54 protein-coding genes and 2 pseudogenes (2 of these 56 cut by a window edge) are annotated in these 57,671 nt (G+C 40.9%); 22 read left to right on the top strand and 34 right to left on the bottom strand.

Annotation, left to right across the window (positions count from 1 at the left end; translation table 11 throughout):
- A protein-coding gene (gene degS, locus PNEUHYL_RS00835; RefSeq protein WP_059365377.1) for an outer membrane-stress sensor serine endopeptidase DegS crosses the window boundary here: on the top strand, window positions 1-16 show its 3' portion. It extends 1,007 nt beyond the left edge of the window; only the last 16 of its 1,023 coding nucleotides appear in the window; its start codon lies beyond the left edge, outside the window; the stop codon is at window positions 14-16.
- Between the two features lie 7 nt (window positions 17-23).
- Window positions 24-617, top strand: a complete 594-nt coding sequence (gene yfbR, locus PNEUHYL_RS00830; protein ID WP_059365376.1) for a 5'-deoxynucleotidase — start codon at window positions 24-26, stop codon at window positions 615-617.
- 83 nt (window positions 618-700) lie between these two features.
- Here the strand turns inward: yfbR and rnb are convergent, their stop codons facing one another.
- The 6 genes from rnb to queC form a co-directional block, all read right to left on the bottom strand.
- Window positions 701-2,680, bottom strand: coding sequence for an exoribonuclease II (rnb, locus tag PNEUHYL_RS00825; RefSeq protein ID WP_059365375.1), 1,980 nt, complete (start codon window positions 2,678-2,680; stop codon window positions 701-703).
- A 64-nt stretch (window positions 2,681-2,744) separates the two neighbouring features.
- Window positions 2,745-3,533: an enoyl-ACP reductase FabI gene (locus PNEUHYL_RS00820; RefSeq protein WP_018356566.1), complete on the bottom strand. Its 789-nt coding sequence runs from the start codon at window positions 3,531-3,533 to the stop codon at window positions 2,745-2,747.
- A gap of 92 nt (window positions 3,534-3,625) precedes the next feature.
- Window positions 3,626-4,381 (bottom strand): Nif3-like dinuclear metal center hexameric protein, encoded by a 756-nt coding sequence (locus PNEUHYL_RS00815; RefSeq protein ID WP_059365374.1) that lies wholly within the window; start codon window positions 4,379-4,381, stop codon window positions 3,626-3,628.
- A 113-nt stretch (window positions 4,382-4,494) separates the two neighbouring features.
- Window positions 4,495-5,124, bottom strand: a complete 630-nt coding sequence (locus PNEUHYL_RS00810) for a 7-carboxy-7-deazaguanine synthase QueE (RefSeq protein WP_059365373.1) — start codon at window positions 5,122-5,124, stop codon at window positions 4,495-4,497.
- Window positions 5,125-5,130: 6 nt separating this feature from the next.
- A complete protein-coding gene (gene queD / locus PNEUHYL_RS00805; RefSeq protein ID WP_059365372.1) occupies window positions 5,131-5,556 on the bottom strand; it encodes a 6-carboxytetrahydropterin synthase QueD in 426 nt (141 codons plus the stop codon).
- A complete protein-coding gene (gene queC / locus PNEUHYL_RS00800; protein ID WP_059365371.1) occupies window positions 5,549-6,235 on the bottom strand; it encodes a 7-cyano-7-deazaguanine synthase QueC in 687 nt (228 codons plus the stop codon). The genes queD and queC overlap by 8 nt, the downstream gene beginning before the upstream one ends.
- A 260-nt stretch (window positions 6,236-6,495) precedes the next feature.
- Here queC and PNEUHYL_RS13370 point away from each other — a divergent pair, with 260 nt between their 5' ends.
- The gene (locus tag PNEUHYL_RS13370; RefSeq protein WP_164703637.1) at window positions 6,496-6,639 is read left to right on the top strand and encodes a hypothetical protein; all 144 of its coding nucleotides are present in this window, start codon (window positions 6,496-6,498) and stop codon (window positions 6,637-6,639) included.
- Window positions 6,640-6,694: 55 nt separating this feature from the next.
- Here the strand turns inward: PNEUHYL_RS13370 and gyrA are convergent, their stop codons facing one another.
- Both gyrA and PNEUHYL_RS00790 read right to left on the bottom strand, forming a co-directional pair.
- Window positions 6,695-9,337 carry a DNA topoisomerase (ATP-hydrolyzing) subunit A gene (gene gyrA / locus PNEUHYL_RS00795; RefSeq protein WP_059365370.1) on the bottom strand — a complete coding sequence of 881 codons (2,643 nt, stop codon included), beginning with the start codon at window positions 9,335-9,337 and terminating at the stop codon, window positions 6,695-6,697.
- A gap of 146 nt (window positions 9,338-9,483) precedes the next feature.
- Complete coding sequence (locus PNEUHYL_RS00790) at window positions 9,484-10,878, bottom strand: DegQ family serine endoprotease (protein WP_059365369.1); 1,395 nt, start codon at window positions 10,876-10,878, stop codon at window positions 9,484-9,486.
- Between the two features lie 28 nt (window positions 10,879-10,906).
- On the opposite strand from PNEUHYL_RS00790, the gene PNEUHYL_RS13365 reads away from it, so the two are divergent.
- Window positions 10,907-11,047 carry a hypothetical protein gene (locus PNEUHYL_RS13365; RefSeq protein ID WP_158074916.1) on the top strand — a complete coding sequence of 47 codons (141 nt, stop codon included), beginning with the start codon at window positions 10,907-10,909 and terminating at the stop codon, window positions 11,045-11,047.
- Window positions 11,048-11,053: 6 nt separating this feature from the next.
- Here the strand turns inward: PNEUHYL_RS13365 and PNEUHYL_RS00785 are convergent, their stop codons facing one another.
- Both PNEUHYL_RS00785 and PNEUHYL_RS00780 read right to left on the bottom strand, forming a co-directional pair.
- Window positions 11,054-11,455: a Z-ring associated ZapG family protein gene (locus PNEUHYL_RS00785; RefSeq protein ID WP_059365368.1), complete on the bottom strand. Its 402-nt coding sequence runs from the start codon at window positions 11,453-11,455 to the stop codon at window positions 11,054-11,056.
- Window positions 11,456-11,559: 104 nt separating this feature from the next.
- The gene (locus tag PNEUHYL_RS00780; protein ID WP_059365367.1) at window positions 11,560-11,910 is read right to left on the bottom strand and encodes a RidA family protein; all 351 of its coding nucleotides are present in this window, start codon (window positions 11,908-11,910) and stop codon (window positions 11,560-11,562) included.
- Between the two features lie 114 nt (window positions 11,911-12,024).
- On the opposite strand from PNEUHYL_RS00780, the gene PNEUHYL_RS00775 reads away from it, so the two are divergent.
- The 3 genes and pseudogenes from PNEUHYL_RS00775 to PNEUHYL_RS00765 all read left to right on the top strand — a co-directional run bounded on the left by PNEUHYL_RS00775 (window position 12,025) and on the right by PNEUHYL_RS00765 (window position 15,379).
- Complete coding sequence (locus PNEUHYL_RS00775; protein WP_059365366.1) at window positions 12,025-12,747, top strand: YwiC-like family protein; 723 nt, start codon at window positions 12,025-12,027, stop codon at window positions 12,745-12,747.
- A 50-nt stretch (window positions 12,748-12,797) separates the two neighbouring features.
- Window positions 12,798-13,277 (top strand): annotated as a pseudogene (locus PNEUHYL_RS00770) (tetratricopeptide repeat protein); the annotation flags it as partial.
- 173 nt (window positions 13,278-13,450) lie between these two features.
- A complete protein-coding gene (locus tag PNEUHYL_RS00765) occupies window positions 13,451-15,379 on the top strand; it encodes an LTA synthase family protein (protein ID WP_059365364.1) in 1,929 nt (642 codons plus the stop codon).
- A 155-nt stretch (window positions 15,380-15,534) separates the two neighbouring features.
- On the opposite strand, the gene PNEUHYL_RS00760 is transcribed toward PNEUHYL_RS00765, so the two are convergent.
- The 3 genes from PNEUHYL_RS00760 to PNEUHYL_RS00750 form a co-directional block, all read right to left on the bottom strand.
- Entirely contained in the window at window positions 15,535-16,620 is a 1,086-nt protein-coding gene (locus PNEUHYL_RS00760) for a zinc-dependent alcohol dehydrogenase family protein (RefSeq protein WP_059365363.1), read from the bottom strand.
- Window positions 16,621-16,917: 297 nt separating this feature from the next.
- Entirely contained in the window at window positions 16,918-17,691 is a 774-nt protein-coding gene (locus PNEUHYL_RS00755) for a hypothetical protein (protein ID WP_059365362.1), read from the bottom strand.
- 188 nt (window positions 17,692-17,879) lie between these two features.
- Entirely contained in the window at window positions 17,880-19,202 is a 1,323-nt protein-coding gene (locus PNEUHYL_RS00750) for a cation:proton antiporter (protein ID WP_059365361.1), read from the bottom strand.
- A 111-nt stretch (window positions 19,203-19,313) separates the two neighbouring features.
- On the opposite strand from PNEUHYL_RS00750, the gene PNEUHYL_RS00745 reads away from it, so the two are divergent.
- From PNEUHYL_RS00745 to pntB, 3 genes are all read left to right on the top strand, one after another.
- Complete coding sequence (locus tag PNEUHYL_RS00745) at window positions 19,314-20,153, top strand: endonuclease/exonuclease/phosphatase family protein (protein WP_059365360.1); 840 nt, start codon at window positions 19,314-19,316, stop codon at window positions 20,151-20,153.
- A gap of 239 nt (window positions 20,154-20,392) precedes the next feature.
- Window positions 20,393-21,931 (top strand): Re/Si-specific NAD(P)(+) transhydrogenase subunit alpha, encoded by a 1,539-nt coding sequence (gene pntA, locus PNEUHYL_RS00740; RefSeq protein ID WP_059365359.1) that lies wholly within the window; start codon window positions 20,393-20,395, stop codon window positions 21,929-21,931.
- A gap of 10 nt (window positions 21,932-21,941) precedes the next feature.
- Window positions 21,942-23,366, top strand: coding sequence for a Re/Si-specific NAD(P)(+) transhydrogenase subunit beta (gene pntB, locus PNEUHYL_RS00735; RefSeq protein ID WP_059365358.1), 1,425 nt, complete (start codon window positions 21,942-21,944; stop codon window positions 23,364-23,366).
- Window positions 23,367-23,427: 61 nt separating this feature from the next.
- Here pntB and PNEUHYL_RS00730 read toward each other — a convergent pair whose 3' ends face one another.
- Window positions 23,428-23,832, bottom strand: coding sequence for a MerR family transcriptional regulator (locus PNEUHYL_RS00730; RefSeq protein ID WP_059365357.1), 405 nt, complete (start codon window positions 23,830-23,832; stop codon window positions 23,428-23,430).
- 86 nt (window positions 23,833-23,918) lie between these two features.
- On the opposite strand from PNEUHYL_RS00730, the gene PNEUHYL_RS00725 reads away from it, so the two are divergent.
- The 5 genes from PNEUHYL_RS00725 to PNEUHYL_RS00705 are packed head-to-tail and all read left to right on the top strand — an operon-like array spanning window position 23,919 to window position 26,965.
- Window positions 23,919-24,602 (top strand): DUF4198 domain-containing protein, encoded by a 684-nt coding sequence (locus tag PNEUHYL_RS00725; protein ID WP_059365356.1) that lies wholly within the window; start codon window positions 23,919-23,921, stop codon window positions 24,600-24,602.
- A 15-nt stretch (window positions 24,603-24,617) separates the two neighbouring features.
- Window positions 24,618-25,091 carry a hypothetical protein gene (locus PNEUHYL_RS00720; RefSeq protein ID WP_059365355.1) on the top strand — a complete coding sequence of 158 codons (474 nt, stop codon included), beginning with the start codon at window positions 24,618-24,620 and terminating at the stop codon, window positions 25,089-25,091.
- 11 nt (window positions 25,092-25,102) lie between these two features.
- Window positions 25,103-25,723: a cobalt transporter CbiM gene (gene cbiM / locus PNEUHYL_RS00715; RefSeq protein WP_059365354.1), complete on the top strand. Its 621-nt coding sequence runs from the start codon at window positions 25,103-25,105 to the stop codon at window positions 25,721-25,723.
- The gene (locus PNEUHYL_RS00710) at window positions 25,720-26,361 is read left to right on the top strand and encodes an energy-coupling factor transporter transmembrane component T family protein (protein WP_059365353.1); all 642 of its coding nucleotides are present in this window, start codon (window positions 25,720-25,722) and stop codon (window positions 26,359-26,361) included. Before cbiM ends, PNEUHYL_RS00710 begins: the two co-directional genes overlap by 4 nt.
- A complete protein-coding gene (locus PNEUHYL_RS00705; RefSeq protein ID WP_059365352.1) occupies window positions 26,348-26,965 on the top strand; it encodes an energy-coupling factor ABC transporter ATP-binding protein in 618 nt (205 codons plus the stop codon). Before PNEUHYL_RS00710 ends, PNEUHYL_RS00705 begins: the two co-directional genes overlap by 14 nt.
- A 157-nt stretch (window positions 26,966-27,122) precedes the next feature.
- Here the strand turns inward: PNEUHYL_RS00705 and PNEUHYL_RS00700 are convergent, their stop codons facing one another.
- Window positions 27,123-28,598 (bottom strand): leucyl aminopeptidase, encoded by a 1,476-nt coding sequence (locus PNEUHYL_RS00700; RefSeq protein WP_059365351.1) that lies wholly within the window; start codon window positions 28,596-28,598, stop codon window positions 27,123-27,125.
- A gap of 108 nt (window positions 28,599-28,706) precedes the next feature.
- Here PNEUHYL_RS00700 and lptF point away from each other — a divergent pair, with 108 nt between their 5' ends.
- The 3 genes and pseudogenes from lptF to PNEUHYL_RS00685 all read left to right on the top strand — a co-directional run.
- Window positions 28,707-29,798: an LPS export ABC transporter permease LptF gene (gene lptF / locus PNEUHYL_RS00695; protein WP_059365350.1), complete on the top strand. Its 1,092-nt coding sequence runs from the start codon at window positions 28,707-28,709 to the stop codon at window positions 29,796-29,798.
- 5 nt (window positions 29,799-29,803) lie between these two features.
- The gene (lptG, locus tag PNEUHYL_RS00690; protein ID WP_059365349.1) at window positions 29,804-30,880 is read left to right on the top strand and encodes an LPS export ABC transporter permease LptG; all 1,077 of its coding nucleotides are present in this window, start codon (window positions 29,804-29,806) and stop codon (window positions 30,878-30,880) included.
- 71 nt (window positions 30,881-30,951) lie between these two features.
- Window positions 30,952-31,104: pseudogene (locus PNEUHYL_RS00685) on the top strand (LptF/LptG family permease); the annotation flags it as partial.
- Window positions 31,105-31,196: 92 nt separating this feature from the next.
- Here PNEUHYL_RS00685 and fbp read toward each other — a convergent pair.
- The 6 genes from fbp to PNEUHYL_RS00655 all read right to left on the bottom strand — a co-directional run bounded on the left by fbp (window position 31,197) and on the right by PNEUHYL_RS00655 (window position 37,690).
- Complete coding sequence (gene fbp, locus PNEUHYL_RS00680; protein WP_059365348.1) at window positions 31,197-32,201, bottom strand: class 1 fructose-bisphosphatase; 1,005 nt, start codon at window positions 32,199-32,201, stop codon at window positions 31,197-31,199.
- 147 nt (window positions 32,202-32,348) lie between these two features.
- A complete protein-coding gene (locus PNEUHYL_RS00675) occupies window positions 32,349-33,020 on the bottom strand; it encodes a DUF484 family protein (protein WP_059365347.1) in 672 nt (223 codons plus the stop codon).
- 68 nt (window positions 33,021-33,088) lie between these two features.
- On the bottom strand, window positions 33,089-34,387 hold the full coding sequence (gene purA / locus PNEUHYL_RS00670; RefSeq protein WP_059365346.1) for an adenylosuccinate synthase: 1,299 nt from the start codon (window positions 34,385-34,387) through the stop codon (window positions 33,089-33,091).
- 192 nt (window positions 34,388-34,579) lie between these two features.
- Window positions 34,580-35,374: a hypothetical protein gene (locus PNEUHYL_RS00665; protein WP_059365345.1), complete on the bottom strand. Its 795-nt coding sequence runs from the start codon at window positions 35,372-35,374 to the stop codon at window positions 34,580-34,582.
- Between the two features lie 149 nt (window positions 35,375-35,523).
- A complete protein-coding gene (lysC, locus tag PNEUHYL_RS00660; RefSeq protein ID WP_059365344.1) occupies window positions 35,524-36,876 on the bottom strand; it encodes a lysine-sensitive aspartokinase 3 in 1,353 nt (450 codons plus the stop codon).
- 112 nt (window positions 36,877-36,988) lie between these two features.
- Entirely contained in the window at window positions 36,989-37,690 is a 702-nt protein-coding gene (locus PNEUHYL_RS00655; RefSeq protein ID WP_059368788.1) for a SanA/YdcF family protein, read from the bottom strand.
- A gap of 158 nt (window positions 37,691-37,848) precedes the next feature.
- Between PNEUHYL_RS00655 and metX the strand changes: the two genes are divergently transcribed.
- Complete coding sequence (gene metX, locus PNEUHYL_RS00650; RefSeq protein ID WP_059365343.1) at window positions 37,849-38,934, top strand: homoserine O-acetyltransferase MetX; 1,086 nt, start codon at window positions 37,849-37,851, stop codon at window positions 38,932-38,934.
- Window positions 38,935-38,962: 28 nt separating this feature from the next.
- On the opposite strand, the gene PNEUHYL_RS00645 is transcribed toward metX, so the two are convergent.
- Window positions 38,963-39,517: an NAD(P)H nitroreductase gene (locus PNEUHYL_RS00645; protein ID WP_059365342.1), complete on the bottom strand. Its 555-nt coding sequence runs from the start codon at window positions 39,515-39,517 to the stop codon at window positions 38,963-38,965.
- 111 nt (window positions 39,518-39,628) lie between these two features.
- Here PNEUHYL_RS00645 and sppA point away from each other — a divergent pair, with 111 nt between their 5' ends.
- Window positions 39,629-41,485: a signal peptide peptidase SppA gene (gene sppA / locus PNEUHYL_RS00640; RefSeq protein ID WP_059368787.1), complete on the top strand. Its 1,857-nt coding sequence runs from the start codon at window positions 39,629-39,631 to the stop codon at window positions 41,483-41,485.
- A gap of 79 nt (window positions 41,486-41,564) precedes the next feature.
- Here the strand turns inward: sppA and PNEUHYL_RS00635 are convergent, their stop codons facing one another.
- The 6 genes from PNEUHYL_RS00635 to PNEUHYL_RS00610 form a co-directional block, all read right to left on the bottom strand.
- Complete coding sequence (locus PNEUHYL_RS00635; RefSeq protein ID WP_059365341.1) at window positions 41,565-42,497, bottom strand: bile acid:sodium symporter family protein; 933 nt, start codon at window positions 42,495-42,497, stop codon at window positions 41,565-41,567.
- A gap of 63 nt (window positions 42,498-42,560) precedes the next feature.
- Window positions 42,561-43,370 carry a peptide ABC transporter ATP-binding protein gene (locus tag PNEUHYL_RS00630; protein ID WP_059365340.1) on the bottom strand — a complete coding sequence of 270 codons (810 nt, stop codon included), beginning with the start codon at window positions 43,368-43,370 and terminating at the stop codon, window positions 42,561-42,563.
- A gap of 3 nt (window positions 43,371-43,373) precedes the next feature.
- The gene (locus PNEUHYL_RS00625) at window positions 43,374-44,426 is read right to left on the bottom strand and encodes a peptide ABC transporter ATP-binding protein (protein ID WP_059365339.1); all 1,053 of its coding nucleotides are present in this window, start codon (window positions 44,424-44,426) and stop codon (window positions 43,374-43,376) included.
- 2 nt (window positions 44,427-44,428) lie between these two features.
- Entirely contained in the window at window positions 44,429-45,316 is an 888-nt protein-coding gene (locus tag PNEUHYL_RS00620) for an ABC transporter permease subunit (protein ID WP_059365338.1), read from the bottom strand.
- Window positions 45,306-46,271, bottom strand: coding sequence for an ABC transporter permease (locus PNEUHYL_RS00615; RefSeq protein WP_059365337.1), 966 nt, complete (start codon window positions 46,269-46,271; stop codon window positions 45,306-45,308). Before PNEUHYL_RS00615 ends, PNEUHYL_RS00620 begins: the two co-directional genes overlap by 11 nt.
- Window positions 46,271-47,968, bottom strand: a complete 1,698-nt coding sequence (locus tag PNEUHYL_RS00610; protein ID WP_059365336.1) for an ABC transporter substrate-binding protein — start codon at window positions 47,966-47,968, stop codon at window positions 46,271-46,273. The genes PNEUHYL_RS00615 and PNEUHYL_RS00610 overlap by 1 nt, the downstream gene beginning before the upstream one ends.
- A gap of 69 nt (window positions 47,969-48,037) precedes the next feature.
- On the opposite strand from PNEUHYL_RS00610, the gene PNEUHYL_RS00605 reads away from it, so the two are divergent.
- A complete protein-coding gene (locus PNEUHYL_RS00605; protein WP_059365335.1) occupies window positions 48,038-49,468 on the top strand; it encodes a YcjX family GTP-binding protein in 1,431 nt (476 codons plus the stop codon).
- 2 nt (window positions 49,469-49,470) lie between these two features.
- Here the strand turns inward: PNEUHYL_RS00605 and PNEUHYL_RS00600 are convergent, their stop codons facing one another.
- Window positions 49,471-50,352, bottom strand: a complete 882-nt coding sequence (locus tag PNEUHYL_RS00600; protein WP_059365334.1) for a VirK/YbjX family protein — start codon at window positions 50,350-50,352, stop codon at window positions 49,471-49,473.
- Between the two features lie 72 nt (window positions 50,353-50,424).
- On the opposite strand from PNEUHYL_RS00600, the gene PNEUHYL_RS00595 reads away from it, so the two are divergent.
- The gene (locus tag PNEUHYL_RS00595; protein WP_059365333.1) at window positions 50,425-51,471 is read left to right on the top strand and encodes a TIGR01620 family protein; all 1,047 of its coding nucleotides are present in this window, start codon (window positions 50,425-50,427) and stop codon (window positions 51,469-51,471) included.
- A 97-nt stretch (window positions 51,472-51,568) separates the two neighbouring features.
- Here PNEUHYL_RS00595 and PNEUHYL_RS00590 read toward each other — a convergent pair whose 3' ends face one another.
- The 5 genes from PNEUHYL_RS00590 to cls all read right to left on the bottom strand — a co-directional run.
- Window positions 51,569-53,587 carry a TonB-dependent siderophore receptor gene (locus tag PNEUHYL_RS00590; RefSeq protein ID WP_059365332.1) on the bottom strand — a complete coding sequence of 673 codons (2,019 nt, stop codon included), beginning with the start codon at window positions 53,585-53,587 and terminating at the stop codon, window positions 51,569-51,571.
- A gap of 32 nt (window positions 53,588-53,619) precedes the next feature.
- Complete coding sequence (gene fhuB, locus PNEUHYL_RS00585; protein ID WP_059365331.1) at window positions 53,620-55,593, bottom strand: Fe(3+)-hydroxamate ABC transporter permease FhuB; 1,974 nt, start codon at window positions 55,591-55,593, stop codon at window positions 53,620-53,622.
- Window positions 55,587-56,477, bottom strand: coding sequence for an iron-siderophore ABC transporter substrate-binding protein (locus PNEUHYL_RS00580; protein WP_059365330.1), 891 nt, complete (start codon window positions 56,475-56,477; stop codon window positions 55,587-55,589). Before PNEUHYL_RS00580 ends, fhuB begins: the two co-directional genes overlap by 7 nt.
- A gap of 1 nt (window position 56,478) precedes the next feature.
- Complete coding sequence (locus PNEUHYL_RS00575) at window positions 56,479-57,243, bottom strand: ATP-binding cassette domain-containing protein (protein ID WP_059365329.1); 765 nt, start codon at window positions 57,241-57,243, stop codon at window positions 56,479-56,481.
- Window positions 57,244-57,318: 75 nt separating this feature from the next.
- Window positions 57,319-57,671: the final stretch of a cardiolipin synthase gene (gene cls, locus PNEUHYL_RS00570; protein ID WP_059365328.1), read on the bottom strand. It continues 1,108 nt past the right edge of the window; only the last 353 of its 1,461 coding nucleotides appear in the window; the start codon falls outside the window, past its right edge — the gene reads right to left on this strand; the stop codon is at window positions 57,319-57,321.

The following is a 57,671-nucleotide window of genomic DNA, read 5'->3' as shown; positions in this document are numbered from 1 at the left end:
GCTTCCGTCTAATTAGAGGAGATATGGAGATTAAAACCAGTCATTTTTTTGCTTGTTTAGACCGTTTGCGTTTGATTCAACGTTGGTCATTAATGCGCAACATTGAAAAAGAAAATTTGGCAGAGCATAGCTTGCAAGTCGCATTTGTCGCACAAGCGTTAGCGATTATTAAAAATAAATTTTTTGATGGTCGGTTTAATTCGGAACGGATCGCCGTTATGGCGATGTATCATGATACATCTGAAATTTTTACCGGTGATTTGCCGACACCGATTAAATATTTCAACCCTGAAATCACTCAAGCCTATAAACAAATTGAGAGCGCGGCGGAACTTCATTTAATCAGTCTTTTACCGCAAGCACTCCAAGCTGATTTTGCCCCTTATTTAGACAGTGAAACCTTTTCTGATGAGGAAAAGCATTTAGTGAAACAGGCGGATTTAATTTGTGCTTATATTAAAGCACAATTTGAGCTGGAGAATGGCAATCAAGAATTTAAAAGCGCAAAAACAAGATTGGAAAGCCTAATGCAACAATGGCATAGCCAAGAAATGGATTACTTCTTACAAGTTTTTATGCCAAGTTTCGGGCGTTCATTGGATGAGATTGCATTGTAGCAATCATTATATACAGACACTTTTAGAAGTGCGGTCAATTTTTCAAATAAAAATGGCGTTAATTAAAACGCCATTTTTTTATGCTAAATCACCACTGAACCAACAATACTTCGGGTTGCTTCTTTTACTTCCGTGAGTTTTACACGCACAATATCCCCGATTTTGTATGCCCGTTCACCTTTAATGTAGAGGGCGAGTTCATCGGTATTCACTTGGATTTCCTCTTTATTATTATGAAGGGTAGAGGCCGGCACAAACATTGACGCACCATTTTCTAATAATTGAACCCGTAATCCTCCCCGCATAACATCTTGCACTTCAGCATCAAATTCTGCATTTTCAGCCACTTTATCGACAAGATAGCGACAATATAACCAATCGGCAATATCACGTTCTACCAAGCGATTTTGGCGGCGGGCTTCTTGCAAGCGTGCTAACACTTCGTCTTGTGGTTTTTCATAAGGTTGTTGTGTCAGTACGGCTTTGATTAAGCGGTGATTCACCATATCGGAATATTTACGAATTGGTGATGTCCAAGTGGCATATCCTTCCAAGCCCAGACCAAAGTGCGCTGCTAATTCTGCTTTAAATTCGGCAAAGGTTAAATAGCGGCGCAAGCGTAATTCGAGATAATCGCCGTCAATAGGTTCGATATCGTGACGCATTTGGCAATAGCCATTTAATGTTGATAAATTTTCCGTAGAATAACGCTCATTAAGTTCCGATTGATTTTCTTCGTTAGCCAAATTTGCCATTAAGAAATGATGGGCGTTTTCCAAGAATTTTTTATCAAAACCGCTATGAGTGTTGAAGATACCGGTTTTTGTCTGTTCATTTAAGAATTGTGCCGCACAAATATTCGCAATAATCATTGATTCTTCTACAATTTGATTTGCAATGCGGCGGTGTTCCGCTTTGATCTCTTGCACTTTGCCATTTTCAGCCAGCACAAAAGAATAATCCGGTTTTTCTTTGAACAATAGCGAATGGGTTTTACGCCAGTTGATCCGTGCTAATGTAAATTGGTGTAGGCGATGAATTTGCTCGGTAATTTCAGTGGTTTCCGGTTGCCACGCATTGGGTACTTGTTCTAAATAATCAGAAACTTTGTTATAGGCAAGTTTGGCTTTTGATTGTACATGAGCCGAAACAAAATACGGTTTTGCCGTGATATTACCTTGTAAATCCGTTTCAATATAGCAAACGAGGGCTGGACGGGTTTCATTTGCCATTAAAGAGCAGAGTTCATCGGAAAGCTCACGTGGCAACATGGGAATATTAAAACCGGGAAGATAATTAGTGAAACAACGTTGCTTCGCATCTTTTTCGATTTGTGAATCAAGGGCGATATAAGCTGTCGGGTCGGCAATCGCAACGACTAATTTCCAACCGATTTGCTCACCATTTTGTTCAACAGGCTCAATATAGAGAGCATCATCCATATCTTGTGTGCTTTCACTGTCAATGGTAACAAAATGAAGTGCGGTCAAATCTTCACGTGTTTGTTGATCAAGCATTTCATAATGCTCGGCACCTTGTACCGGATAACGGGATTGTTCGTGACGGGCAAGAGTGACCCACCAAGGGGCAAATTCATCATCTGCACGGCAAATAAATTGGTTAATCGTGGCATAGAAAAAGCGATCATCACGCAATGGGTGAGTTTTCAGGTTAGCAACAACCCAATCGCCTTCTTGCAATTCTTCTTTTACAGACTTGGCTTGTTGCGCACCAATAGGCTGATTAATGCTTGGGTGATCGACCAACACTTGTAATTTCTTGTCTTTATTGAACCGCACTTTTGCAATAAAACGGGTCAGCATAGGTTCGATCAAGGATTCTGGTTCGGCTTGTTCTTTGTCACCTTGTTTTTCAATTGTGGCGGTAATTTTATCGCCGTGCATCACTTTTTTCATCGCAGGTGGCGCAATAAAATAGGTTTTCTTATCACATTCTAAAAAACCATAGGCTTTGTCGGTGCTTTTCACTACACCTTCTACACGCTCTTTGCTTTCGTGAATTTGTTGTTTGAGTTGTGCGAGTAATGGATTGTCTTGGAACATAGTTATATTTTAAAAAAGAGAAAAGGCAGACCGAAAAGTCTGCCCAAAATAAATGAGATGAAAATTATTCTTCACCTAATTCGCCCATTGCGGTGATACTAAAACCGGCATCAACATGAACGATTTCGCCTGTAATACCGGAAGCAAGATCGGAACATAAAAACGCAGCGGAGTTACCTACATCTTCGATTGTCACTGTGCGGCGTAATGCTGCGGTTTTCTCAAAGGCAGAAAGCATTTTCTTGAAGTTTTTAATGCCTGAGGCGGCTAATGTACGAATCGGGCCGGCAGAAATCGCATTAACACGGATTCCGTCTTTGCCTAAATCCGCAGCCATCACGCGAGTTGCCGCTTCTAATGAGGCTTTTGCCAAACACATTACATTGTAATTAGGGATAGCACGTTCTGCCCCTAAATAAGAAAGGGTTAATAAGGCAGCGTTTGGATTTAAATAAGGGCGTGCGGCTTGTGCCATTGCCACAAAGCTATATGCGCTGATATCGTGAGCAATACGGTAGCCCTCACGGGTTGCAGCATTGACATAATCACCGTCTAATTGATCGCCTGGTGCAAAAGCAATGGCGTGCACGAAACCGTCAAATTTATCCCAATGTTTACTTAATTCGGCAAAGCAGTTTTGGATACTTTCATCGGTTGCCACATCTAAAGGAAGCACAATATCAGAACCGAATTCTTTGGCAAATTCTTCTACGCGCGGTTGTAATTTTTCGTTTAGATAAGTGAAAGCAAGTTCTGCACCTTGCTCTTTCATTGATTTTGCGATTCCGTAAGCAATGGAACGATTGCTTGCCAGACCGGTGACTAAAATTCGTTTACCTGTTAAGAAACCCATGTTTTTTCCTATTGGTTGAATAAAAATTGGGTGGATTATACCTGTTTTGCCTATTTTGAGCAATGAAACGGCTTTTTGGTTGAACCAGTATATTACGCCGGATTATCAATATCCTTGAATTCCACATCAAAGCCATATTCTTTTGCCAGCCACTCGCCGAGAGCCTTGATGCCGTAGCGTTCGGTGGCATGATGGCCGGCTGCAAAGAAATGGATACCTTGTTCACGGGCTGAGTGGATGGTTTGTTCCGAGACCTCACCGGTAATAAACGCATCACAACCTTGTGCTGCCGCGAGGTCGATATAACCCTGTCCTCCTCCGGTACAAATACCGATTTTGCGAATAAAGTGCGGTCCGTTTTCGGTGCAAATTAACGGTTTACGTTGAAGAACCTGTTCAATACGGGCGGCAAATTCTTCTGCTGTTATTGGTTTGTTTAATTCTCCCCAAACGGGAATGCTTGTCGGAGTATTTTCTAACGGTTGTAAATTTTCGATACCGAGTAGTTTGGCAAGTTGTGCATTATTGCCAAGTTCAGGATGTACGTCCAATAGCAAATGATAGCCATATAAATTGATGTCATTGACTAATAAGGTTTTGATTCGTTTACCTTTCATTCCTCGAATGCAAGGATTTTCGCTTTTCCAAAAATATCCGTGATGTACCAGCAAGGCGTCGGCTTGTTGTTCAACCGCATAATCAATTAAGGCTTGGCTGGCGGTTACACCCGTGATGATTTTTTTTATGGCTGTTTTGCCTTCTACTTGTAAGCCGTTCGGGGCATAGTCGGAAATTTGATTTGAATTGAGCGTTTGGTTGAGAAGTTGTTCAAGTTCAAGATTATTCATAAATAAAAGAGAAATGGGAAAACGATGGCGTATAGTACGAAATTTAAAAAAAAATGGCTAGTGCAAAAAGTTTGTTGGAAGTATTGCACTAGCCCTGTTTTACTACTTATTTTTTATTCAATGCCCACTAGTTTATGAGTCTGTAAACTTAATTGCCATTTGGGCTTATTCGTGCGCTGATTGAGTTTGCCTAACTGAGTGATGGTTTCCAGTAAATTCATTTTGCCGTCAATGTCACAAGGGGAGAGATAATAGTGTTGCGCACGGATTTTTTGTTCTATCAGTTCACAAAAAGGTAAGACATTTTCATCTGCTACAACGCGTACTTCATCGGCAGATTCAATGCAACGTTGCTCGTATTTGTGCATATAAAGACGCTTTGGACTGGTGGCAATATAGTCGATTTGTGGCGGAATTGCTTTTAAGCCGTTGGTTTCAATGGCGAGAAAATAGCCGTCGGTTTTGAATTGATCGAGTAGCAATTCAATTTTGGGCACAATGGTGGGTTCGCCACCGGTGATGATAATATTCTTCGCCGAAAACGACCGCACTTTTGCCAGAATCTGTGAAGCAGACCAGCGTTCAAATTGGTTATAAGGCGTATCGCACCAAGGGCAGGCGAGATTACATTTACCAAAACGAACAAAAATGCTGGGCATACCCGTATTGAAGCCTTCCCCTTGCAGGCTTTCAAAAATTTCCACAATATTAAAGTGCGGTTTTAAAACCGCTTGATTTTTCACCGCACTTTACTCCGAATATTCACAAAAAGAAGTGGGAGTTTCCCACAAACGGATTGCTGAAACCGCGAGTTTTTCATCATATTTCAATCGGTTAAAAATGAATCGAGCCATTTCTTCAGCGGTCGTGCGAAAAGGTACGGCAAAAGTTTTTGAATTTAGTTCTTGCAATAATGCGGCGATTTTACTTTCCCGTTCACTGGTTTGATCGTAAATAAAAGCGTGATCCATGGGATCTAAAATGGCTTTTTTCACGGTATTTTTTAAATCGGAAAAATCCATAACCATAGATTTTTTCGCCCCATTTTCGTGCAAGTCGCCGGTGATTTCCACTTGTAATTTGTAAGTGTGTCCATGTAGATTTTGGCATTTACCATCGTGATTATCTAATAAATGCGCCATATCAAAACTGAACTCTTTGGAAATTTTAAACATTTTTTTCACCGCCCTTTTGTCGCAAATATTGTTGTAACCCTTTGTTGCGTAATTCACAACTCGGGCAGTTACCACAGCCGCCTTCCACGCCTTCATAGCAAGTATGGGAATGCTGTTGAACGTAATCTAACACGCCTAATTCATCAGCAAGTTGCCAAGTTTGGGCTTTAGTAAGATACATTAAAGGCGTTTTAATATTGAATTGGTAATCCATGGCAAGATTGAGCGTCACATTCATCGACTTGACGAAAACATCACGGCAATCGGGATAACCGCTAAAATCTGTTTCACATACTCCTGTGATGATGTCTTGAATCCCTTGCCCCTTTGCGTAAATTGCCGCATAAAGTAAAAATAAGGCATTTCGACCATCGACAAAGGTGTTTGGCAGTTCGTGATTTTTTTGTTCGATTTTGGTTTGTTGATCGATTAAAGCGTTATGGGTAATGGCTTTTATAACGGATGTATCAACTAAGGTTTGTTTTATGCCAAGATCTTGGGCAATCCACTGTGCTTTTTCTAGCTCAACGGCGTGTCGCTGACCATATTGAAAGGTGATAGTTTCGACATTTTCTTTGCCGTAATCGGCTATGGCTTGAAATAGACAGGTGGTGGAATCTTGCCCGCCGGAAAAGATCACGACCGCCTTACGGTTATGGTTTGGGTTTGAAATATTCATTTTAGTACCTAGTTTTGTTAGGGCGCAGTTATATTTTAATGCGTCCATGTAGGAGGTTTGCGAACTACATAAGGCGTGCATTGTAGAGGGGATGGCGTATTTTATCAAGTTATTACAGTATGTTTGTGGCAAATCTAAGTTGTTTGAAAATGAATGATAAGATGATTTTGGATATATCGGATTTTTACGGGAGTGGTTGGCGTACCGAGATTATGTTAGAATCCGCAGCGGTTTAATCATAGTAAACAAAGGTAGATGTCATGAAGAAATTATTATTCGTTGTTGTGGGAGCATTGCTTATTTCTGCTTGTGCCAATAAAGACGTGTATTTTAACGGTTCGGAAGGATCTCATTCCGGTATGAAATTTGATAAAGACACCCGTCATTGGGGTGTAAATCGTTGAGGAGAATGTTTAAAGTGCGGTTAATTTTAACCGCACTTTTGTTTTTATTTAGACATTATTGTTCGGCATCGCTATGTTGTGATAGTTCTTCTTCATCTACATCACATATGCGCTCAAGACTCACCACATTTTCATTTTCTGCGGTACGGATTAAACGCACACCTTGAGTGTTACGGCCCACAATACTGACTTCACTTACACGGGTGCGAACAAGCGTACCGGCATCAGTGATTAGCATAATTTGATCGGTTTCTTCCACTTGGGTTGCGGCCACCACTTTACCGTTGCGTTCGCTCACCTTGATAGAAATCACCCCTTTGGTATTGCGTGATTTTGTCGGGTATTCGCTTAATTGAGTGCGTTTACCGTAACCGTTTTGTGTGGCGGTTAAGATCGCGCCTTCACCTTTTGGAATAACCAAGGAAACTACTTTGTCGATATTGAGATCTAAGGTATCTTCTGTGTTTTCATCGGAAACCTCGTCAATTTCGACCGCACTTTCATCTTCTGAAATATCGTTTGTTAAGGCGAGCTTAATGCCACGAACTCCGGTTGCTAAACGCCCCATTGCACGCACGGCAGTTTCAGAGAAACGCACCACACGGCCTTGAGACGAGAACAACATAATTTCATTGCTGCCGTCCGTAATATCGACGCCAATAAGTTCATCTTCGTCACGTAAATTCAAGGCAATGATACCGCTTGAACGTGGGCGGCTAAATTCAGTGAGGGCGATTTTCTTCACAATACCGCCTGCCGTTGCCATCACCACAAATTTGTCTTCTTCATAGGCAGAAACTGGCAGAATGGCGGTGATACGTTCATTTTCTTGTAACGGCAGAATGTTTACAATTGGACGACCACGTGCGCCACGGCTGGCTTGTGGAAGTTGATACACTTTCAACCAATACAAACGCCCACGGCTTGAGAAGCAGAGAATGGTGTCGTGGGTATTGGCAACCAAGAGTTTCTCGATGAAATCTTCTTCTTTCATCTTCGTCGCTGATTTTCCTTTCCCGCCACGGCGTTGCGCTTCATAATCGGTCAGTGGTTGATATTTCACATAACCTTCATGGGAAAGCGTCACTACCACATCTTCTTGAGCGATAAGATCTTCTAAATCAATATCTCCCGAAGCTGTGGTAATTTCCGTTAAACGTTCATCACCAAATTGTGATTTCACTTCTTCCAATTCTTCACGGATCACTTCCATCAAACGTTCGGCACTGCCTAAAATATGCAGAAGATCGGCAATTTTTACCAATAATTCTTGGTATTCCTTAACTACCTCTTCAAAGGCGATGCCGGTTAAACGGTGTAAGCGAAGTTCTAAAATCGCATTGACCTGTGCCGGTGATAAATAATACTGTTCACCCTGAATACCTAGGTTTTCCTCAAGATCGTCCGGACGGGCAGTGATATCGAGCAAATTGATAATATCGCTGTGCAATGCCCAAGAACGTGAACTAATGGCGTTAGCGGCTTCCTCTCGGTTTTTGGAATTGCGGATAATGGCGATCATTTCATCAATATTAGAGCGTGCCACCGCTAAACCTTCTAAAATATGGGTACGCTCGCGCGCTTTCCGAAGTTCAAAAATTGAGCGACGGGTTACCACCTCACGACGGTGCAACACGAAGGCTTCAATGATTTCTTTCAGATTGAATAAACGCGGCTGACCATGATCCAAGGCAACCATATTGATCCCGAAGGTTACCTGCATTTGGGTGAGAGAATAAAGGTGGTTTAATACCACTTCACCTACGGCATCGCGTTTGATATCGATCTCAATACGAATCCCTTCTTTGTTGGAAAGGTCGGTAATATTGCTGATACCTTCAATTTTTTTCTCGCGAATAAGCTCGGCAATTTTTTCCACCAATTTTGCTTTGTTTACTTGGTAAGGTAATTCAGACACGATAATTTGTTCGCGGCCTTTATCATTGGTTTCGACACTAGCCCGTGCGCGAACATAGACTTTACCATGACCGGTACGATAGGCTTCTTCAATACCCTTACGCCCATTGATTAAGGCGGCGGTAGGGAAGTCCGGCCCTGGAATATATTGCATTAATTCATCAATAGTGATGTCGTTGTTATCAATATAAGCCAAGCAACCGTTTAATATTTCATTGAGGTTATGTGGCGGAATATTGGTTGCCATCCCTACCGCAATACCGGATGATCCGTTTGCAAGCAATGCAGGAATACGGGTAGGCAATACATCAGGAATCATTAATTCGCCATCATAGTTTGGCGAGAAATTGACGGTTTCTTTATCTAAATCCGTGAGCAACGCTTGGGTAATTTTTTGCATACGCACTTCGGTATAACGCATCGCCGCCGGCGCATCACCATCAATCGAACCAAAGTTACCTTGCCCGTCTACCAACATATAACGCAGTGAGAACGGTTGTGCCATACGGACGATAGTGTAATACACGGCAGAATCACCATGAGGGTGATATTTACCGATAACGTCCCCGACGACACGAGCCGATTTGACATATTTTTTATTTGCCGTATTGCCCTCGCGATCCATTGAAAATAATACGCGACGATGTACGGGTTTTAAACCGTCACGTACATCAGGTAAAGCTCGTCCGACAATCACAGACATGGCATAGTCAAGATAGGAGGATTTGAGTTCTTCTTCAATATTGACAGGGGTAATTGAGGATTGAATTGAATCCGTCATGGGTATTCCTTTTTCGATCAAAAAATTGCAGGAATTGTATCATAAAAGCGGATTTTTCCCTAGTTTTCCCATGAAAAAACGGTGCTTTATCTTTGATAAAACACCGCTTTGGTAAAATTGCCGTCAAATAGACCGCACTTTTAAACTTATTGAACTAATAAATAAAAATTATTCTCCCCACGTAAGATATTTAATGCCACAGCAGACGGTTTTCCCTCTAAAATTTTACGTAAATCTTGGGTTGATTCTACCGCTTGGCGGTTTACGCCAATGATAATATCACCGGTTTTCAAACCGCGTTGAGCCGCAAGGGAATTCGGTTGAACTTTAGTGATTTCAATCCCTTTTATTCCTTTCGCATTGTAGTTATTTAATTCTGCACCGTCTAAGGCACGCAATTCAACATTGCTTGCACTCAATCCTTTGCCATCATCCGCTTGCAGTTTCACTTTAACATCTTGTGATTTGCCGTCTCGCAAATAGGTTAGCTCAATTTCTTTGCCGGCACCGGAAGTGGCGATTTTAGCCCGCATTTCTGCAAAACTTGAGATTTTTTGACCGTTCATTGCGGTGATCACATCACCGGCTTTAATACCGGCTTTTTCCGCAGCGGAATTAGGTAATACTTCACTCACAAATGCACCTTGTTGCGCATTCACGTTAAATGCTTTGGCTAAATCGGCATTTAATTCACCGCCTTTAATACCGAGTAAACCGCGACGTACTTCACCAAATTCTAAAATTTGTTGAACGATATTGTTCGCTTGGTTACTTGGAATTGCAAATGCAATGCCTGCATTACCGCCGCTTGGTGAAATAATCGCCGTATTGATACCGATTAATTCGCCGTTTAAGTTCACCAACGCACCGCCTGAGTTACCACGGTTTACTGCCGCATCCGTTTGAATGTAATTTTCATACGCACCGCTATCGGAACCTGTTGAACGGCCTAATGCGGATATAATACCGGAAGTCACGGTTTGTCCTAAGCCGAATGGATTACCGATAGCAACAGTGAAATCGCCTACACGTAATTTATCGGAGTCGGCAAATTTAAGTGCGGTCAAATTTGACGGTTTTTCAATTTGAATTAACGCAATATCCGACTGTTCGTCTTTTCCTACTAATTTTGCTTTAAATTCACGTCCGTCTTGTAAAGTAACGTTGATTTTATCTGCATCGTTAATCACATGGTTATTGGTTAGCACATAACCTTTATCCGCATTAATCACGACACCGGAGCCCAGACCACGAAAGTTACGCCCGCTACCGCGATTGCCAAATTGTTCGGCGAATTGATCGCCAAAGAAAAATTTAAATTCTTCAGGAATATCATCAGGTAGGAAAGAACGGCCGCTATTTTTTGCTTTACCTTCCACTGAAATTGTGACTACTGAAGGTTGTACTTTTTCAAGCATTGGGGCAAGACTATTTTGTTGGTTTACCACAAAACTCGGCAGGTTTGCCTGCACACTCACAGACGTACCTAGAACGCTTAAACCTAATGCAATACTGGTTAATATAAAATGTCTTTTTTTCATAGAATCTCCAAGTAAAACGATCTTTCTTATGAAAGAGAAAAGTTCATACCTAAATGGTGTTTCATCAGACAAAGGAATAAATGAAATGTTCAAGAAAAACAAGGTATTTGAGAAAAAAATTAAAAAAAGTGCGGTCAGAATTGAAATTGTTTTTTCTGACCGCATTTAGAATTGTTTAATGATTTTCTTTTTCTGTTTTAAGTAGCCCCGACGAGCCTTCAGAATAATCCAGCGGCGGTTCATTTTGCGGTTTATCTACGGCGGTGATTAATTGTTGTGTGAATAAACCTTTTGGATTTTCCGCTAATAAAGCGTCGGAAGAGTTAGCATAATGACGATAGAGTTTTTGATAATCGCCAATGAGGGTTTTAAATAATTCCGCACTTTCTGCGAAATGTTTTTCGAGTTGTTGATTTTGGCTTTCAAGTCGGGCTTTCACTGTTTTTAGCTCCGCTTCCGTTTGAACTTGCTGTTTTACTGATCCTTTGGTTAAACGTAAAATTAAATAGCCGAGGATAACCCCCACCGCTAAACCGATACCGGCAGTTTGCCACATTTCAGTTGTCCACGCTTGCATAGTTTACTCCTTATATTTGTTGTTTATTAAAGTATTTGAATGGTAAAAAGCATTGTAAGAAAAATGAAAAAAAATTTCTTTGCTACGGATCACAAATTTAATATTTAAACCGCTGCGGTAATCACAATTTCCACTTTCCATTCCGGCACGGCTAATTTGGCTTCAACGGTCGCACGGCTTGGCGGGTTTGAACGATCAACCCATTCATCCCAAGCTTGATTTAATTGTTGGTAATCTTTCATATCGGAAAGAAAGATTTGTGCATTAAGAATATTGCCTTTGTGCGATCCTATTTCGGCAAGCAATTTATCAATGAGTAAAAGCACCTCTTTGGTTTGCTCGTAGGCATCTTTTTCAAGGGTTTTCTCCGGGACTTGTCCGGCAAAATAAGCCACGCCGTTATAAATGGACACTTCGCAAAAGCGTTCGCTTGAATGAATTCGTTTGATAGTCATCATATTTTTCCTTTAACAATAAATCGGTTGTATTCTAAAGTGCGCTTCACACTTTGTAAATTTGAGTTTATCGCAGTAAAATGCTCAAGAATTATTCTCACTTACGGGCTCAATATGAAGCTGCTAATTTCTAATCAACATGGTGCCATTGTCATGGCATTATTACCTTTCCTTTACGGTATGTTGCTTAATCATCCCGTGTGGGCACATACTTTTTTATTAATGGCATGGTTTTCCCTTTATTTGATGTCTTACCCTTTGTTAAATTTGTTTAAAGGTAAAAATATCGAACAATACAGAAAATGGACGTTCATTTATGGTGCTGCAACGCTTGTTTTTGCTCTCCCTGCATTATGTTATAACCGGCAAATTCTTTATTTTATCGTGGCAATGCTGCCTTTTGTTTTAGTGAATATTTATTACGTTAAACAAAAAGACGAGCGTAATTTCTTCAATGATCTTGCAGGCATTGCCATTTTTGCTCTTGCCGGAATGGCAGCCTATTATTTCCCCGACCGCACTTTTGATATGAAAATTTGGTGGGTTGCCGTTTATCCTTCGTTGTTTTTTATCGGTACGACAATTTATGTGAAATCAATGATGCGTGAGCGGAAAAATCGGAAATATTTACGGGCATCAATTCTTTTTCATTCTTTTCTGGTGGCGTATTTTGCCGGAACAGGGCAATTTTATCTCGCATTAGCATTTTGGGTTGGTTGGGCGCGTGCAATTTATTTACCGCGTAAGAAACTTTCTGTCAAACAGGTTGGTCTAACGGAATTCTTAATCACAGCTATTTTCTTTGTGTTTCTTTTACTCGGCACATTAACAGGATGAATTTGATGAAAAAAACTTTCGTTATTTTTACCGCACTTTGGGGATTTTCAATGACTTTTTCGAGCCATTCGGAAGCACTGGAAACGAATCCCAAATTAACGGATCAACAACGGATGAATATGGCACAGAATTTTGCCAACAAACAAGATTGGCGATCCGTGTTTGAAATTATGCAACCTCTCGCATTGGAAGGTAATGTTCAAGCACAGGGGAATTTAGGTATGCTTTATAACCTTGGTCGCGGCGTGGAAAAAAACAAAGAGAAAGCCTACTGGTGGTTTAGTGAAGCCGCAGAGATGGGAAGCATTCGAGCCATTAATAATTTAGCGATGATGTACTACAGTGGCGATTATGTGAAAAAGGATATTCCGCAAGCCATCAAATTATTTGAAACTACGGCAAAAGCAAAAGATTTAGGTGCCATGATGATGTTGGCTGAAATTTATCTGAAGCAAAAAGATGAAACAAAATCTTTTGAGTGGGTTAAAAAAGCCGCCGATTTAGACAACCCCGACGCAAAATTGCGTTTAGGTATTTATTACGAAAAAGGTATTGGCACTTCAATGAATAAACATCTTGCGGCATTAATTTATCGTGAGATTTTGATTTCAAACAACATACCGAATGAAATTAAACAAGCTGCTGAGCAAAGGTTAAAAAATCTTTCTGAGCATAATATCCCCTAATAATAAGAATATTTTTTATGAAAAACACTCGTTTCCCCTTATTTCCAATTGCTGTTTTTGTTGTTATCAACCTCATTATTTTTTCTTTGTCCCGCTTGGGTTTATCTTTATGGCAAATGGAACGGGTTTCCGCCGTACAGGATTGGGGGGAATTATTCCTACAAGGCTTACGTATTGATGTAGTGGCGTTATGCTATTTATTTGGCGTTCCGGCATTATTTACAGTGTTGTTCCATACGAGTGATTTATGGAAAAAGATCCTACGGGTTTGGCTGACATTTGGCAGTGTTTTCATTATTTTTATGGAAATGGCTACGCCGGCATTTATTGAAACTTATGATTATCGACCGAACCGCCTGTTTATTGAGTATTTAATTTATCCTAAAGAAGTCTTTTCTATGTTGATGGAAGGGCATTTAAGTGCGGTCATTCTTAGCCTTGTTTTTACTGTCTTAGCGACAATACTTTATTGGCAACTTGCTGCTTGGTCGGTTAAAAATTTACGCCCAATGAGCTGGAAAGTTCGCCCGATTGTAGCATTGTTGGTGATTGCGGTGGGTTTTATCGGAGCACGTTCAAGCTTTCAGCACCGTGGCATTAATCCTGCGATGGTGGCATTTTCTTCCGATTCCTTGGTAAATTCTTTAGTATTAAATTCCGGCTATTCGGTGATTTATGCCGCACAGCAATTTAAGGACGAAGAAAAATCCTCAGAAATGTATGGCAAAATGGATACGAATGAAATGTTACGCATCGTGAAATTAAATCGTGGCAGAGCCGTAGATGATTATATTTCTGAAAAATTCCCAACCTTAACTAAAAATACTGCAAGCTATCAAGGCAAGCCCAAAAATATTGTCATCATATTGCAAGAAAGCCTTGGAGCACAGTTTATCGGTACTTTAGGCGGCAAGCCTCTTTCTCCGAATATTGATCGATTAGCCAAAGAAGGGTGGTTATTTGAAAATATTTATGCCACGGGAACCCGTTCCGTGCGAGGGATTGAAGCGGTAACCGCAGGTTTTATACCAACGCCGGCACGTGCTGTGGTTAAACTCAATAATGCACAAAATAATTTTTTCACCATTGCCGATTTTTTAGGTAAACAGGGCTACGACACCTCATTTATTTATGGCGGTGAAAAGCATTTTGATAATATGGCAAGTTTTTTCTACGGCAATGGGGTTAAAACGATTATTGATCAGCAAGACTATAAAAATCCGAAATTTACTGCTACTTGGGGAGTGAGTGATGAGGATTTGTTTGATAAAGCGGACGAAACTTTTACAAAACTGCAAAACGAGGGAAAACCTTTTTTCAGTCTTGTATTTAGCTCAAGTAATCATGATCCTTTTGAATTCCCCGATGGGAAAATCGAATTGTATGAACAACCCAAAGCAACACGAAATAATAGTGCAAAGTATGCGGATTATGCCGTTGGCCATTTCTTTAATTTAGCGAAAAAATCTAACTATTGGAAAGATACCATTTTCTTGGTGATTGCCGATCACGATTCACGAGCTGCCGGTGCTTCATTAATACCGATTAAAAATTTCCATATTCCGGCACTTATTTTAGGCGAGGGAATTGCGCCACGTCGTGATCTGCGTCTAGTGAGCCAAATTGATATGCCGACAACGTTATTATCCTTAGCGGGAGTAAGCGGTAATTACCCTATGATTGGTTATGATTTAACCAAAAATACCAACCCTGATCGTGCCATTATGCAATTTGATCAAACGCAGGCTTTAATGAAAGGAAACCGTGATGTGGTTATTCAAATGCCAAATAAAGCTGCACAAGGTTATTATTACGATAAAGCCACTGAAACGCTGAAGGAAAAAAGCGTATCGGAAGAAATGAAACAAGAAGCACTGGCGTATGCGTTGTTGGGTAGTTATTTATACAAAAATCGTTTGTATCAAGCGGGAAATGAAAATAAGTAAATAAAGTGCGGTTAGAAAATACGGTATTTTTCAGCATTATGTAGCAATGCTATCAAGATATTACCGATTAAAAAATTAAAATCCCTATTGAAATTTAAACTCAATAGGGATTTTTTTATGGTAAAAAGCGACTCAAGTACAGATGAATAGCATGCTTATTGCATTTCAATAATCACTTTCATCGCTTTTTCATCGGCTGCATGTTTGAATACATCATAGCCTTTTTCCATTTCACTTAATTTGAAATGATGGGTCGCTAATTTTTCAAGAGGCAATTTTCCGCATTGACAGGATTTTAATAACATTCCTGTGGTATTGGTATTCACCAATCCTGTGGTAATCGTTAAATTTTTGATCCAGAGTTTATCAATTTCAAAATTGACCGACTGACCGTGTACCCCAACATTCGCGAGATTGCCCCCTTCTTTTACCACTTTTTGACAAATATCCCAAGTCGCCGGTAAACCCACTGCTTCCATGGCACAATCGACACCACGTTGTTCTGTGATTGCCAAGATTTTTTCCACTGCATTTTCTTTCACAGAATTGATCGTGTGAGTTGCACCTAATTCTTTAGCAAGCGCCAAACGATTGTCATCCATATCTACAACAATAATCGTTGCGGGAGAATAGAATTGGGCGGTAAGTAAGCAGCCCATTCCGATAGGGCCTGCACCAATAATTGCAACGCTGTCCCCCGGTTTAACTTCGCCATATTTAACACCGATCTCGTGGCTCGTTGGCAGCACATCCGAGAGAAAGACGGCGATATCGGTATTTAAATTATCAGGCAATAAAAATAGAGAGTTATCGGCAAAAGGCGTACGCACATACTCTGCGTGGGTACCATCAATCATATAGCCCATGATCCATCCGCCCTCTTTTTGACAATGTGCATAAAGCTGCTTTTGGCAATTCTCGCAAGAACCACATTTACTGACACAGGAAATAATTACCCGATCGCCCTTTTTAAAGTTTTTTACCGCACTACCAACATCTTCAATGACACCAATCCCTTCGTGTCCCAAAATTCGCCCATTCCATTGCCCTGTTTTTGCTAAAGCCGTTTTTTCAATTTCCGGATTTTTTCCTTTCCAAATGCCTAAATCCGTACCGCAAATGGTGGTTTTTTCCATTTTAATAATGGCATCTGTCGGGTCAATAATCGTTGGAATAGGGCGATCTTCAAAACGAAGATCATTTGCACCGTAATAAGTCATTGCTTTCATAGTTTTGTTCATAATGAGTCTCCTATTCATTACTTACTTTATACTGTTATTACCGATGTGCATATACCTCAGCACAGAAATATTTTATCTCTACAGGAATAGAATAATCAATAAAAATCATACTTTTATTTAACAAAAAAATAACAATTTATTTTCATCTGATGTTTCTAGATTACATTGACAAATAAACAACCTATACTAAACATCTGAAATAAAAAAACGCTAGGGCTTTCGCAATCGTGTCAGTGATATTTTAAAGCAAGTGCGGTCAAAAACGCCCTCATTTTTAACCGCACTTTTTAGTTTTAATTAATCCGCCACCCAGATTTTTTCTAACTCTTTTGTTTCAGGGTGATATTTATAGACATTAATTCCGCCTCGCCCGTATTGTCCTGTAACGAGAATATTGGCTTTATAAGCGGAGGCTATGCTTAAATTTCCTCTTGAAATTTCAGGTTTATTTCCTATTTCTACATAGGCTTTTATCCAAGGATCGCCTGTTGTATAAAGTAATGCAAGTTCGTCATTACTATTAGGTAAAAGAATAAAATCTTTTTCTGTTACAAAAGCAACAGCAAAAGAATCAGAGCGACTGATCTGCTTATCTTTAAATTTTTCTGGGATGGGCAACAATTTACTTTTATCTCTTATCATAGAATCTTCTCTAAGAATCCCATCAATAGCAGCTAATTTAAATTGTTGATGAGGGTTCAATGCTGACCACATATAACGTTGTCCATTTTCACTTGTTGCTACAATCCATTTTCCATCTGAGCTAATTAGTCCCATCGTTCTTCCTGAATTCCCCCACAAACGAGCTAATGGTTTCAAGTTTTTTATATTCCATAACGTCATACCTAAATAGCTATCTTTTTTATATTTATCAGGGTTTACAGGATTAGCTGTTAATTTTGTTTGAGCAGGAGGAGTTCCCCTAGCAGTTAGAACATCCCCTACTGAAAGAAGATAATTACCAACGATTACAAACTTATAGGGCTGGCTAGGACCGATTGGAGCATCGGTATAAATTGGCGCTAAATTTGGGATCGGAAAGGCATTCAAATTTATGCGGTCAATAGTCAATTTTAGATCGTTGTGCGACGGCTTGCATAATACTGAGAGAATCCAATATGATGTAGCAAATGCACAATTTAAAGAAAATGTAGGGACGACACACTGGCATCCGTGAAAAATCAAATGATTTTAAAAGGTTGTATGGCGCCCCTACCTATGAGATAAAATGCCCTATTTTTTAACCGCACTTTTGCCGACTATTCTTTATTCTCTTTGGCTAAACCTACCCCAGCATAACCACGTTCACGCATGATCACTTCTTTTGATTTACGGATCATGCTTTCAATAGTCATACCTTGTACGAGGATAGAGAACATTACTACGGCATAGGTCATGCCTAAAATAAGATCACGCACATCCATATTTAACCCTTTAATGTAGGATTGCCCCATAGGGATAGAAAGTGCCATTGCCAATGCCAAGCCGCCGCGTAATGCGCCCCAAGTCAGCACTCGTAGGGTATAAGGATTGTATTTGCGATAGCGTTTCATCACTTGGAAAGGAAGCCATACACTGATGTAACGGCAAACCAAGCAAATCGGAATGGCTAGAACAATCAGAATTAAACCTTGCCATGAAACATGAATAAGGAGAATGGCTAAGCCGATTAAAATAAATAGAAGTGAATTGAGGAAGTGATCGATCATTTCCCAAAAATGATTAAAGTAGTGCCGACTTTGCTTTGAAAATCCGGTATAGCGAGTCCAGTTACCGATTAAAATTCCGGCAACGACCATCGCAAGCGCACCGGAAACATGGAGTAAATTGGCTAACATAAAACCGGCAGTCGGGATAGTCAGGGTTAATAAAATCTCTAATGAACCGTCATCGGTTGCAGAAATTAAATAATGAGCAAGTAAGCCGATAGCAAAACCAAAAGCAATGCCGCCTAACGCCTCTTTGAAAAATAGATGTAATACACCGCCGGCTGTCGGTTCTTGTCCGCCGAAGGCAACGGCAAAAACGGTGGTAAAAATCACTAATCCGATCCCGTCATTAAATAAGGATTCTCCTTCAACCTGCATCGCTAAACGCTTTGGGGCTTTTAAGTTTTTAATAATGGCGAGTACGGCGATAGGGTCGTCAGGAGAGATTAATGCACCGAATAAAATGCAGTAGATTAAATCGATATGCCAACCGAATAATTGACTGATCGCATAAAGCATAAAACCGATAAAAAAAGTAGAGGCAAAGGTAGAGAACAGCGCAAAGGTGGTGATTTCCCATTTTTGGTTTTTTAATACCGGCAATTTAATGCCTAATGCACCGGCAAAAAGTAAGAAACCGAGAATACCGTTTAGTAAGAAATCTTTAAAATCAATTCGTTCTACAACTTTTGTTGCGATTTCATCTAAATTAAACCAATTTAAATATCCTAATAAAACCAATATTAAAGAACCCAACATAGAGGTGGCGGTAATTGCAATGGTATATTGGATATTATCATTGATTTTTCGTGTGATAAAACTGATTAAAATAGCAATAGCGGCAAGAAAGCAGAGGTAGGTGTAAATATTCATGGTTTAGTTCCAAACTAAGAATAAGAAATAGTAGGCATGATTAAATTAAACGTTGTCTAGTATAAGCAAACTGCTATCATTTATAAAGTTCATATTGAAATATATAAAATAATGAAAACGATTAATAAAATTTTTGCATTTTTACTCGTGGTAGGTATTGCAGTCGGAATTTATCTTGTTAGCCAACTTCGTATTTTTGAATCGATTCAAATTGATTTAAAAACGACTGCTCAATTCTCTTTTAATCCGACAAATACATTTTGTTTTTCCCGTGAGGAATCGATTCCTACTTTAGCGAAAAAACACTTTCGATTATTAAGTTGGAATATTCATAAAGGTTCGGATCAAGGTTGGCAGCAAGATTTAGCCCATTTTTCACAAGATCAGGATTTTGTTCTTCTACAAGAAGCCACGCCCGAACAAAATTTGTCTTCATTTTCCACCGCACTTTTTATTTCAAGTTTTTCTTATAAAGGGCGGCAATCCGGTGTGAAAACCTTTAGCCGTACTGTGCCAAAAAGTTATTGCGGCATTGCCGAGCCAGAACCTTGGATTCGTATTCCCAAAGTCGCCGGTGTGATGACATTCCCATTGAATAATGGTGGTGAATTATTCGTGATTAATGCCCATTTAATCAATTTTGAGTGGCAGCCCGACGCCTACCGCGCACAATTGGAGCAGATTTTTTCTTTGATTCCGTCTTATCAAAGTGCGGTCATTTTAGCGGGCGATTTTAATGCGTGGAATGCAGAACGAAAACAAATCCTCGATGAATTTATGAGAAAAAAGGGGTTAAATGAAGTGTCTTTTTCTCAAGATGAACGGGTACGATTTTTTGATTATCCGTTGGATTATGTATTTGTCAGGGGGATGAAAGTCTTAACCGCAACATCGAAAAAAGTTGCCTCTTCCGATCATTCTCCGGTTTGGCTAGAGTTCATTTTAGAGTAAGCAAAGGCAACGATTGAGCATATTGTCAGCGAAAAATATTGTGAAAATTAACCGCACTTTTTGTTTAAATTTTGTGCTCTCTATCACAATATATTGTAAAAACAGTGAAAAAATATATCTCATTTTAACTGAAAAATGATACAGTTAGTGCCATCTGACTTTTTGTCATTTATCGGAAGAATGAACTTGAATTCATTCAATAAAATCATCAACCCAATCATCAAACAGAGGGAAACAGTATGTTAATTGGTGTACCAAAAGAACTGCTTGATAATGAAGCGCGTGTGGCGGCAACGCCAAAAACGGTTCAACAAATCCTGAAATTGGGCTTTGAGGTTATCGTTGAACACGATGCGGGCTTTAAAGCAAGTTTTGAGGATCAAGCATTTTTAGACGCAGGTGCAAAAATTGGTACGGCGGCTGAAATTTGGCAATCGGATATCATTTTTAAAGTAAATCCGCCGACAGATGAAGAAATTGCTCAAATGAAAGAAGGCGCAACGTTGGTCAGTTTCATTTGGCGTGCGCAAAATCCTGAGTTAATGCAAAAATTAACAGCGAAAAAAATCAATGTGCTTGCAATGGATGCCGTGCCGCGTATTTCTCGCGCACAAGCCTTGGACGCATTAAGTTCCATGGCGAATATTTCCGGTTACCGTGCGGTGATCGAGGCGGCACATGAATTTGGCAGTTTTTTCACCGGACAAATTACAGCGGCAGGTAAAGTCCCGCCGGCGAAAGTGTTGGTGATTGGTGCGGGGGTAGCCGGTTTAGCTGCGATTGGGGCGGCAAATAGCCTTGGTGCGATTGTACGTGCATTTGATTCCCGTCCGGAAGTAAAAGAACAAGTTCAAAGTATGGGCGCAAGCTTCTTAGAAATTGATTTTAAAGAAGAAGGCGGCAGCGGTGATGGTTATGCGAAAGTGATGTCGGAAGAATTTAACCGCCGAGCAATGGAACTTTACGCAGAGCAAGCCAAAGAGGTGGATATTATCATTACAACGGCTGCGATTCCGGGTAGACCTGCGCCACGTTTAATCACCAAAGAAATGGTGGATTCCATGAAAGCAGGTTCGGTGATTGTGGATTTGGCCGCCGCAACAGGCGGTAACTGCGAATATACCCAAGCGGGTAAAGTCGTGACGACTGAAAACCAAGTGAAAGTGATCGGCTATACGGATTTCCCAAGCCGCTTACCGACACAATCTTCCCAACTTTACGGCACAAACTTAGTCAATTTATTGAAACTCTTGTGTAAAGAGAAAGACGGCAACATTAACATTGATTTTGAGGATGTAGTATTACGCGGTGTGACTGTTGTACGTGATGGGGAAGAGATTCCTCCGGCACAAATTCAAGTGTCGGCTCAACCAAAACAAGAGGCGAAAGCGACACCTGTAGCGGAGAAAAAAGAAGCCAAACCGACCAATCCGCGTGTGAAATACGGTGTGATGGCTGGTGTTGGAGTATTATTCCTGTGGCTTGCGTCTGTTGCACCGGCTGCGTTTTTATCACATTTTACGGTGTTTGTATTAGCCTGCGTAGTGGGGTATTACGTGGTTTGGAACGTTAGCCATGCACTTCACACACCATTAATGGCGGTGACAAATGCCATTTCAGGTATCATTATTGTAGGGGCGTTACTGCAAATTCGTCAGCTGTCAGGCAACCTCTTTATTGATGCGTTAGCCTTTGTGGCAATTTTGGTGGCAAGCATCAATATTTTTGGTGGATTCCGTGTAACACAACGTATGTTGGCAATGTTTAGAAAAGGTTAAGGAGAACGTAATGTCTGAAGGTTTAGTACAGGCTGCGTATATTGTTGCAGCATTACTTTTCATTATGAGCTTGGCGGGACTTTCTAAACACGAAACTGCCAAAGCAGGTTGTTGGTTTGGTATTGTCGGGATGACGATTGCACTCGTGGCGACGATTTTTGGCCCGCATTCCGAAGGGACATTTTGGATCATCATTGCGATGATTATCGGTGGTGTAATCGGTGTTCAACGCGCATTAAAAGTGGAAATGACGGAAATGCCGGAGCTTGTAGCAATTCTCCACAGCTTTGTAGGTTTAGCCGCCGTGCTTGTCGGTTTTAATAGCTACGGTTTACACGATATTCCCACTATGCCGAACGGTTTAGATGATGTGCAACAGGCTCAATTCTTGGCAGAACAGGCAACCCTGACGACTATTCACAATGTTGAAGTGTTTCTCGGGATCTTTATCGGTGCAGTAACGTTCACGGGATCAGTGGTGGCATTCGGTAAGTTAAGCGGCAAAATTAACTCAAAAGCATTAATGTTGCCACATCGTCATAAATTAAACTTAGCCGCGATTGTGGTTTCTGTATTATTGATGGTTGCCTTTTTGAACAATCCGGAAAATATTTTCCCTGTGTTATTAATGACCGCAATCGCACTGGCATTCGGTTGGCATTTAGTGGCATCGATCGGTGGTGCGGATATGCCGGTAGTGGTATCTATGCTTAACTCTTACTCCGGTTGGGCGGCGGCGGCGGCAGGTTTTATGCTGAGCAATGACCTATTAATCGTAACCGGGGCGTTAGTAGGCTCTTCCGGTGCGATTCTCTCTTACATTATGTGTAAAGCGATGAACCGATCATTTATCAGCGTAATTGCCGGTGGCTTTGGCAACGATGTGCAAGTCTCTTCCGATGAAGAACAAGGCGAGCACCGTGAGACTACAGCGGAAGAAGTGGCGGAGTTATTGAAAAACGCAAGTTCCGTCATTATCACACCGGGATATGGTATGGCGGTGGCGCAAGCGCAATATCCGGTGGCGGATATCACCGCAAAATTACGTGAACGCGGCGTAAATGTACGTTTTGGTATTCACCCTGTTGCGGGTCGTTTACCGGGTCATATGAATGTATTGTTAGCGGAAGCCAAAGTACCTTATGACGTTGTGCTTGAAATGGATGAAATCAATGAAGATTTCGCAGATACCGATGTGGTATTGGTTATCGGGGCAAACGATACGGTAAATCCGGCGGCAATGGAAGATCCAAACAGCCCGATTGCAGGAATGCCGGTGTTGGAAGTATGGAAAGCGCAAAATGTGATTGTATTCAAACGCTCTATGGCGGTGGGTTATGCCGGTGTGCAAAATCCATTATTCTTCAAAGAGAATACCCAAATGCTCTTTGGTGATGCGAAAGATCGCGTTGAAGACATTTTGAAAGCCCTTTAAAACAGGCTGAAAATAAACCGCACTTTGGGAAGCTGAAGTGCGGTATTTTTTTGCGTTAAATTTATAACCTCACAAATCTGACCCCACTATGTTGTAACAGTAGTTTTATTGGATCTTCATGATTTGCAACGCTTTTTTCTTTGAGCTTAATTAATTTCATCCGCAAGTGTGCCAATTCATGAATACGTTTAGCAATATCCTTAATATGACTATCCAATAATTTATTCATTTCTTCTGTTCGTTGCTCGGTTTGGTTTTCGAGCGAAATTAAGGTTTTGATTTCATTGAGAGATAAATTTAAACTTCGGCAATTGCAAATAAAAGACAGACGTTGCAGATGATCTTCATTATATCGACGAAAATTTCCATTTGTGCGTTGGGGGGCGGGGAGTAGTCCCTGTTTTTCGTAAAAACGAATGGTTTCTACGGTACAATTTAATGCTTTGGCAAGCTGACCTATTTTCATGATTTTCCTCAAAATTTTGCTTGACTCTAAAGTTACTTCATATTTTATCATTGCTCCCGCTTTTTTAATAATAAGGAAACCAATAAATGCAATTCAAAAAAATAACAATGGGATTAGCCGCACTTTTCACACTATCTGTGGCAAATGCACATAATGTATGGCTTGAACCGACTTCATCACAGGGTGAATATGTGATGAAATTCGGCCATACGGAAACGGAATCCTACCCACAACATAAAATTAAGTCCTTACAAATCATAAATTCTCAAGGAAAATTAACCGCACTTGACTATCAATTCAAAAACGGCGAAGCCTACGTGATCCCCGAATCCAATATGGTATTTATGACATTTAACAATGGTGTATGGTCAAAATTACCAAGTGGTAAATATGTGGAAAAAACCAAACGGGAAGCACCCTCCGCGGAATTTAGTACTAATCCGCTGAAATTGGGTAAAGCGATTTTAAAATGGGATGAACAGTCTTTTAAAGCCCATGATGTCGCTTATGAATTGATCCCGCAGGCGAGAGCCGAGGCGGGAAAACCGCTTGCTATTCTTGTGTTACACAACGGTAAACCGATTCAAGCTATTAAGGTAGGTATAGGTGAAGACGCCCCGTTTAATTTAACCGATGAAAAGGGGATTGCCGAATTTACACCGGTGAAAGGTTACAACAAAGTATGGGCGGAGTTTGAAGAAAATGTGGCGGATAACCCTGATTATGATCGCCGAACCGTTGAATATATGCTGACCTTTGATGCCCAATAAATAGGCGATGCTGTAATGAAAATATTGTCTTTTTTCACCGCACTTTTTCTTGCATTGTACTTACCGAATGTGCAAGCTCATGCGCTTCACGTATTTGCTCAATATGACGGGCAAATCCTTTCCGGCAAATCCTACTATTCCGATATGACACCGGCGGCGGAAACCTATTTAGAAGTGTTTCGTTCGGGAACGAAAGAACCAATTTTAAATTCCAAAACAAATATGAAAGGTGAATTTCGCCTTGCGGTGCCGAATGTGGCTGGGGCGGTATTAAAAGTCGTGGTGGAAGGTGAGGAAGGTCATCATGCCTCTATTGTGGCGGATCGTACATCACCTTCAAATAATCAAACCGCGGATCTGATGCTGCTGCGATCTGATATTAACCAGTTGAAAGATAAAATTTATTGGCGTGATATTTTAGGCGGGATTGGCTACATTGTCGGCATCGCCGGACTGATAGCTTGGTGGAATTCACGGAAAACTAAATAAGGATACTCAAAATGCATTTATCCGAAGGTGTCTTGCATACACCGATTTTATTAGCCGGAGCAGTTCTCGCCGTGATAGGAATTACGATCGGAATACGCCGTTTAGAGGTTGAAAATTTACCGCTCGCAGCACTTTTTGCCGCCGCTTTCTTTGTCGCCGGTACGATCCATATACCGGTCGGCATCGGCAGTGTGCATTTGATTTTAAACGGTATGGCGGGGCTTTTTCTGGGCTGGGCGGTTTTTCCAGCCTTTCTCATCGCTTTATTGTTACAAGTGTTGTTTTTCTCTTTTGGCGGCTTTGCGGTATTAGGGGTAAACCTTTGTTTGATGGCAACGCCGGCACTTATCGCTCACTATCTGTTCCGTTCATTTTTGATGCCTAAAATGCCATTAAAAAGCCGTTTATTTGTTGGTATCGGCGCGGGGATTATCGGCGTAGGGGGAGCAGCCGCATTAGCCTCTTTGGCATTGGTGCTTGACGGAGGGAAAAGTTATAGCAGTCTGGTTGGGTTATTGCTCATTTCCCATATTCCGGTATTTGTGTTAGATAGCCTAATCAGTGTTGGTGTGATTTCACTTCTTTGTAAAATGTATCCTCAAGCATTGAATCGCACGGCAATTGTTTCATGAAAATTCATGCTTTATTTCAACCGCACTTTCGTTTGATCGGGCTTTTTCTCTGGGGACTAATAATTAGCGGTTTAAGTGTTTTTTCTTGGCTTATTACGCTTAATATTAGTGTCATGGCTGTTTTTATTTTGTTGGTTTTAATTCATTCCAAGCCTTTATTTCCCTATGTTAAACGCTGGTTAAGCTTATTGATTTTTATCTTTTTAATCTGGGCGACACTGGTTTGGAAGGTAGGGGAAAAAGGTATTGAAGTTAATATACAAGGAATACGACTTGCTGAAATACTTAGCCTAAGAATGAATCTAGTATTGTTTTCTCTCTGGCTTTTTTTATGGAATATCAACGATGCCATATTGATTCAAGCACTTGGCAAATTACCCTTACCAGAAAAACTCGTACAATTGTTTGTTTTGACGATACGTTACATTGCATTGCTTGGCGAGCTACGACAAAAGATGGATATTGCAATGCGTGCCCGTGGCTATCAAGCCGCATTTAATCGTCGAACCTTTTATGTGACGGCACAGGCAGTGACATTATTATTAATTCATGCCTTATTGAAAGCGGAAACGGCACAAATTGCATTGAAGTGTCGCAGTTTTCAATTTGGTAAAAGGAAAGAAGATGCTGAACGTTAAAGAGCTTTACATTGAACGTAATGGCAAACCGATTATTCAAGATTTAACGTTTCACCTTGAAGAGAAAAAACGCTTATTTATTCAAGGGGAAATTGGTGCGGGTAAAACCACTTTATTACTTGCCTTACTTGGGTTTGTTCCTATTTCAAAAGGGGAAATCCGATTATTTGGAAAAAACTGTCGAAAAGAAAAAGATTTTGCCCCTTTTCGTGGTGTGGTGGGAATTTGCTTTCAGAATGCCGATGATCAACTTTTCGGCCCGACCGTGCTGGATGATGTCGCTTTTGGTCCGCTTAACCAAGGTCACTTTCAAGCATACGCCTATCAACTTGCGGAACAACAACTTGACTGTCTGGGGATTAGTCATTTAAAGGATCGCACGGTGCATACGCTTTCAGGCGGCGAAAAGAATTTTACCGCTCTTGCCGGTGTGCTTGCTATGCAACCTAGAATTTTATTGTTGGACGAACCAACCAATGGCTTAGATCGCAAAAATACGGAAAAACTGACCGCACTTTTGCGTGAGCTTGGGCTGCCTATGTTAATTTCTTCACATTATCAAGGATTTATTGATGAATTGGCGGATGAAATTATCAATTTGTGATCGCCACGAAATCTAAAAAAATCAATAAATCCCGTTGGGAACGCGCTGCAAGCTATCGGGCTCAAATTCCGTTTCCGGATAGATTGGGAGTGACTGAATAATTAGTAAAGATTGACCGCACTTTGTCGCCATAATAAAAAGTGCGGTCAATTTTGTTTTATTTCACCTGATTAATTAGGAATTGGGTGAGTAACGAAACCGGACGACCGGTTGCGCCTTTATTCGCACCTTGTAACCATGCCGTACCGGCGATATCCAAGTGTGCCCAGCGGTATTTTTTAGTGAAGTTAGATAAAAACGCCCCTGCTGTGCTTGCTCCGCCCCAGCGTCCGCCAATATTGGCAAGATCGGCAAAGGGGGATTTAAGCTGTTCTTGGTATTCTTCGCTTAGTGGTAAACGCCAGGCTTTATCCGTAGTTTGTTTGGCGGCATTGAGTAATTCGGTGACAAGAGTTTCATCTTCTGACATTAGCCCGCTGTTGTGTTGCCCCAATGCGACAACGCACGCGCCGGTTAGGGTCGCAACATCGATGACCAGCTCAGGCTCAAAACGTTCTACATAGGTGAGGGTATCGCAAAGTACCAGACGGCCTTCCGCATCGGTGTTTAGCACTTCGACGGTTAAGCCGTTCATGGTAGTGAGAATATCGCCTGGTCGATAGGCATTACCATCCGGTAGGTTTTCACAACCTGCAAGCACTCCAATCACATTGAGGGGTAAGTTAAGTTCTGCAATGGCTTTCATAGTCCCGAATACGGAAGCCGCCCCGCCCATATCATATTTCATTTCGTCCATATCGGCTGCGGGTTTCAAGGAAATACCGCCGGCATCAAAGGTTAAGCCTTTGCCGACAAGCACAATCGGTTTGGTATTTTTATCTGCGGCGTTGTTAAAATGAAGAAGCGACATATAGGCAGGGTTTGATGAACCGCGGGAAACCGCAAGATAAGCATTCATACCTAACTCAGCCATCATTTTTTCATCGATCACATCAAGGGAAAGTGCGGTGGATTTTTCCGCTAAATTTTTCGCTTGTTCGGTCAGATAAGCCGGGTTGCACACATTAGGCGGCATATTGGCAATATCCCGAGCCGCTTTCACGCCGCTTGCAATAGCTTGGGCGTGCTTGATCGCGAGTTGTGCCTGTTGGCAATCCGTGTTGAAAATGAGCGTTTCTAGGCTGATTGGTTCTGCTTTTTTAGATTTGAATTGATCGAATTGATAGTTGCTATGTTCAATGGTTTCAATGGCAAAACGGATGTTCCAGTAAAGATCACGGTTATTGAGTTCAACTTCTGTCAAATAACAAACCGCTTCACGAATAGCGGCATCTTTTAACGCTTTTAACATATTTTGAATCAGTTGCTTATATTGGCGTTCGCTGAGTTCGCCTTTTTTACCGCAACCAATAATTAACACTCGTTTTGCGCTAGTGCCATTGAGGTCGCGTAGCAATAAAGTTTGTCCTAATTTTCCGCTGAGTTCGCCGGATTGTATTAAAGCGTTGAGGTAGCCTTGAGTGGTAAGGTCGATTTCATTGAAACTTTTTGAAAATTCATTGTTCTCATACACACCGATTACAATACATTCGGCAGCTTGTGAAAGTGCGGTTAATTTTGCTTGATATTTCATTTGATTTCCTTATTTTGATTGTTTAAATCAGCGAAAATAAGGTATCATACGCGGTCGATTTTATCTAGTTTTCCCCTCAATTTTAACGATAAACAATAACGATATAAGATGATTTTAACGCGATATTTAACGAAAGAAGTCTTTAAGAGCCAAGTGGCGATTTTGTTCATTTTGTTGTTGATCTTTTTCAGCCAGCAACTTGTGCGTGTGCTTGGTTCTGCGGCAAATGGTAATGTACCGGCAGATTTGGTTTTTTCTTTACTTGGACTGGGAATGCCGACCATGGCGCAATTAATGTTGCCGTTGTGTTTGTTTATTGCCATTTTGTTGACATTTGGGCGTTTATATGCGGAAAGTGAAATTACCGTGATGCGTGCTTGCGGTGTCGGTCAGCGGATTTTAGTGCGTGTGGCGCTCGTACTGTCTTTGTTTACTGCGGGCTTAGCTGCATATAATGCGTTATGGCTTTCCCCTTGGGCGATTCAAAAGCAAAGCACTATTGTTGAAGAGGCGAAAGCGAATCCAACGATGGGGGCGCTTTCTTCCGGTCAGTTTATCTCCGGCAATAATAATTTTGTGTTGTTTATTGATAACATTAAAGGTAATCAAATCAATGAGGTTTACCTATTCCAAACTGCACCAAAAGGACAAACCAAACCTTCTGTCATCACTGCGGAAAAAGGGGAATTAAAAGCCTTGCCAAATGGCGATCAAATTCTGAATTTGCAAAATACACAACGGGTGGAAGGCACAGCTGCGTTGCCGGATTTCCGTATTACACATTTTGATAATTATCAAGCTTACTTAGGATTTCAAGCTACTGATAGCAAATCTGATGAAGCCGCTGCGCTTTCTTCTGAAGAATTAGTGAAACAAAATAGCATGGCTGCAAAAGCCGAATTACATTGGCGGATTAGTCTTATTTTAGCCGTGCCGTTAATGGCATTAATTGCTGTGCCGTTAAGTAGAGTGAATCCAAGACAAGGGCGTTTTGCGAAAATTCTGCCTGCATTATTGCTTTATCTTATTTATTTCTTGTTACAAAGCTCATTGAAATCTGCCGGTTCGGCGGGAAAATTAGATACGGCAATTTTTATGCCTACCGTAAATGTTATCTTTTTATTGATTGGGATTGTATTAAATACTTGGGATAGTGCCATGATGTATAAATTCCGCCGTCTTTTTAGCCGAAAAGGGTAAGCCAAATGATGAATACCTTAGACCGTTATATTGGTAAAAGCATTTTAGGGGCTATTTTTGCAACGTTGCTCATGCTTGTGGGCTTGTCTGCCATCATCAAATTCGTGGAGCAGTTCCGTAGTGTCGGTAAGGGAACTTATGATGTATTGCAAGCGGTTAGTTTTACTTTTTTAACTATACCAAAGGATGTGGAAACATTTTTCCCTATGGCGGTATTATTGGGGGCGTTGATTGCTCTTGGTAACTTGGCTAGTCGTAGTGAACTAGTGGTGATGCAATCAGCAGGTTTCTCACGTTTTAGAATTGGATTGGCAGTGATGAAAACTGCCTTACCATTAGTGATTTTAACAATGGTGATTGGTGAATGGGGCATTCCGCAAACGGAACAGTTTGCCCGTGATATGCGCGCCCGAGCGATTTCAGGCGGTTCAATGCTTTCAATAAAAAACGGCGTATGGGCGAAAGACGGTCAGCGTTTTGTTTTTGTGCGTAGCGTAACGGATAATGTTAAATTAAACGATGTTTATATTTACACCTTTGATGATAAGCGACATTTAACGCAGTTAAAACACGCCAATCAGGCGACCTATTCTTTGGAAGAAAACAAGTGGAAACTGCATCAAGTAAACGATTCGACGATCCAAAAAGAAAGTATTGTCACGACAAATCGTTTAACCGAATCTTGGGAAACCAATTTAACCCCGGATAAATTGGGGGCTGTATCATTGCGTCCGACCTCGTTGTCTATCAGCGGATTATATGAATATATCCACTTTTTAAAAGAAACCGGGCAAGACGCTCGGCGCTTTGAATTAACTTTTTGGCGTAAAGTTTTTCAGCCGATTTCTGTCGGTGTGATGATGATGCTTGCCTTATCCTTTATTTTCGGATCTTTGCGTAGCGTGACGGCAGGCGCAAGAATTGTAACGGGAATTTGTTTTGGTTTCTTGTTTTATGTGGTCAATGAGATTTTTGGGCAAATGAGCGTTGTTTATAATATGCCGGCAGTGTTTGGCGCATTAATCCCAAGTTTGTTATTTATTGCGATTATCTGGTGGCTATTAAGTCGAAAACGGGATTAATTTTAGCAAGGTAGATAGCATAAAAAGTGTAGTGTGGTTAATTTCAAATGAATTTTAAAACTTACTTGAAGGGAATTTGTTTTGGTTTCTTGTATTATGTTGTAAACGAGATTTTTGAAGAAATGATCGTCGTTTATAATATGTCGGTAAGATTTGGCGCATTAATCCCAAGTTTGTTATTTGTTGCGGTTATCTGGTGGCTATTAAGTCGAAAACGGGATTAATTTTAGCAAAGTAGATGGCATAAAAAAGTGCGGTCAATTTCAAATGAGTTTTAAAACTCTTATGAAATTGACCGCACTTTTGTTTTGGTTGGTTAGTCCTCTTTAAAGGCAAGCATCATTTCTTCTGCTTTTTTCACCATTTGTTCCGAGCCGACAAATAACGGTATGCGCTCGTGTAATTCTTTCGGTTCAATATCTAAAATTCGACGATAACCGTCAGTGGCTAATCCCCCGGCTTGTTCAGCCAAAAATGCCATAGGATTGCCCTCATAAAGTAAGCGGAGTTTCCCTTTTGGATAGTTAGTCGCGCTAGGATAAATATAAATTCCGCCTTTTAATAAATTGCGGTGAAAATCGGCAACAAGAGAACCGATATAGCGTGAAGCATAAGGACGTTGTGTCGCTTTATCTTCTTCTTGGCAATATTTAATATATTTTTTCACGCCTTGTGGGAATTTGAGGTATTGCCCTTCGTTGATGGAATAAATACGCCCGTCTTTTGGCATTTTCATATTTTCATGGGATAAACAGAACGTGCCGATAGAGGGATCATAGGTGAAACCGTTCACGCCATTCCCTGTGGTGTAAACCAACATAGTAGATGAACCGTACACAATATAGCCTGCCGCAACCTGTCTATTGCCGGGCTGAAGGAAATCTTCCATCGTTACTGGTGTGCCAATAGGGGAGATTCGACGATAAATAGAGAAAATTGTCCCGACGGACACATTGACATCAATATTAGAAGAACCATCAAGGGGATCGGTTAAAATCACATATTTCGCATTACGTCCGCGTTCCGTATCAAAGGCAATAAAACTTTCTTCTTCTTCGGAGGCAAAGCCTGCTACTTCTTCACGTGCCATAAGAGCGGCTTTCATCGTATTATGAGCAAAGAGATCGAGTTTCATTTGGCTTTCACCCTGCACATTTTCAATGCCGGATTGACCTAAAATACTGGTGAGCCCTGCTTTATTGATATCACGATGAATGATCTTAGCTAATAAACGGATCGACGATAAAATCCCACTTAGTTCTCCTTTTGCATTAGGGTATTCCGCTTGACGTTCCACAATAAATTCACTTAATGTTTTCATACTTTTTCCTTCTAACAACGCTTGTGGTAATTATATGATATTTAAAATTTTCACAAAAAAGACAATTTTCAATAATGAGATCTCGATCACAAAATTTTATATTTTCAAAATAGGGCAACGTAGCGGTAGGAGAGGCTGAGTTATTATTTATTGGTTGAGATGTCTTGCTAAATGAATATCAACAATATCCACTAAATGTTTGAGAAAAGAAACATCTTGTCCGTTATGAAAACGTTGTGTATCACGTGAGCGAAAGAGCAACATTGCGCTGGGTTTGTGAGTATCTTTTAGACCAAACAGGCAGCAAGCCACAGAACCGATGGGCAATTCTTCCGGTAAAAATATTAAAGATTTCTCTTTACCGCTTAATTCACCCAAATAAAATTGGCGTAATCCTAAACGTTCCAAACGAATAATTTCAAAGGCTTTACGATCAACCCAATTATGCGAGGGGATACTTTCCGTTTTTTTCCAACTATCGGTAAATAGAAGAATTTTAGCGCCCTCCAATTCATAAGATTTTGCCCATTGATCTAATTTTTTTTCGATAGAACGAAAATCTTGCGCTTGAAACAATTTCTTTTGGAGTGGCATTAAGGCGAAGAAAATATCGGCGTCATGAATAGCCAGTCGGTGTAATTTTTCAAGTTGTGAGGTGAGTGCGGTAATTTGTTGACGCAGTTGGTTTAATTGGGCATTAATGAGTGAAATCGTCCCTTTTTGTGAATGATGAAAAGTCAGTTTTCTTAAGAGTGAAGAATGTCGGGTAAAGAAATCAGGATGGCTTTCAAGGTAATGAATAATATCTTGTTCGTTCATAATATGTGATTCAAAACAGAAGAAAAAAAGACCGCACTTTTAAGTGCGGTCAAAAAATAAGAAGAAAATTATTCTACAAAGGGATCACGTAAAATCATTGTTTCTACGCGATCAGGGCCTGTTGATAGAATATCTACCGGAACTCCGGTGACTTCTTCAATACGTTTGATATAGTTAAGGCAATTTTGCGGTAATTTATTTACATCTGTAATACGGAAAGTATTTTCTTTCCAACCCGGTAAGGTTTCATAAATAGGCTCAATACCTTCCCAATCTTTTGCTGAAAGTGGTGCGTATTCTACAATTTCACCATTTGGCATTTTATACGCCACACAGATTTTAATTTCATCAAAGCCGTCCAATACATCCAATTTCGTCATACAAAAACCGGAAATAGAGTTGAGCTGAACCGCCCGACGAATGGCTACGGCGTCAAACCAACCGCAACGACGCGGACGACCGGTTACCGCACCAAATTCATTCCCTTTACGTGCAATCTCAGCGCCTACATCATCGAATAATTCGGTAGTGAATGGACCTCCACCTACGCGGGTACAGTAGGCTTTAATAATACCCAATACATAATCAAGATTACGAGGACCAAAGCCGGAACCGGTTGCAACGCCACCTGCCGTGGTGTTTGAACTGGTTACAAACGGGTAAGTACCGTGATCGATGTCTAACATAGTGCCTTGCGCACCTTCAAATAGGATATTGTCGCCGTTTTTGCGTGCAGTATCCAAAATTGTGGTAACATCTGCCACCATACCGGTGATAATATCAGCTACTGCCATGACATCATCTAAGGTTTTTTGATAATCGATCGGCTCAACTTTGTAGTAGTTTACTAATTGGAAATTATAGTATTCAAGAATATTTTTAAGTTTTTCAGCAAAGGCTTTTTTGTCAAATAAATCGCTTACTCGCAATCCGCGACGGGCGACTTTATCTTCATAAGCCGGCCCGATACCGCGACCGGTCGTACCGATTGCTTTTTTGCCTAGTGCTGCTTCACGGGCATGATCCATGGCAACGTGATAAGGGAGAATCAAGGGACAAGCCTCGGAAATCAATAAACGCTCACGAACATTGATACCACGGTTTTCAAGCTCGCCCATTTCTTGCATTAATGCCGCAGGTGAAAGCACCACGCCATTGCCGATAAGACAGGTTACATTTTGGCGTAAAATACCGGATGGGATCAAACGCAATACGGTTTTTTCACCATTAATAATAAGCGTATGTCCTGCGTTATGACCGCCTTGATAGCGCACAACATATTTTACGCGATCAGTTAACAAGTCAACGATTTTACCTTTACCTTCGTCACCCCATTGAGCGCCCAAGATAACGACACTTTTTCCCATAATTTCCACCTTTTAAATTTGGTTGATTGATCAAATGAAATGAATAGCCGGATGTTTTTTTATTCTTTTTTATTACCCTAAAAATTAAATTCTATACTTTAATTGAGGGATGAATATTAATTTAGAACGAATCACGACCCGCTATATTAAACTATTCTGCTGTGACTTTCTAGTTTTGCTACGCCTACGCCTTCAATTTAACGGTGAATTAATGGCTTTTCGTTCACTGCGAAATAAAATCACGAATAACCCTATCAACAGACCGATTCCGGCACCTAGACATCCCCAACTGTTTGACCCTCTTATTTCCATCTGCTGTGGACTTTTAGTGAAATGAAATGCGGTAAAATTCTCGTCAAGCGGATTAACGGATTTCATCATATTGAGTTTTCCCTGCCAATCTTGACGTTCCACGCTATTACCGTAAGGAATATTGCCCAAATTGAGTTCTGCTGCGGTTTTTACTTGAGTAAATAAATTTTTCCATTGGAGAATGAGGTCGGCATACATCATTTTTCTTGTAATGGTATTACTATTATCAAGAAGTGAGGAAAGCAATGCTTGTGATTCTCCCGCTTCACTTAATGTAATGGTAATTTTTCCGGTGTTATAACTGAGCGGCTGGAAGTGGGTATTGTTGATTAAATCATTTAATAGTCGGGCATGGTCTGTCGTGTTTTTACTGATTTTTTGCTTGTAATAGCTTGAGTTTTCCCAAAAGTGTTTTAAGTTATCATAAGAAACCAACTGTTTGGTAAAATTTTGATAGACTAATTCGGTAACTTTACTATCCGTTGTATCTTTCCCTTGCATGAGTTGGTACATAGAGTGGAGGGAATAATAATTGCCCAGTTCGGATAGGGTAGGATGAGTGATTTCCACTTCTGTTTTCCATTTTGCGTTTAGCCAATAGCCTGATGCATAGCCGATTACACCACAAAGTGCGGTTGAAATGACGAGTGTTTTTAGTGTCTTTAAATATGACATACTATTTTTCCTATTCGTTTTTTATTGAGATTTTATTTTAAGGTTCCCCTCCTTTCTGCATTATTTACAGCTTAGTAAGAACAAAAGGGTAACAATATTGAAGTCACATTTTGATTGGTTCAAAAGTGACTTCATTCAGGTAACGGGTATTATTCAAACAACGATTTATGTAACGAGCGAACCACCTCATCGGCGTGTTCACTCTGTACTAACATACAGATATTATTAGTACTGGCTCCGTAGCTGATCATACGAACATTGTAAGATTCCAGCGTTTCAAAAATACGTTTTGCGATACCCGACGCAATATGGAGTTCGTTTCCGATAAGTGCGACAAGGGATAAACCGGTATCGACTTTTACCGTACAATATTGGCTTAGCTCTTCCAACAATTCGCCTGAAAGTAATGTTGTACCGGATGAGCTTGAGCCTGTTTTATCAAGCGTTAAAGCAATGCTTATTTCCGATGTGGTAATGGTATCTACGGAAATTTTGTGTTTTGCCAAGATACTGAATACGTTTGCCAAGAAACCTTGGGCGTGTAGCATACTCAGGCTGGAAAGGGTCAATAACGTTTGATCTCTGCGCAATGCAATCGCACGGAAAGTCGGTCTGGGCTGCGGATCGCGGGTTACCCAAGTTCCTCCGTCTTGTGGTGCTTTGCTTGAACCCACATATACGGGAATATTGCTGCGAACGGCAGGCAATAATGTTGCCGGATGAAGTACTTTGGCGCCGAAGGTTGCCATTTCCGCAGCCTCTGCAAAACTCATTGTATCAATGCGTTGTGCTGTTGGTACAATACGGGGATCCGTGCTGTAAATGCCGGCAACATCAGTCCAAATTAATACATCTTTTGCATTTAATACCTCGGCTAAGAGTGCAGCGGAGTAGTCGCTACCGCCACGCCCCAATGTTGTCGTTTTCCCGCCCGGTTCACGACCGATAAAACCTTGGGTAATGATTAATTCACCACGGTCAATCAATGGTTTTAAAATATTGTCGCTATTGCGTTGGGTTTTTTCGTCATCCGGTACAGCTTTGCCAAAATGATTATTGGTTGCCACAATACTACGCATATCTATCCAACTCGCACTTTTATTTTGTTCACGCAAAATTTCAATAAAAATTTGTGTTGACATCATTTCGCCGTGGCTGATTAATTCGTCTGTCAAGGCGGTTGAGGTAGCAAGGCTTGCGGCTTCGGAAAGATATTCAATATTCTCAATATATTTTTCAATGATTGGTCGAACAAGAGAATCGTCTTTCAGTTCGTTTAAAATATTTTCTTGAATTTGACGTACTTCCCCAACTAATCTTCTGCGTTTTTCCGTTTCCACACCATTGGCAAGTTCCACCAAAAGATTTGTGACGCCGGCAGAGGCTGAAAGGACAACAATGCGCGTGTTTGGATCATTAATAATAATTTTTGCACAGGCTGTCATTGCTGCGTAGTTGGCAACGGAAGTACCGCCGAATTTAGCGACAGATAAATGAGACATAAAATATTCTCCTGTTAAATGAATGTTCTAAGTATAGTGTTTGCAAAAGCATAGAAATAACGATTTAGTCAAACATTGTCAAATGGATTTCATAAAAAGCCGGTTAGATTTTTCATTCATTATCAGGAAGTGGGAGAGGCTCCGGTTTGCCTAGAAAATAAGGTTGAATACCAATTGCCAAATCAAAGATTGCTTTCAGGCGGGCAAAGGTTTCTCGAATACGTGTACCGAAATAGACATCGGGCTGTTTGGCGGCGAAACAAATCGCATCAATATCATAATATTTGGCGATAAACAGGGCTCGCTCACAATGAAATTTTTGGCTGATAATAATATAAGAAGGGACTTGGAAAACTTTATTGGCACGCACCACAGAATCTAATGTACGGAAACCGGCAAAATCCAGGAAAAGACGATCTCTCGGCACATTCATTTTTCGTAAATCCCTCAACATTGTGCGCGGCTCATTATATTGTAATGTCCGATTATCACCACTGAGCAGAAGATAACTCACTTTTTGATTTTCGAGAAGTGTTTTTGCCGCAGTAAGACGATTGGTGTAGTAATCGTTGGTTTTGCCGGTAGCAACATATTTTGATGTGCCGAGTACGACTCCGTAAGGGCGGTAGGGCAATTTATCCACTTTTTCAAATACGCTGTCACGAACATAGAAACTGATAGATTGATCGATTATCAGACAAGCTAAAAGAAAAGATAGGCTCACGCAGTACATCCGGCGAATCATTTTTTTTAAATGAAAACGATGCCAAAGGGAAAGTGCGGTCATTTTGAGAGATAATTTTGAATCAATCATGTAACTAAAATAATGAAAACTTGAGGTAAGTTCAAGCTGAATTTTGTGTTCACCGCTCACTATGTTGGTTTAGCCGTTTAGACGGCTAAAATTTCTTGACAAAGATAATAAGCTGTTGATAATTTGAAACATCTTTAATTTCACGCAGTAGGTTTTCAATGTCGTCTGTCCAAAATGTGGTGCTTTTTCAAGATAATCCGCTACAACTTATGTTGGGCGGTGAAATTTCGCTGATTAACGTGGCTTATCAAACTTACGGGACATTGAATGCGGATAAAAATAACATCGTGCTAATTTGCCATGCGCTAACCGGGGATGCGCAGCCTTATTTTTCGGATAAAGAAAAAAACGGCTGGTGGCAGAATTTTATGGGCGATGGTCTTGCGCTAGATACTTCCCGTTATTTTTTTATTTGCTCGAATGTATTGGGCGGCTGCAAAGGCACGACAGGGCCGGCTTCCGTTAATCCTAAAACGGGCAAGCCTTATGGTAGCCAATTTCCGAATATTACAGTACAGGACATTGTGCATGTGCAAAAAGCACTGTTAGATCATTTAGGCGTAACACACTTGAAAGCGGTGATTGGCGGATCTTTCGGCGGAATGCAAGCAACCCAATGGGGCATTGAATATCCGGATTTTGTCGATAATATCGTTAATCTTTGTTCATCACTTTTTTTCAGTGCGGAAGCCATAGGATTTAATCATGTTATGCGTCAGGCTGTGATTAATGATCCCAATTTTAATGGCGGAGATTATTATGATGGCGCACCGCCCGATCAAGGTTTATCCATTGCCCGTATGTTAGGAATGCTGACTTATCGTACGGATTTACAGCTTGCTAAAGCGTTTGGACGGGCGACTAAATCGGAAGGAGATTTTTGGGGAGATTATTTCCAAGTAGAATCTTATCTGACTTACCAAGGTAAAAAATTCCTTGAACGCTTTGATGCCAACAGCTATTTGCATTTGCTTCGCGCCTTGGATATGTATGATCCGAGCTTGGGCTATTCTGATGTTAAAGCCGCGCTTTCACGTATCAAAGCACGCTATACGCTGATTTCGGTAACAACCGATCAACTGTTTAAATCCATTGATTTACATAAAACCAAGCAGCTTTTAGAACAAAGTAATGTTTCCTTGAATTTTTACGAATTTCCATCGGTTTATGGGCATGATGCCTTTTTGGTTGATTACGATGGATTTGATAAGTGGATTAGTGAAGGCTTGGCAGGTAAAAATTAAAAAGTGCGGTAATTTCTACCGCACTTTTCTATAGGTAGCTTACAAATTCTTCAACATTCCCGCCACGTGATTCACGTTCAAGTTTTTCCGCCGCCGTACCAAGCATCAATAACGCTACAATTTTGTCTTGTTTGCGACAGCCAAGGGCGTGCCGTAACGCACTTCCATTGATCCATTTTCCCGTAATCCAAACATTATCAAAACCTTGCGCATTGGCGGCAAGTTGAATGCCGTAAGCGGCACAGCCGGCGGTAAGTAGCTGTTCCCAAGTGGGTACTTTTTCCACATCAGGATTAATTTTAGCGATAACCGCAATGACCATCGGCGCGCGATGAGCAAGTTTTTCGGCTTTTTTTAAGCGCTCTTCGCCAAGGTTGAGTTCTACCGAGGCTTCCTTGAGTAAATGTTCTAATTTATCCAATCCTTCATTTTCTATAACAACAAAGTGATAAGGCTGCAATTTGCCATGATCCGGCGTGTGAAGTGCCGCCTGAAAAATTTGCTCAAGTTGGGCTTTGCTTGGTGCAGGGGAGGTAAGTTTTTTATTTGAGCGTCGTGTTGTTAATAGGGTTAATGTATCCATTTGATTTCACAAAGTAAATAAAAGTACGGCGGATTATAGCATAGTTTTTAGCCTGAGTTTATGTTACGCTAAGCGCAATTTTTTCAACCTGTTAAAACCTTTATGAACCCAATTTTCCGAGTGATCAAATTTTGTTGGCATGCGCTAAATTTTATTCGTGATTTAGTGATGAATTTTTTCTTTTTAATTTTCATTTTTCTGTTGGTGACAATTTTCAGTATCACTGCAAATACTAAAAAAAGCGCAGTGAATTTAAATACGGATAAAGGCGCATTATTGCTAAATTTAGACGGTTACTTAGCCGACAATCGTGATGATGCTTTTGGCTGGCAGCAAATATTGCGAGAACTAAATAGCGGGGAGCGTATCCCGACTAAAATTTCAACCTTCGATGTGGTATATGCCATTAATTTAGCAAAAGAAGATGAGAATATTCGAGGATTAGTATTGGATCTCAATTATTTTTCAGGCGGTGATTTGCCAGCCATGAATTATATCGGTAAAGCTATTCAAGATTTTAAAACGTCAGAAAAACCGGTTATTGCATTGGCTAACAACTATTCCCAAGGGCAATATTTCTTAGCAAGTTTTGCCGATCAGATTTATTTAAACTCAATTGGTCAGGTCTCTATTCGAGGACTGGCGCAAGAAAATCTCTATTATAAAGATTTATTGGATAAGCTTGCCGTGACACCGCATATTTTCCGAGTGGGAACTTATAAATCCGCTGTCGAGCCTTTTTTGCGCAATGATATGTCGCCGGAAGCCAAACAAAATATGAATCAATGGCTAAATGGCATGTGGAATAACTATGTGCAAATTGTGAGTGGAAACCGTCATATTTCTGCGGAAACGTTGTTACCGAGTGCCAAACAATATTTGGCAGAATTAAAGACATTGAAAGGCGATAGTACGGCTTATACAAAACAGCGAAAATTGGTAACGGATATTGCCGACAATCTGGAATTGGATAAAAAATTGACCGCACTTTTCGGTAAAAATAGAGAAGGTAAGGTAAATATGATTGGTTTTTCAAATTATTTATCCGGTTTTGAGGATCGAATGGTTTCATCAATAGATGAAAATAAAATTGCGGTGGTAAACGTTGAAGGGGCGATTATTGATGGCGAAAGCACGGAAGAAGAGGTCGGAGGCGACAATGTGGTGCGCTTGTTACGTAAAGCCTACGATGATGAGCGGGTAAAAGCGGTCGTTTTGCGTGTGAATTCACCGGGAGGCAGTGCTTTTGCTTCGGAATTAATTCGCCAAGAAGTGAATAATTTACAGAAAGTCGGTAAACCAGTGGTGGTGTCTATGGGATCAATGGCTGCCTCGGGCGGTTATTGGATTTCCGCCACCTCCGATTACATTATTGCGGACAAAAATACCATTACCGGTTCTATCGGTATTTTTGGGATGTTACCGACCTTTGAAAATGCAATTAAAAAAATCGGTGTGAATAGTGATGGCGTCGCCACAACTGAACTGGCGGAAAGCTCTGTTTTCAGCCCGCTTTCAAAAAATACGCAAGATATTTACCAATTAGAAATTGAACACGGCTATGATAAATTCTTAGATTTAGTGAGTCGTGGCCGTCAAATATCAAAAACTGCCGTGGATAAAATTGCTCAGGGGCAAGTATGGTTGGGTACGGATGCTTTTAAACATAATCTTGTGGATGAATTGGGGGATTTTGATCGTGCGGTAGAAAAAGCAGGCGAATTGATCAATTTTCATCGTGAAACCGTGATTGAAGATTTTACGGTGGAATGGATGACAGAAGAAGATAGCAGTATGCTCGGTAAATTGTTTCGGGATCTTAAATATAACGCCCAGCAATTTATGCTGACTTGGCTTGATTTACCAAAACCGATTCAACAACTCAAACAGCATTTAAATCAACTGAATAAGTTTAATGATCCTAAAGGACAATATTTGTATTGTTTGAATTGCGGCGGAGTAAAATAATCGAATTTGACGCAATGTTATTTTTAAAGAAAAAGCAGGGAATTCCCTGCTTTTTTATAAAGTGCGGTCAATTTAGAGTTTATTTTTGATTTTTCATATTTGAGAAAATATTCGCAAGTATCGGACCGGATACATTGTGCCAGAAACTGAATAATGCACTGGGTACGGCAGCAATCGGATTAAAGTGTGCCGCTGCGAGTGCCGCCCCTAAACCAGAATTTTGCATGCCTACTTCAATAGCAATCGCTTTACTGTCAGCAGTATTGAGCTTGAATAGTCTTGCTGCGAAGAAACCGATTAAATAGCCTAAGCAGTTGTGTAGAACCACAACACTGAAAATTAATAAACCGGATTCAACAATTTTATCCTTACTTACCGCAACGACAGCCGCCAGAATTAAAACGATTGAAACGACGGAAATAAGCGGGGTAATTTTGCTTGCCTGCACAATAACATCTTTAAATAAGGCACGAATGACTAAACCTAAGAAAATTGGGAAAAGCACCATTTTTAATACCGACATAAACATTGCGGAGGCGTTAATATCTAACCACTGGCTTGCCAATACATAGAAAATTGCTGAGGTAAGCAATGGCGAAAGCAGTGTTGAAATTGTTGTACAAGCCACGGAAAGCGCAGTGTTACCTTTTGCAAGATAAGTCATCACATTAGAGGATGTCCCGCCCGGACAAGAGCCGACCAAAATGACTCCCACCGCTAAATCCGAAGGCAGATTAAAGGCTTTGGCAAGTAAGAATGCGATCGCAGGCATAATAATAAATTGCCCTGCCACTCCAATAAATACCGCCTTGGGATGTTTAGCGACCTCACTAAAATCATTGAACGTGAGAGTAATTCCCATACCAAACATGACTAAACCGAGTAAGTAGGGAATGTAGGGTGCAAAAATTTTAAATTCGGTAGGGAATAAGAAAGCAAGAACAGCGAAAACAATTGCCCATAAAGCAAAAGTTTTGCTGACAAATTGAGTTAATTTCAGCAATGTTTGCATGGATTTTCCTTATTGTAATGTAACTAAAAGAGTGATTGATTCTAAAGATGTTTTTCTTTCAAATCAATTATCCATCGTCGGACGAATCCATGAGCTTTCATTAAGTAATCGACCAAAGTGACTTTCTACCAAACGTTCCGTTATAGTCGTTTGGGGCCGACAAAATAGATCTTTAGGTTTACCGTATTCAACCATTTTTCCTTCATCCATGACTAATACATTATCTGCAATGTGTTTAATCAGCCCTAAATCTTGCCCCACATAAATATAAGCAACGCCGAGGCGGGCTTGAAGATCGAGAGAAAGATTCATTAATTGGGCGCGAACGGATGCATCAAGGGTACTGAAAGTATCATCGACAATAATAATTTCCGGCTCTAAAATAAATGCTCGGGCCAGTGCGACCCGTTGCTTTTGACTGGCAGAGAGATTTTTAATTTTTAAATTCGTATAATCGGGATAAAGCCCGACCATTTGGAGGGTTTCAAAAATTTTTTGATTACGGGTTTCTTCATCCCAATCGGTTGTTAAGCGAAGCGGGGTGTCTAAAGCTTGTCCGATATTTTGGCGAGGATTAAACGCAGAATTCACGTCTTGGAATACCATACGAATATGTTGGGTTCGATAGTGTGAATCCTCAACGTTAAGAGTTGTTCCGTTAAACTTTATTTCACCTGAAGTTGGTTTGAGCATGCCGGCAATCATTTTGACTAAGGTAGATTTTCCCGAACCGTTTTTACCGATAATAGCGAGAGTCTGTTTCGGTTCAAGATTAAAACTCACTTTTTCTACGGCATTAAACACTCTTGAACCAAACCAATGGGCAGGGTCATTAAAGGTTTTAGACAATTCAATTACTTCCAATAATGGCATAAATTATTCCTTACTTGGCTCAGTGGATAACGTTAGCGGTGAATTGGCTAAGGTTTCCTTTAAACGTTTTTCCCTAAGATTAATTGGAAAGTGGCAGGAAAACTCATGTTGTTTAATACGATGACGGGTGGGTTTTTGCATACATTCTTTTTGTGAAAACGGACAACGAGGCCCGAAACGGCAGCCCATCGGCATTTGTTCTAAAAGCGGTACGGTGCCTTCTAATGTGCCTAATTTTGTTTTAAAACCAAGAGGTTCGGTAAAATCCGGTACAAAATGAATTAATGCTTGCGTATAAGGATGATGCGGCGATTCCAACAATGTTTGAGTCGGTGCCGATTCGGCATTTTGACCGCAGTACAGCACAGACATTGTGTGGCAAAGATCGCTAATGCTACGAATGTCATTGTTTGCTAGAAGAATACTTGTTCCCTGATTTTGATTCATACTGGAAAGCAAACGGAAAACTTGATTGGCTGTGATCGATTCTAACGTATTGGTCGGTTCATCCGCGATTAATAAACGGGGTTGATTTGCCACGGCAATAGCGATCATCACCTTTTGTCCTTCACCCTCCGTGAGATCGTTCGGATAACTTGCCATAATTCCTTGATGGTCTTTTATTCCGACACGGTGTAATAATTCAATGGCGCGGCGTTTTTTCCAACCGAACCAATTCCACCATTTTCCACGATATGTCCAGTTTGGAATGCTCTGAATGAGCTGTTTTCCAATTTTTTTGCTGGGATCTAAACAGGTAAGCGGATCTTGAAAAACCATAGAAACTTCTTTTCCAATGAGTTTTCTACGCTGCGCCGGTGATAATTTTAACAGTTCTACATCATTGAAACGAAAGCGATCTGCCGTGATAATCCAATCTTCTTTTATTGAGTTTGCAATGACTTTGGCAATCAAACTTTTGCCTGAACCGGATTCTCCCACTAACCCTAAAATTTCTCCTGCGTTGAGGGTTAAATTCACACCGTCAACGATTTTAATTTTGCCGGTTGGCGTTTTAATTTCAATGTTTAGATTACGAATATCCAGGAGTACCATAATTATTGATAATATTGGTTAATGGCTTTACATAAGCCGTTGGTAAACAAAATGCTTAATAAAATAGTGATAATAATTGCAAACCCGGGTAGTAATACCGTCCAAGGTGCAAGATGAAGCAGTTCCAGCGAATCTTTTATCATTGCCCCCCATTCAGGCATTGGGCGTTGCGCGCCAAGGGAAATAAAGCTCAAAGCGGTAATGTCTAAAATCGCAATGACAAAAGCACGTGAAATCTCTTGAATGTAAGTGACGGTAATATTCGGCAAAATCGTGCTGCGCAATAATTCAATGTTGGAAATGCCATCAAGTTTTAGTATCACCACGTATTCTTTTTTTAATTCTTGTTGAATTGCTTGGTAAATAGTGTGAATGAAATAAGGCAGCACCGCCAATATGGTCGATACCATTGCATTCATTAAACTGGGTTCCATAAAAGTAGAAATAATGATAGCAATTAACAAAATAGGGAGCGATAGAAAAGCATCAAAAATATGTCCGAGAAAACGCGCTTTAATGCCTCCTGACATGCCGGCTAAAATGCCTAATGTACCGCCGATAACCGCCACAAGAAAAACAACAATGAGTGAAGAACCAAGCGTATAATGCGTTCCCATAATAACTCGGCTTAATACATCGCGGGCAAGATCATCGGTACCGAAGAAAAAGGCGATTTGCCCTTTTTCTACCCAAGAGGGCGGCATTAACTCTTGTCCGACAAACTCCATACTATCGCTATAGGGGGCGATAAAAGGGGAGAAAAGTGCGGTCAAAATTAATAGAAAAAATAAGTAAAAGCTGAATAAGGCGATACGGTTTTTACGAAACTGTAACCAAATTTGATAAATTGATGTGCTTTCACGAAATTCATCAGGTTCTTTATCTTGCATACCAACCTTTCTTATTAAACGGATCGAGGATAAACATCAGGGTTTTTGCCAACGTATCAAGGGTGATAATACAAATTCCCAATACAATTACCCCGGCTGAAATACTGTTGTAGTCTTGATTGCTAACCGCATCAATGAGCCAACGCCCTATGCCCGGCCAACCGAGCACGCTTTCCACCAACATACATTGTGTGATAACCAATGTGAATACACGGGTAATCTGCGGTACCAATAAGGGAAAAGTATTTCTAAAAACATATTTTTGTAAAATTTTCCATTTTGACCAACCACGGGTTAGCGCGGCTTTGGTGTAATTTTGTTGCAAGATATATTCTGCGCGCTGTTGAATAATACGGATAATTTCCATCGTGGGCAAAATACATAAAATCAGTGTCGGCAACGCTAAATGTTGTAATACGCTTTGCACAATTTTGATGCGATAAGGCTTATCTACAAACCATACATCAATCACCGGAAAGCCGCTAATCGGTTTAATTTCATAAAGTAAATTATATTGTCCCGTGGCGGAAATTTCCCAGCCGTAAACCGCCGCCGCATAAAGTAAAATCGGCGCAAGCCAGAAAACAGGGATAGATAGCCCCACATAAGAGAGCGTTTGCAGGCTCTTTGAAAAAATACCCTGACTATTAACCGCACTTAGAATGCCAAGAGGAATACTTAAAATTAAAGCAAGTAGCAGTGCGGTGAAGCAAAGCTGCAAGGTGGGCGGCAATACGGTAAAAATCAAGGATTTTAAAGATTGCCCGCCATTATAAGTAATACCGAAATCCCCCTGTAATAAAGAGCCAAGATAGTGAAAATAAGCACTATAAATACTCTTTGTGACAAGGGCCGAATTAAGCGGATCACGCATTAAAATCGCGAAACTAAGTAAGGTTAAAATAAATAGCAATAAACAAACCCAAAGGAGATGACGTAGCACTGACCACAACATTATTTTTTATCCTTTGCAAAATAGAGTGTCGAAAAATGCATACTGCCGAAAGGGCTCATTTGCACACCTCTTACCTTACCGTTTGCCACTAGAAAACGTTTTGCACTGGCAATAGGCACAATCGGTAACTCTTTTAATATCAGCTCTTGTGCAAGATTATAATTCTTCGCACGTTCTTGTAATCGTGTACTGGAAAGGGCATTGTCCATCAGTTGGTTAAATTTGGGATTGCACCAATTGGATAAATTCGTGATGTCATCTTTGGTGTCACAGCTTAAAATTGGGCGCATAAAACCATCGGGGTCTAAATTTCCGGCAAGCCAACCGGTGAGAATCATATCGTAATCCTCTGTTTTTTTAGCAAGTTGATCGAGCAAAAACACTCGCGTAACCGACCGCACTTTTACCTTCACACCGGCTTGAGCCAAGTCCCATTTAATGAGTTCCGCCATTTTTAGGGGAGACGGATTATACATCTGTTCTTCATTTAATACCCACATATTCAGCTGAAGATTTTTACCCGATAGGATATTTTTCGCCGGTTTGGGGGCGTAATCAAACTCAAATTCTGGCGTATTGACACTGGATGCCCAAGATACATTCGGAATAATATTATTCGCGACAGTAGCCGTGTTGTGATAGATATTGCGTATGATACGTGCGCGGTTAATACTTTGAGAAATCGCTTGGCGAATTTGCTTGTTTTGCATAAGCGGTTTATTAAAATTAAACGCGAGATAGGAAAGATTCATCCCATCTGTCGATTGTAAGTAATAGCGTTCGTCATTATTGTGTAGTAAGCCTAATTGGCTGACTTCCGGATAAGCCGCAATTTGGCATTCATTATTGAAAAACTTGATCAGCCGAGTGGTTCGCTCAGTAGATAAATCAACCAGAATGTGTTTGATTTTAGCATCTTTGTTCCAATAGCTATCGTTGCGTAATAGTCTGACATATTGATTATAGACATAGTTTTGCACCTGATAAGGCCCGGTACCGACAGGGTGGGTATCCAATTGTGCAAGGTTATTGTCCGCGTTTAATTGATAGGCATATTCTTGCGAGAAAATAATCGCATATTGGCTGGCTAGATGAGACAAAATCGAGGAATCCGGCTCAAATAATTCAATTTTTACTTGGTAAGGATTGACCGCAGTAATAGATTTTATTTTTTGGTTTAATTTTATGCTGTCAAAATAGGGAAAGCGTGCTTTTTTTGCCTGTTCATGAAATACGCGGTATTGTGGATTTTTATCATATTCAAAATTATCTTGATCTAAAATCGGCAAATAGGTGTCATGTCCGAGTACGCGGTTAATGGAAAATACCACATCTTCCGCATTAAAATCACGGGTTGGTGTAAACCATGGGGTGTGGTGAAATTTTACGCCTTTGCGGAGATTGATTAGAATCTCTTTGCCATCGGCTGAAACGGAATAAGATACCGCTAAAGAAGGGCTAACCGTTGCACTGTGATTTTTTATTTCAAACAGCTTATTATAAATTTGTTCCGTTACCACATTCATACTGGTGCCGGCGTCCGCTGTTTGCGGATTAAAAGAGAAACCCGATACATTGGTACAATAAATCAACCCGTTTTCCGTTAAACTTTCCGGTACACGCGGTGCCGCTTGAACTTGCGCAAACAGGCCCATATTTAGCAGAAGACAGAAAAATGTCAGATTTCGGCGTAACATAATAAGTGCGTTATGGTAAATTATGGCGCAAATTGTAAGATATATTAGTAAAAATGGCTAGGCTATTGAATGTTTAACATCTTTTCAAAAGAACTCAATCAAATAATTAATCGCGGATTTGACCGCACTTTACGCCTTGCGGTAACAGGGTTGAGTCGGAGTGGCAAAACCACATTTATCACGAGTCTGATCAATCAACTTTTGTCCGTTAATCAAGTTTCACACAACACCTTACCTTTATTTGAGGCTGCCAACGGCGCAATTATTGCGGTAAAGCGTGTGCCGCAACAAAATTTAAACGTCCCCCGTTTTGATTACGAAGCCAATTTAGCCGACCTTTATCGAATACCGCCCCAATGGTGTCAATCTACCAGAGGCGTGAGTGAAACACGTTTAGCCATTCGTTTTCAGCGTCAATCAGGCTTACTTCGCCACCTGAAAGAGCGTGGTACACTCTATCTGGATATCTTTGATTATCCGGGGGAGTGGCTGTTGGATTTGCCTTTGCTGGATTTGAATTTTGAACAATGGTCATTAGAACAAGCGCAAATTCATCAAGGAATGCGCGCCGAGCTTACTCAATCTTGGCTGGAAGATGTAAAAAAATTAGACTTAACTGCGGTTGTTAATGAAGAGGTTTTAGCAAAACTTGCAAAGGCTTATACGGCGTATCTTCATCAATGTAAAGCACAGGGTATGCAGTTTATTCAGCCGGGCAGATTTGTTTTACCGGGAGAATTGGACGGCGCGCCGGTCTTGCAGTTTTTCCCGTTACTTCACCTTACGCAGGCGCAATGGAAAAACCTTAAAAAAGAGGCAAAACCAAACAGCTATTTTGCTGTATTGAATAAACGTTATAATTATTATCGCAATAGCATTGTGAAAGGATTTTACGAAAATTATTTTTCAACCTTTGATCGCCAAGTCATTTTGGCGGATTGTTTAACGCCGTTGAATCATAGCCGCCAAGCATTTTTAGATATGCAGAGGGGGCTAAATCAGTTATTTAAAAATTTTCATTATGGTAAACGGAATTTTTTGAACCGTTTGTTTTCCCCACGTATTGATAAATTAATGTTTATTGCTACGAAAGCGGATCATATCACGAGTGATCAAATACCGAATTTAGTGAGCCTGATGCGACAGTTAGTCCAAGAAGGCGGTCGCCATGTGGAATTTGAAGGCATCGAAACGGAATACACAGCAATTGCCGCAATTCGTGCAACGAAACAAGTCATTGTCAATCAAAACGGTAAACAAATTAGAGCGATTCAAGGTGTTCGTGCTAAAGATAAGCGGTTAATAACCCTTTATCCCGGCAGTGTGCCGAGCAAATTACCGAACCAAGAATTTTGGCAAAAACAACCGCACTTTACGGAAAATGCGGCGCATTTTGAGTTTGACAGTTTTGATCCGCAACCCCTTGAACAAGGTGAGCCGCTCCCCCATTTGCGGATGGATGCCGTGTTGCAGTTTTTATTGGGCGATCGGTTTGATTAAGTTTAGCTGAAACGGCTTGCAATCTCGCTTGTGAGACTATCCAGCATGTCATAACGTTTGCGATACATTGAACGTTTTTTACTGGCGATTTCTTCTAGCGGTTTGCGTTCCACATCAAGGGGAAGTTGCCAATAAAGATCTTGATAGATTCCTTGGTTTTCTTGCCAAAATTCATCATAGTTAAATAAGATTTTACTTCGTGCGGATAGGCGGTATTTCCCTTGAAATTTATGTGGAATACCGATCAAATCACATTGCCAATGTTTTGCTAACTCACGGAATACGTGCATTAACATAAACATTGGGCGAATGCCGTGTAAATCTTTGGTTGCTTGTTTGATTAATTCTTGGGTGTTTCCGTGGCTAGGACCTTGTATGGAGCTAATCAACAATTTATTTGGCGCTAAAAACGTGAATGACGCATCATAAATTCGTTCGTGATTTTGATTACGGATATTGATGGCAAAGTAGCCCTCAAAAGGGTCGATAAAATTTAGACTTAAATTTAGGAAAAGATCATCACTTAATTGGCTTAATAAAATAACCTGCTCTTGCAGTAAACGTTTGCAAAACGGCAAACCTAATTTTTCTTCTGCAATATTGAGATTTTGAGTGATTGCCTCGAATCGCTGTGCAGCAGAAAAACGTTTGTCACAATAGGTAGTTAAAAGTGGATTAAAGCGATAATAATCTTGGGTAAAAAGCGCCTGCCATTGAGGGGTGTTATTTAAAAACTCAATAAGTTGACGGCATTGTTTTTTATAAATAAAACTGTAGGCATAATAACGGCATTTCTCGCGCAACTGTTTTGTTAACGGGCGATCTTTTGAATAAGGATACATTTGAACATAAGTTGGAAAGGAAATCTTAGTTGGTATTGCCATTTTGAACACGATATTAGTTAAAAAGTCACACTTATGTGACGATGGAACGGAAAAAATAGGGCTTATTTTATAATGGAAAAACAAATTTTCAACCAATATGATGAACCGACGGTAGAACGCTTTCAGCCAAAGCAAGAATTTACCAATGTAGAAACCATTTTGGACGAACCTTTAAAAGGGGAATTGCTGGACGAACAATTTAATCAGGCAATGAAACCTCGATCAAAAGGTTGGAAAACGGCGTTAAAATTGACCGCACTTTTATTTGGGGGCGCAACCGTGGCGCAATCGGTACAGTGGGTTTTGACAAGTTTTCAAAATCAACAATGGATTTATTTCGCATTTTCCCTTGTCAGTTTAGTTGTTGTGTTGTTTGGCGTGAAAGCGATCGTGGGCGAATGGCGGCGTTTAGTCTATTTGAAAAAACGTGAAAAATTACAACAACAAAGTCGGTTACTTTGGCAGAAAAATGCGGATGTTTTTGCCGCTGATGGTGAACAAGGTCAAAAACTTTGCTTAGAAATGGCAAAAGGTTTGCAATTAGATGAGCAATCGCCAGCTATTGTTCAATGGCAAAGCCAATTGAATGACGCTTATTCTGCGCAAGAGGTGGCGCAATTATTCAGCCAAAATGTGCTGAAACCTTTCGATCTCAAAGCGAAAAAATTGATTAGTAAAATGGCGGCGGAATCTGCCGTAGTCGTGGCGATCAGCCCACTGTCTTTAGTGGATATGTTTTTTGTCGCTTGGCGGAATCTTCGATTAATCAACAGTATTGCAGATATTTATGGTATTGAACTTGGTTATTTTGCCCGTATTCGCTTGTTGCGTATGGTGTTAATCAATATCGCATTTGCCGGCGTAACCGAGGTGGTGCGAGAGGTCGGTATGGATTGGCTTTCGCAAGATATTACGGCAAAACTTTCCGCCCGTGCGGCACAGGGGATTGGAGTCGGGTTGCTCACCGCCCGTTTAGGGGTGAAAGCAATGGAGTTTTGTCGTCCGCTCGCCTTTCAAGCTAATGAAAAGCCTAAGTTGTCTCATATTCAAAAAGAGCTTTTAACCACAATAAAAGAGGTGGTATTAAATAAAAAAGTGAAAGAAAAGGAATTCCTTTGATAAAAAATAAAGGTTAATTAAAAAGCGTTTTACTTGTAAAAAATCCCAACTATGCTTGAGCGTAATTGGGATTTTCACATTGTTAACAGGATTTAACCTACCAGTTATAAGTTAAATTCGCACTGAATCGGCGTCCTTCACCGTAGTAGCAAGTGCTATAAAAACAACTTGCAACATATTTTTTATCGGTGAGGTTGGATACGTTTACTTGTAGCGCCCAATTGTGGTTAATGCGATATTTCAACATTAAATCAGCTAAGGTTTTTGCCGGTGCTTTAATATTATCCGCTGTGCCGTTTGATGAGGTGCCTATATAACGAATTGCCGCACCGCCAATTAAATTATCAACAAATTGATGGGTGACTTGCGCTGAGGCAGTATGACGGGGAATTAATGCCGGACGGATAACATCGCCGGTTTCTCGAATATCTTTTACGCGATTAAATGTATAACCTAATGTCATTGCGGTGTTTTCTGCAATGTTAAAATTTGCCGCAACTTCCACACCGTTACTTCTTAATTCCTTGGTTTGGAAAGCATTACCTGTCGCACTTGGTGTGAAGGCGTTATCCTGTTTCAAATCAAAGTATGCAACGGAGAACGTTCCATCAATAAAACTGGGCAAATATTTTATACCGATTTCATATTGTCTGCTTTCAGTCGGTTTATATTGTGCGGTTTCCGGCACAAAAGATTCGGAATAATTAAAATAAGGCGCAAGCCCGCTATCCGCTACATACATTAACCCGCCGGAATATGAGGTATGGTTAATTTTGTAACGCTTTTCCCCTTCTTCACCCTTAGCCCGGTCATTGCGTATGCCGCCGGATAAATGCCAGTTACCGATTTTAACTTGATCTTGTAAGTAGAAGCCTAATTGTCGCTGAGTGACATCGTAGTTTGGACGGGCATTATTTGGCACTTGAATGCCATTATAAACGGGCACAAGACTATTGAGTGTGTAACGTGGCGTATAGCTTGCCGGCACGGAATATGGCATATAGTAGCTGTTGTAGCTTCCTTTTGCCGTTAAATATTGATAATCAATGCCTAAGGTCAAACTGTTTTCTACATTATCGAACGTCCAGTTTTTCGTGAGACGGTTATCAATAGAGTGGCTACGTGTGATCACTTCGTTAAATACTGCTCCTTGCCCGATGATTGGAAAAACCGTTACGCCGTTTGAGAAAGCGGATTGTTGTTTCACATCCTGTATATTGAATTTGTAATTTTGTGAGAAGGTTAAGCCCTCATCAAACTTATGACTAAATTCGTAGCCCAGTGAATATTGTTTACGATTTAAGGTATCCGTTGTGGGATCACCTAAGTTGGTACGGCGATCAATTTTCCCCAAATTAGTGTAAAGCGTTCCCTGCATTGGGAAAAATCCTGTCGTCGGCACGCCCACGTCTTTTTGTACGCTTGCTAATAAGGTGAGGGAAGTGCGGTTAGAAATATCCCAAGTCAGACTTGGCGCAAAATAATAGTTTTCTAACCAAGTGCCGCGTAGTTCACCTTGTTTTTTGTTGTAGTCGGCCACAAGGCGATAGCGTACATTTTCCGTCGCTTTATTGCTGATATCTGCGCTAATGCCACGTTCGTGACGATTACCTAGCTTGAAATTGACCTCGCCTTTAGGTTCCGTAGTCGGGCGTTTAGTGATTAAATTGATCAAGCCGCCACTTTGTGCCGAACCGTAGGTTAAAGAATCCGCCCCTTTTACCACTTCCACTGTTTCAATACCGTACATATTCGGTGTCCAATGGCTGTAACCTGTGTTATAAACGGCAGAACCGTCAACCGTTAAACGGGTATCCATTCCCCGCATTTTGATCCAATCATTCGTATCCAGATCTGCGCCGTAAACTTGTGATAATGCCCCGGTTTCATAGCGAAGGCTTGCATCAAGTTGAGTTAATGCCCAGTCTTTTAATGTTTCATCATTGAGCACGGCAATAGAACGCGGTGTCATATAGTCAACTTTACCGGTTTTGGCAATTGAACCGACTACGTTGATTTCATCCAATTCTTCCACTTTTTGCTCTTCGGCATAGGCAGAATTCATGGCAAAAATGACCGCACTTGTCAGTGCGCTGTAAACAAAGGTTTTCTTCATGTTGAGTCCTCTATGAAGGTGAATAAATTACGTTAAACTTTTCGCATCATCAGTAAGAAATAAGTGCCGCCCACTAAGGTTGCGACCAACCCCGCAGGAATTTCGTAAGGAAATAAAAGTTGTCGCCCGATCCAGTCGGCAATGAGCATAATGGTGCTGCTGAGTACGGCGGAAAGTAGCAGTTGCGTGCGCGCTTTGTGCACGCCTAAAAAATGGGTTAAGTGTGGGACGAGCAAACCGATAAAGCTCAACGGGCCGATCATTAGGGTGGCAAGTGCAGTTAAAAAGGCACTAAAAATAATCAGTATCCATCGAGTGCGTTTGATGTTCAAACCAAGGGCTTGTGCCATTGAAGTTTGAAGTGATAATAAATCCAGCCAACGGCTAAAAATCAAACTCATCGCCAATAATACCAATGTCAATAAAATAAACGGTATGGCAAGATTCGGATCGGTATTTTGTGTCGAACCCGAAGTCCAGCTGATTAATTGATTCGCACGCGGATCACCGGTGGCAACGGCAAGACGTTGAAGCGTGTCGAACAGTGCGGAAAGGCTGATCCCTGTCAGTAACACTTTTTCCGGCAGCATTCCATTGCGTTGATTAATGGCGGCTAGAATCATTAATGCAATAAAGGCACCGCTGATACCGGCAAGCCAAAACCAAACCGTTGCTTGGGCGGAAAAAATAAAGAGTAGGGCGAGAATGCCCATGCTTGCGCCTGACGATACACCGAGTAATTCAGGGCTTGCCATCGGGTTTAAGGTTAAACGTTGTAATAATACACCGGACAGGGAAAGCAAAATTCCGGCACAGATCGCAATCAATATGCGTGGATAACGTAAAGCGAGAATCTCCAAATCAAAGGCATTATCGGGAACGAGGAATTTCCATTGTGAATGGAATGCGTCTTTACCAAGACAAAGCGCAATAAGCAAACTGACCGCAAATAAGGCAATCATCAACAGGGTAAAGTGCGGTCGATATTGGCGGGGTTTTTGTGGGGCTGCGTCTGTCAAACGTCCGCTATGTGGGAGCGCGCGAAACATCAACCAAAGTAATAACGGTGTGCCAAGTAAAGCCGTGACTGCGCCGGTCGGCAGGCTGATTTGAGCGTAAAAATTGATGATTTGCAAGACTAAATCGGTGATCGCCAATAGCAATGCGCCGACGATAAAAGCAGAGATTAATTGCCACGTTAAGGTGCGAACGCCCAGTTGGCGTACGATAGTGGCAGCGGCTAATCCCACAAAACCGAGCATGCCTACTGCGCTGACGACGGAAGCGATCAAATAAGCGCTCACCACCACGCCGATAAAACGGAGTTTTCCTACCGGAACGCCAAGGCTTTTGGCGTTATTATCATTTAAGGCAAGCATCGTGAGCGGGCGGCGTAAGGTAAAAATTAAGGCAAAACTCACCGCACTTTGCACAAACAATAATTGGCTGTCGTGCCAACTTTCCTGGACTAATGAGCCGGCACCCCATTGTGTCAAACCGCGTGATTCTTCAGGGTAGAACAGCATCATCATACTACTGAAAGAACCAAAATAGAGGTTCACCACAACCCCGGCTAAAATCAATAATAACGGAGACATCGTTTTGCGTGCCGCAAGGATTATCACCAATAGCAGACTGAATGCCGCTCCGGCGAGGGCAATAATGCTTGAACCGTATTCCAATAACGTCGGTGCAAAAATAGCGACTAAAAATAGGCTGAATTGAGCACCGCTGTTAATGCCCAGCGTGCTGTCGGAGGCGAGCTGATTCCCCATGACTTGTTGTAATAATAGACTGGCGAAGGCGAGGCTTCCTCCGGCTAGTAGAGCAATGGCAATGCGTGGAAAGGTATAGCTTTGGATTAACAATAAATCAAGATTATCGGTGAAATAAAAAAGCGCAAAAATAGGATGCCCAATAGGAAGTTGCACATTCAACAAGAAACCGGTAAGCACAATGAAAATGCCACTTAACACAAAAATGAAAGCCAAAGCACGATTTACCATGTTTCACCGCCCTGTAATAAGCCATTTGCAAACACAGTGATAAAACGTTCTGCGGAAGGTAAGGCACCGAATGTCCAAACGGCAGGTAAAATCAAGGGTTCTTTCGCCATCGATAAATGCTGCCATAAGGTATTATGCGTGAGTGCCGAGGCAATATTATTCGGATAGGGTTTAATCACCACAAATCGTGTATTTTTTGACAATTTTGCCAACTCGGTAATCTCGATATTTTGAAAGCCCCAATAATTCACGTTATGAGAATAGGCATTTTGAAAGCCAAGTTGCCGAATCACCGCACCGAGCAGGCTGTTTTCACCATAAATACGCAAATGGCGTGTATCAATAAATTGTACCAACGCCACAGGGCGATCCGTAAAAGGCATTAAGTGCGGTCGATATTCGGCAATTTTTTTCTGATAATTTTCAAGTAAGGTTTGTACGGCTTGTGGTTTACCGATGATCTTGCCGATTTGTTGGGTCGCCGCCACGACGTTATGCCACGCATTTCCTTCTTTATAAAACTCCACGTTGTAGACTTTTCCATAAGCGGATAATTTCTCATTCAACGCCACATAAAAATGGCTATGAATAAAAGTAAGCGGTTGTGCATTTAAGGAATGTGACAAGGTTGAAATCAGTTCAAAATTAGGCTGTAAACGGACACCTAAATCAACTGTATTTTTAGGCAATGCTGGTTCTATCACCCAAGTTTGATAGCTTTTCACATCGCCCACGGCAAGTGGTGCTTCGCCTAGCGCAATTAAGGTTTCCGCCACCGACCAATCCACTGTAGCATAACCAGCCTGAGATTCGCCGGCTGAGATTTGTAGGCTACTGAAAAGTGCGGTCAGAATTGTGAGCATTTTTTTTATAAGGTTTGGCATATTAATAAAAGCTCACAGGACGGTGGGTTTCGGGGTGATCAATGACATTGAGCCCAATGCCGTAAATTTGTTGTAATGAGGCGGGATTGACAATATCGTGAGCATTACCTTGTGCTAATAATTTTCCACTGTGCAAGGCGACTAAATGATCACAAAAACGGGCGGCGAGATTGATGTCGTGAATCACAATAACCACGCCAAGGTTTAATTCACGGCTCAGTTGCTGAATCAGTTGCATGACTTCTACCTGATGAGCGATATCTAAGGCGGCTAAAGGTTCGTCAAGCAATAAAAAGCGGCTTTCTTGTGCTATCAACATCGCCAGCCAAATTCTCGAACGTTCTCCACCGGAAAGGGTATCGACCAATTGATCGGCGAATTTTTCGGTATGGGTAAGTTGTAACGCGCGTGTGACGGCTTGTCTGTCCGCCTCGGTTTCACGCCCAAACAACCCATTCCACGCGTAACGCCCCATGGCGATGAGTTCTTTTGCCGTCATATTGGTGGTTTGTGGCAAATGTTGCGGTAAATAAGCCACCTGTTTGGCAAAATCCCGACTATTCCAGTGCTGAATAGAACGATTATCCAACAAAATATCGCCGCTAGAGAGGCGTTGTTGTCGTGCCATTAGCTTGATTAATGTGGATTTACCGGAACCGTTATGCCCGATTAACCCATAAACCTTACCGTTTTCAAAAGAGAGGGAAGTCGGGTGGAGCAGTGTTCTCCAGGGAATTGAAAATGACGCTTGTCGAAGTTGAAACACAAATTATCCAAAAACTACAGAAATGAGTGCAATTTTATGTGAAAACTATTCTTATTTCAACTTTAGCGACATCACTCACAGTAACGGACTAAATAAAAAGAACAAACGTTCGATGATACGATTGTAAAATGGTCGGGATAGCCATTTTTCTCTGTCTAGACGGTCTGAATTTGCGATATAGCTCTCATGTAGGATCGAAACTTCATTGGCAAAGGCAAGATCTTCTACGGCAAGCGCCAGTTCAAAATTCAAGAAGAAACTGCGTAAATCCATGTTCATTGTACCGACTAAGGCGAGTTTGTTATCGATAAGCACGCTTTTGGTGTGTAATAAACCTGCTTTAAATTCATAGATTTTCACGCCGGCGGCAAGGAGATCGTCAAAAAAAGTACGGCTTGCCCAGCCCACCATAAGGGAATCATTTTTCT

The sequence above is a fragment of the Rodentibacter caecimuris genome (genome assembly GCF_001019715.1).
GTDB classification, from domain to species: Bacteria; Pseudomonadota; Gammaproteobacteria; order Enterobacterales; family Pasteurellaceae; genus Rodentibacter; species Rodentibacter caecimuris.
The sequence above is the reverse complement of the archived record's forward strand: the minus strand, read 5'-3'. Positions and strand labels throughout refer to the sequence as shown.

Bases quoted from the DNA above. Each gene is read 5' to 3' on its own strand.
- PNEUHYL_RS00605 (WP_059365335.1), top strand. From the start codon at position 48,038: ATGTTTAACATCTTTTCAAAAGAACTCAATCAAATAATTAATCGCGGA.
- PNEUHYL_RS00720 (WP_059365355.1), top strand. From the start codon at position 24,618: ATGAAAATATTGTCTTTTTTCACCGCACTTTTTCTTGCATTGTACTTA.
- PNEUHYL_RS00785 (WP_059365368.1), bottom strand. From the start codon at position 11,455: ATGCAAGCGTGGACAACTGAAATGTGGCAAACTGCCGGTATCGGTTTA.
- fhuB (WP_059365331.1), bottom strand. From the start codon at position 55,593: ATGGTAAATCGTGCTTTGGCTTTCATTTTTGTGTTAAGTGGCATTTTC.
- PNEUHYL_RS00815 (WP_059365374.1), bottom strand. From the start codon at position 4,381: ATGAATAATCTTGAACTTGAACAACTTCTCAACCAAACGCTCAATTCA.
- metX (WP_059365343.1), top strand. From the start codon at position 37,849: ATGTCGTCTGTCCAAAATGTGGTGCTTTTTCAAGATAATCCGCTACAA.
- queD (WP_059365372.1), bottom strand. From the start codon at position 5,556: ATGTTTAAAATTTCCAAAGAGTTCAGTTTTGATATGGCGCATTTATTA.
- PNEUHYL_RS00600 (WP_059365334.1), bottom strand. From the start codon at position 50,352: ATGGCAATACCAACTAAGATTTCCTTTCCAACTTATGTTCAAATGTAT.
- lptF (WP_059365350.1), top strand. From the start codon at position 28,707: ATGATTTTAACGCGATATTTAACGAAAGAAGTCTTTAAGAGCCAAGTG.
- PNEUHYL_RS00655 (WP_059368788.1), bottom strand. From the start codon at position 37,690: ATGATTGATTCAAAATTATCTCTCAAAATGACCGCACTTTCCCTTTGG.
- fbp (WP_059365348.1), bottom strand. From the start codon at position 32,201: ATGAAAACATTAAGTGAATTTATTGTGGAACGTCAAGCGGAATACCCT.
- PNEUHYL_RS00705 (WP_059365352.1), top strand. From the start codon at position 26,348: ATGCTGAACGTTAAAGAGCTTTACATTGAACGTAATGGCAAACCGATT.
- PNEUHYL_RS00710 (WP_059365353.1), top strand. From the start codon at position 25,720: ATGAAAATTCATGCTTTATTTCAACCGCACTTTCGTTTGATCGGGCTT.
- PNEUHYL_RS00630 (WP_059365340.1), bottom strand. From the start codon at position 43,370: ATGCCATTATTGGAAGTAATTGAATTGTCTAAAACCTTTAATGACCCT.
- PNEUHYL_RS00625 (WP_059365339.1), bottom strand. From the start codon at position 44,426: ATGGTACTCCTGGATATTCGTAATCTAAACATTGAAATTAAAACGCCA.
- PNEUHYL_RS13370 (WP_164703637.1), top strand. From the start codon at position 6,496: ATGAAGAAATTATTATTCGTTGTTGTGGGAGCATTGCTTATTTCTGCT.
- pntB (WP_059365358.1), top strand. From the start codon at position 21,942: ATGTCTGAAGGTTTAGTACAGGCTGCGTATATTGTTGCAGCATTACTT.
- PNEUHYL_RS00775 (WP_059365366.1), top strand. From the start codon at position 12,025: ATGAAGCTGCTAATTTCTAATCAACATGGTGCCATTGTCATGGCATTA.
- PNEUHYL_RS00665 (WP_059365345.1), bottom strand. From the start codon at position 35,374: ATGTCATATTTAAAGACACTAAAAACACTCGTCATTTCAACCGCACTT.
- PNEUHYL_RS00820 (WP_018356566.1), bottom strand. From the start codon at position 3,533: ATGGGTTTCTTAACAGGTAAACGAATTTTAGTCACCGGTCTGGCAAGC.
- PNEUHYL_RS00645 (WP_059365342.1), bottom strand. From the start codon at position 39,517: ATGGATACATTAACCCTATTAACAACACGACGCTCAAATAAAAAACTT.
- PNEUHYL_RS00610 (WP_059365336.1), bottom strand. From the start codon at position 47,968: ATGTTACGCCGAAATCTGACATTTTTCTGTCTTCTGCTAAATATGGGC.
- PNEUHYL_RS00790 (WP_059365369.1), bottom strand. From the start codon at position 10,878: ATGAAAAAAAGACATTTTATATTAACCAGTATTGCATTAGGTTTAAGC.
- PNEUHYL_RS00760 (WP_059365363.1), bottom strand. From the start codon at position 16,620: ATGAACAAAACTATGAAAGCAATGACTTATTACGGTGCAAATGATCTT.
- PNEUHYL_RS00765 (WP_059365364.1), top strand. From the start codon at position 13,451: ATGAAAAACACTCGTTTCCCCTTATTTCCAATTGCTGTTTTTGTTGTT.
- PNEUHYL_RS00595 (WP_059365333.1), top strand. From the start codon at position 50,425: ATGGAAAAACAAATTTTCAACCAATATGATGAACCGACGGTAGAACGC.
- PNEUHYL_RS00590 (WP_059365332.1), bottom strand. From the start codon at position 53,587: ATGAAGAAAACCTTTGTTTACAGCGCACTGACAAGTGCGGTCATTTTT.
- purA (WP_059365346.1), bottom strand. From the start codon at position 34,387: ATGGGAAAAAGTGTCGTTATCTTGGGCGCTCAATGGGGTGACGAAGGT.
- PNEUHYL_RS00675 (WP_059365347.1), bottom strand. From the start codon at position 33,020: ATGAACGAACAAGATATTATTCATTACCTTGAAAGCCATCCTGATTTC.
- PNEUHYL_RS00750 (WP_059365361.1), bottom strand. From the start codon at position 19,202: ATGAATATTTACACCTACCTCTGCTTTCTTGCCGCTATTGCTATTTTA.
- queC (WP_059365371.1), bottom strand. From the start codon at position 6,235: ATGAATATTTCAAACCCAAACCATAACCGTAAGGCGGTCGTGATCTTT.
- yfbR (WP_059365376.1), top strand. From the start codon at position 24: ATGGAGATTAAAACCAGTCATTTTTTTGCTTGTTTAGACCGTTTGCGT.
- PNEUHYL_RS00635 (WP_059365341.1), bottom strand. From the start codon at position 42,497: ATGCAAACATTGCTGAAATTAACTCAATTTGTCAGCAAAACTTTTGCT.
- PNEUHYL_RS00580 (WP_059365330.1), bottom strand. From the start codon at position 56,477: ATGCCAAACCTTATAAAAAAAATGCTCACAATTCTGACCGCACTTTTC.
- PNEUHYL_RS00780 (WP_059365367.1), bottom strand. From the start codon at position 11,910: ATGACTATCAAACGAATTCATTCAAGCGAACGCTTTTGCGAAGTGTCC.
- cbiM (WP_059365354.1), top strand. From the start codon at position 25,103: ATGCATTTATCCGAAGGTGTCTTGCATACACCGATTTTATTAGCCGGA.
- PNEUHYL_RS00725 (WP_059365356.1), top strand. From the start codon at position 23,919: ATGCAATTCAAAAAAATAACAATGGGATTAGCCGCACTTTTCACACTA.
- PNEUHYL_RS00615 (WP_059365337.1), bottom strand. From the start codon at position 46,271: ATGTTGTGGTCAGTGCTACGTCATCTCCTTTGGGTTTGTTTATTGCTA.
- PNEUHYL_RS00730 (WP_059365357.1), bottom strand. From the start codon at position 23,832: ATGAAAATAGGTCAGCTTGCCAAAGCATTAAATTGTACCGTAGAAACC.
- lptG (WP_059365349.1), top strand. From the start codon at position 29,804: ATGATGAATACCTTAGACCGTTATATTGGTAAAAGCATTTTAGGGGCT.
- PNEUHYL_RS00620 (WP_059365338.1), bottom strand. From the start codon at position 45,316: ATGCAAGATAAAGAACCTGATGAATTTCGTGAAAGCACATCAATTTAT.
- gyrA (WP_059365370.1), bottom strand. From the start codon at position 9,337: ATGACGGATTCAATTCAATCCTCAATTACCCCTGTCAATATTGAAGAA.
- lysC (WP_059365344.1), bottom strand. From the start codon at position 36,876: ATGTCTCATTTATCTGTCGCTAAATTCGGCGGTACTTCCGTTGCCAAC.
- PNEUHYL_RS00745 (WP_059365360.1), top strand. From the start codon at position 19,314: ATGAAAACGATTAATAAAATTTTTGCATTTTTACTCGTGGTAGGTATT.
- pntA (WP_059365359.1), top strand. From the start codon at position 20,393: ATGTTAATTGGTGTACCAAAAGAACTGCTTGATAATGAAGCGCGTGTG.
- PNEUHYL_RS13365 (WP_158074916.1), top strand. From the start codon at position 10,907: ATGAAAGAGAAAAGTTCATACCTAAATGGTGTTTCATCAGACAAAGGA.
- PNEUHYL_RS00700 (WP_059365351.1), bottom strand. From the start codon at position 28,598: ATGAAATATCAAGCAAAATTAACCGCACTTTCACAAGCTGCCGAATGT.
- rnb (WP_059365375.1), bottom strand. From the start codon at position 2,680: ATGTTCCAAGACAATCCATTACTCGCACAACTCAAACAACAAATTCAC.